This is a genomic window from Micromonospora humi (assembly GCF_900090105.1).
Taxonomy (GTDB): domain Bacteria; phylum Actinomycetota; class Actinomycetes; order Mycobacteriales; family Micromonosporaceae; genus Micromonospora; species Micromonospora humi.
Map to the genome: position 1 here is coordinate 185984 of NZ_FMDM01000012.1, position 54587 is coordinate 240570.

Consider the following 54587-nt stretch of genomic DNA (forward strand, 5'->3'; position numbering starts at 1 on the left):
ACCCAGAGCACCGGCGGCACCCAGCCCACCCGATCCTGGTACGCCTGGGTGACACGGTCGAGTTCGGCCGTCACGCCCTCGTGACCGCTGCCCAGGTCGACGAGCGCCAGGTTGCCGCGAGCCCGGAGATCCAGCGGCGTCAACGACAGCTGCCGCGCCCAGCGCAGGCCGAGCCGGCCCGCGCGCCTCGCCTGCACGTCCTGGTCGCTGACCGCCAGGATTCCGCAGACGTTGACCAGGGCGGCGGCGCCGGCGGCATCCGGAGCGCGCTCGTCGAGCAGGTCGAGGACCTCGGCGGTGCGTCGCACGGCAGAACCACCCTCCCCGGGGCGGAGCCAGAGCGACCGGGCCTGCCAGGAGAGCGCCTCTGCCGCCTGGTGCCACCGGCCCGCGCGGCGGAACAGCGTCGCCGCCCGCGACAACTCGTCGAGGCCGCCACCCGTCTGGTGATAGCGGATCTCGCCGAGCCGTAGCAGTGCCTCGGCGCGCGACAGGGGATCGCCGTCCAGGTCCAGGCTCGCCGTGAAGCAGTGGGACGCCTGCCGGTAGTCGCCGCGATCGGCGATCCAGGCACCGGCGCGGTGCAACGTCAGCGACGTCGTCGTCCGGCCCCGAGGCGCCGGCGGGGCGACCCCGGCCGCCGGGTCGTCGTCGTGGTCGAGGATCCGTCGGTAGGTCCGCGTGATGACGGTGCTCGGCTCCACCCCGAGGTCGTCGACGACCCGACGGCGGAACGTCCGGTAGGCGGTGACCGCCTCGTCGTACCGGCCGGCGCGGGCGAGCGCCCGCAGGCGCAGGTCGTGGACCCACTCCGCGGTGGGCTCCCGGGCGGCCAGGACGGCCAGCTCGGGCAGCACCGACAGGTGGTCACCGAGGCGCAGGCGTACGTCCAGCGACATCCGCCGCAGCGCCTGCACCTCCTCGGACACCGGGACGAGTTCCGGCCACCGGCCCGGGTCCGACCAGACTCCCTGGCACGGCGCGCCGCGTACCAGGTCCGTCGCCCGGTCGACGAGGGCGACAGCGGTCGCGAGGTCACCGGCCGCCTCGGCCCGATGGGCGCGGTCGCGCAGCTCACGGAGATCAGCGAGGTCGGTGCCACCGGAGCCGAGGTCCAGCTGGTAGCCGTCGACGGTGTGCCGCAGGCCGGCGGCGGCGTCCGGGTGGACGGCCCGGAGCCGCGCCCGGACCCGGTGCACGAGGACCCGCAGGCCGTCCGGGTCCGGCGGGTACCGCTCGGGCCACACCCGGTGCGCGAGCGTGCGCGGGGGGACGGCGGCCGGGTACCGCAGGGCCAGGGTGGCCACGAGCGCCTGCTGCCGCCGGCCGTGCAGGGGGACGTCGGTGCCGGCGGCGCGTACCCGTAGCGGCCCGAGGACGCCGCACCACAGCCGGCGCTGCCCCTCCGGCTCGCCCTGCTCGGTCATCAGCGTCCGACTGGTCCCATCCTGCGACGGCTGCTTCCGGGTCGACCTCGACCCATCGACGTTGCTCGTCGTCGAGTCTAACCGCGCATGCCGCAGCGCCGGTGGCTCAGCCGACCTGGCTGTTGTCCTTCAGCGCGCCCCAGCCGTGCCAGCGGTCGATCTCGATCAGCGCGCTGACGCGAGCGCGCTCCCGCCGCGGGTAGGGCTTCCCGGTGTAGTGCTGGGAGAGCCGGTCGATGTCGGCCAGGTCGGTGTCGTCCCGCAGCTCGACCACGCGCCCGACGATGCTCAGGTGCGTGTACCAGCCCTGCTCGTCGAGCGCGGTGAGGGTGACCCGGGGGTCGTTGCGCAGGTGGTTCAGCCGGCGCCGCCCCTCGTCCATGTTGACCAGGATCCGGCCGTCCTCCCACAGGTACCAGGTGGCAGCGGAGACCGGCTGGCCGTCGGACCGCAGCGTGGCGATGACGGCGGGGTTGGGCTTGCGCAGCATGGCAACGGCCGGCTCGGGCAGCGGCGGCTTCGACATGGTTCTCCTCTTCGCGACGGCACTGTCTCCGCACTGTACGTATCGGCGGTGCCGCACGCAGGGGAACCGTGGGCCCGGAGCCGTCCGGCTCCGGGCCCACGGGTCGCACGTCAGGAACTGATGCAGGTGATGTTGCCGGGCGCGGTGGCGCCGTTGCCGGTGGCGGTGAACCCGAACGTGGTCGAGGCGTTCGGGGCCAACGTGCCGTTGTAGGGGGCGTTCTGCACCGAGACGGTGCCGGTGGTGCCGGTGTTGACGCCGCTCCAGAGGCTGCTGATGGCCTGCCCGGAGGCGAGCGTCAGGCGTACGTTCCAGCCGTTGACGGTGGCGGTGGTGTTGTTGGCGACGGTGACCTCACCCTGGAAGCCGCCCGGCCAGGTGTTGACGGTGCGGTAGGCCGCCGCGCAGCCGGTGGCCGGGGGAGTCGTCGGCGGCGTGGTGGTGGGCGGGGTCGAGGTGGGCGGCGTGCTGGTGGGCGGCGTGCTGGTGGGCGGGGTGGTGGTGGGCGGCGTGGTCGACTCGAACTGGCTGAAGAACCGCCAGATCTCGCCCGAGGTCCAGGTCCGGGAGTCGTTCGGGGTGCCCGAGCCGTCGACCGGGCTGGGGGTGTGGTCGCCGTCGAACGCGGCCCACTGCACCGGGTAGCCGGACCGGCAGCCGGAGTAGACGGTGGTGATGTGGCTGAAGCTGTTCAGGGCCGGCTCGCGCGGGCTCTGGGCGGTGCAGCCGTTGTTCCGGACGAACGTGTCGCGCAGCGACCGGCCCATCGAGATGTTCAGGACGCTGTCGTGGGTGCCGTGGATGCCGAAGTAGGGCACGGGCTGGGTGCCGCCGTTGCAGCCGCTGAGGTTGGCGCCGGAGAGCACGGCGACCGCGCGGATGACGCTGGAGCGGGCGCAGGCGACCGCGTAGCTCATCGCACCGCCGTAGCTCCAGCCGAGCGCGAAGCGCTGGGTGGTGTCGACGCAGAGGTCGTTCTCGACCTGCCGGGAGATGTCGTCGAAGAGGGTCAGGTCCCGGCCGTTGGTGTTGGCCCAGCCGTTGTCGATGCCCTGCGGCGCGACGAAGATCGTGCTGTTGTTCGACAGCGGCAGCAGCCCGTAGTAGCCGGCCGAGGCGACGTTGTTCGCGGAGCCGTTCAGCCAGTGGAAGCCGAAGACCAGGCGGTAGGGGCGGTTCCGGTCGTAGCCGTCCGGGATGCGCAGGATGTAGCTGCGGTTCTGGCCGCCGCTGGAGATGGTGCGGGTGCCGTTGCTGAGCGTGGGGGCCTTGCCGCAGCCGGCGGTGGCGGCGAGCGTGCCGTTCGTCGCGGCCTCCGCCGCGCCGCCGAGGCCGCCGCTCAGCACGCCGCCGACGGCCGTCGTGACGATCAGGGCCGCGGCGGCGAGGGTGGAGAGTAGCTGGGTACGTTTCACTGTTGCGTGCCTCCTTGCCAGTGGTGGTGGTCCGGTGCCGGTGGTGCGCGTGCGGGTTCGCCCGTGGTGAGGCGTGGGGAAGCGGGGCCGGCGAGGAGCGGGGTCCTCCGGCGGTGGTCTGCGGTCGGGGGGCATCGGCGCGGCGGCCCGGACTGGTCGCCGGTCGGCGGGAGGGTGTGCCCTCGTCGGCGCCGTGCCGGTGACCGGGAGCGTGCCCTTCGCCCCCGTGCCGAAAGATAGCAGTTTATCGATAACAGGTTCAACCGCTCTTGTTGCGGAACACGTGCTCCCGGTCGGTCGTTCCGACGGTGAGTCGGTGTGGACCGCTAGCTTCTGAGCTGCGCACACAGCGATGGCCGACCACCGAAACTCTCGGACCGACATCCGGAAAATTCCGACGCCGGACCGGTCTGCCGGTGGTGAGCGTTAACAGTCGTGGTGTGTGAGCAGCCGTTCCGTGAGGTCCGCCAGGCGGTCCGCGTCGCGTGGGTCGAGCGTCGGAAAGCTGAGCGGAAGCCGCCGGCCGCGGTCCACGGCGGTCAGCGGCGCGTCGGGTGGCGCGTCCACGAACCCGTGGATCGGGGACACCGCCGCCGCGACGGGGCGGGCCACCAGCGAGGCCGCCGCCAACAGCCCGCGAACGACGAACGGCAGCGGGCTGCGGTCGCCGCTCCTGGTGAAGCCGGGATGGTAGAGCACGTACCGCGCGCGGCTTCCCGACCGCCTGGCGAAGCCCACGCCGAGCAGGTCGTTGGCGCGACCGGCCTGGAGCTGGGCGGTGACCGCCGAATACCCGGACTCCAGTTGCGGGTCCGCCCAGCGCACCCCGCCCCGGGTGACGCCGACGCCCGCGACGTTCACGATCACCGGGGCGGCCGCCCGGTCGAGCGCCGGCCGTAGGCCGAGACCGAGCAGGTAGCGGCTGAGGTAGTAGAGCGCGAAGGTGCGCTCCAGGCCCTCGGCGGTGACGATCCGGCGTGGCGCCACCGCGTTGGCGAACAGCGTCAGCGCATCCACGACCGGGTGCTCCGCGAGGATGCGCTCGACGACCTGCCGGGTCTCGCGCACGCTGGACAGGTCGACGGGAAGGAAGTCGATGGAGGCGCCCCCCAGTGCGGCACCGCGCGCGTGGTCCCGGCCGAGCACCAGGACCCGGTCACCGCGTTCGGCGCGTCCGAGGGCGAACGCCCGTCCCATGCCGTTGGTGCCGCCGCTGACCACCACGAGCCCCATTCCGCCTCCACTACCGTTTCGGTCAACCATGCTCATCCTGGGCAGGCGTCGGCGGCGGCGAAAGAAGGCACTTTGACGGACACAGCGAACACCGGTGTGCGTGCCCGACTCGACGACCACCGGCTGCCGGACCCGGTGCCGGCCGGCGAGTACGAGGGTTGCCCGGTCACCGGCGTGCTCCGACGGGTCGGTGACAAGTGGGCGCTGCTGCTGGTCACCCTGCTCGGGCAGCGGCCGTACCGGTTCAACGAGTTGCACCGGGCGGTCGACGGCATCAGCCAGCGGATGCTCACCCGGACGTTGCGCACGCTGGAGAGCGACGGCCTGGTCGACCGGGAGGTGCTCCCGACGTCGCCGCCGAGCGTCGAGTACCGGCTGACGCCCCTGGGCGTCAGCCTCTTGGAGCCGCTCGCCGTGCTGGCCGGCTGGGCGCTCGACCACCACGCCGAGATCGTCGCGGCACGCCGGCGACCTGTCTGACTCGCCTCGGCCGTGCCGTCGCTCGGCGCTATCGTTCGGGCGTGCACATCCGTTTCGACGTCCCGGCCGATCCCGCCTACCCGGCCCGCGTGGCCGCCGCGCTCAGCCGCGTCCGGCTGCGCCGCTTCGGATACGTCGGCGCCGCGCTGGCGGCCGTCGGGGCCGTCGGTCTCGCCGTCTCGTCGGCGCTCGCGTCCGACGACCGGTTCTCGTCGCTGTGGACCGCGCTGCTCGTGGGGGGCCTGCTGTCCATGCTCTACGCGCCGTGGGTGCGGTGGCGCGCCCGGCGACGCTCCGGTGGCTACGCCGTCGAGGGTGGCTACGACATCACCGACGACAACATCATGATGCGCAGCGGCTCGGAGTCCGGCGGCATCGCCTGGGAAGGCGTCACCAGGGTGACGGACGACCCGGAGTTCTGGATCGTCCACGTCGGCCGGATGCCGGCGACCGTGATCCCCCGCCGGTTGATGTCCGACGCCGACGCCGAGACGTTGCGGGCCTTCATGACCGAGCGCGGCCTGCTCCGGCGTCGGTGAGACGGGCCGCCTCGATCCAGGGATCGGTGGGCCCTGGTTACGCCGACCGATCACGGGCACCGTGAGGGGTGCCCGCCGGAGACTCCGGCGTGCGGAAGGGAACCATGACCGGCGACAAGCTTCCCGGCGGCACCTACCGGGTCGGCGACCTCACCCTGACCCGGATGGGTTACGGCGCCATGCAACTGGCCGGTCCGGGCGTGTTCGGCCCGCCCCGGGACCGCGACGCCGCCGTGGCGGTGCTGCGGACGGCGGTCGAGCTGGGCGTCCGGCACATCGACACGGCGGACTTCTACGGCCCGCACGTCACCAACGAGATCATCCGCGAGGCGCTCGCCCCCTACCCGGACGACCTGCACATCGTGACCAAGGTCGGCAACCGCCGCGACGAGCGGGGCGGATGGCCGCCCGCCCGCACGCCGGCCGAGCTGACCGAGCAGGTGCACGACAACCTGGGTCGCCTCGGCGTCGCGGCGCTCGACGTGGTGAACCTGCGCGTCGGCGGCTTCGACACCCCGGAGCCCGGCTCGATCGCCGAGCCGTTCGGTGCGCTCGCGGACCTGCGCGAGCAGGGGCTGATCCGGCACCTGGGGCTGAGCACTGTCACCGCGGACCAGCTCGCCGAGGCCCGGTCGATCGCCCCGGTGGTGTGCGTGCAGAACCTCTACAACCTGGCCAACCGCGCCGACGACGAGCTGGTCGACGGCACCGCCCGGCAGGGGATCGCGTTCGTGCCGTACTTCCCGCTCGGCGGCTTCTCGCCGTTGCAGTCCGACATCCTGGACCGGGTCGCGAAGCGACTGGAGGCGACGCCGATGGCCGTCGCGCTGGCCTGGCTGCTGCACCGCTCGCCGAACATCCTGCTCATCCCCGGCACGTCCTCGGTCGCGCACCTGCGCGAGAACATCGCCGGGGCGGCCCTGGACCTGCCCGCCGACGCGCTCGCCGAGCTGGACGCGATCGGCGGGTGACCCGGTCACGGTCGACGTGGTCGGGCGCGGCGCTGCACTAGGGTGTCGCCATGACGGCGCGCGGAGACGGGTTCGCCTTCCCGCCCCGCCGCCCGGCCGAGCGGCTGGGCGTGGCGGTGGTGAGCGAGCTGGTCGAACTCATCGTCACCGGCCAGCTCGGCGAGGGGCAGATGCTTCCCCCGGAGGGGCCGCTCAGCGAGCACTTCGGGGTGAGCCGCACGGTCGTCCGGGAGTCGGTGAAGCGGCTCGAGGAGAAGGGCCTGGTGGTGGTCTCGCAGGGGCGCGGGACCCAGGTGGCCCGGGTCGGCTCGTGGAACATGCTGGACCCGGTCGTCCTGTCCGCGCTGATCGACAACGACGCCTCACTGGGCGTGCTGGACGAGCTGACCGTCGTCCGGGGCAGCCTGGAGGCGGCCATGGCGGGCACGCTGGCGACCCGGCGTACGCCGGAGGAGCTGACCCGGGTCGAGCACGCGCTCGCGGCGATGCGCGAGATCCGGCTCGAGACCGACTCCTTCCGGCAGGCGGACGTGGTCTTCCACTTCACGATCATGGAGTTGTCCGGCAACCGCCTGGCGGAGAACATCTGCAAGCGCCTCTACCGGCGGGCCATGGAGAGCCACCGGTTCCACGGGTTGACGTACCGGAGCGCCTTCGAGTCGACGCTCGACGAGCACGCGCTGGTGGTCGACGCCATCGCCCGCCAGGACGCGGCGGGCGCGGAACGCGCCATGCGCGACCACATCGTCACCTCCTGGCAGCGGCGCCGGCTCGAAGGGCCGCCCGGCTAGCGGTCCGGCACGAGCCGCAGGCCGGCCCGGTCGGGCCGCACGTGCGGCCCGCTCGACGCGACCGGCGCGGTGGGCGCCCGGGCGGCCCGGACGTGGCGCTCGTCGACCTGGATGCCGAGCCCCGGCAGGTCGCCGAGGACGATGCCGCCGTCCGCGATCTCCTGGTCCACCGCCAGCCCGAGCGGCCCGGAGAAGTCCTGGACCTCGCAGGCCAGGTGGTTGGGCACCGCGGCGGCAGCGTGCGCGAGCGGGTTGGTGTGGTATGCCACTGGGCTCACCGGCAGGTCCCGCCCGTGCGCCACCGCGGCCGTGCGCAGGAAGTGGGTGATGCCCCAGACGCTGCCGGCCTGGACCACGTCGACGGCGTCCGCGTCCAGCAGCGGCCGGTACTGTTCCAGCCCGGTGAGGTTCTCCCCGGTGGCGACGGCGGCCCGCACGCCGCGGCGCACCGCCGCCAACCCGGCCGCGTCCCACCGGCGCACCGGCTCCTCGACCCAGGCCAGATCGACGGTACGCTCCAGCGCGGCGACGTACCGGACGGCCTGCGCGCGGTTCCACGACTCGTTCGCGTCGACCATCAGCGCCGGGTCGGCCGAGTTGCGGCCGAGGACCTCCCGGACCGCCTCCAGCCGCCGCCGGTCCCGCTCGACGTCGTGGCCGCCCTTGAGTTTGGCGCCGGTGAAGCCGCGCTCGGCGAACCGTTCGTACAACCGCACGAGCGCGTCGTCGTCGAGGGCGATGTCGAGTCCGGAGGCGTAACCGGGGACGAAGCGGTCCGCGGCGCCGAGGGTGCGCCAGAGCGGCTCGTCGGCCGCCTTCGCCTTGAGGTCCCACAGCGCCATGTCGAGCGCGCCGATCGTGCCGAACGTCGCGCCCGCGTGGCCGGTCTTGAACACCTGGTTCAGCATCCGGTCGTAGAGCGTCGGCGCGGCCCGTGGATCCCGGCCGTCGACGGCCGGGAAGACGCGGTCCACGTCGGGGTGCGGGCCGACGCCGACCCCCTCCAGGCCGACGTCGGTCTCCACGATCAGCACGTGCACGTCGGTACGCGGGCCCGGCATCACGCCGTTGGCGTCGCCGGTCAACCGTCCCCAGTCGTGCGTGGTGGTCAGGCTGCGCCAGCCGGTGACCTTCACGTCATCTCCTCGTCGCCGCTCGCCGGCTCATCCGCGCAGGCTCCACCGCTGGTTGGCGCCGCCGTTGCAGGTCCAGAGGATGAGCTTGGTGCCGTTGGCGGTGCCGGCGGCGTTGGCGTCCAGGCACAGGCCGGACTGCTGGCCGGTGATGGTGCCGTTGGTGTTGACGGTCCACTGCTGGTTGGTCTGGCCGTTGCAGTCCCAGATGATCACGGCGGTGCCGTTGCTGGTGCCCTGGCCGTTGGCGTCCAGGCACTTGGTGCCGTACACCTGGAGTTGCCGGCCGGAGGTGACGGTGAAGCGTTGGCCGGTGGCGCCGCCGCAGTCCCAGAGCTGGACCTGGGTGCCGTTGGTGGTCGACGAGTTGGGCACGTCCACGCACCGGCCGGACTGCGCGCCGACGATCTGTTGGGCGGTGCCGGTGGGCGGCGGGGTGGTCGGTCCGCCGGTGCCCTGCGGGCCGGCGTTGTTGATCACGGTCTGCGCGCCGGCCGGCCAGGCGCCGTTGGTCACGACCGTGTTGCCGGACACGACGTTGCCCCGGTCGCCGTTGGTGACGTTGGTGCTGTTGTTCGTCGACCAGTTGTTGGTGAGCGTCCAGTTGCCCATGTTCTCGCCGCCCCAGTAGTTGGCGGTGGCCCAGGTGCCGGTGTTCGAGAACACGTTGTTGGTGACGGTGTAGTACTTGGAGCCCTCGTCGAAGTAGACGCCGAAGTAGCCGTTGGTCCGCAGGCAGTGGTTCTCGCTGATCAACGCGTTCGGGTTCCAGCCCAGGGTGTAGATGCACCCGCCGTCGTTCATCTGCTGCATCACGTCGTGGATGTAGTTGCCGACCACCCGGGTGTTGGACGCGGTCGTGGGCGTGCTGTAGCGGGGCTGGTAGTTGTAGAGGCCGCGGTTGGCGTACTCGGTGTTGCCGCCGGCGTCGTTGGCGCCCCAGCCGTATCCGATCGTCATGCCGGAGTACGGCATGTTGTAGACCTCGTTGTGGCTGATCGTGGCGTTGGTGACGTAGGTCGGCAGCACCGAGCTGACGCCCCGGTAGTCCAGGCCGAGGTCGTGGATCCGGTTGTTGCTGACGGTGATGTCCCGGTTGGTCATCCGGGTGTCGCTCGGGTGGTGCGCGTCGGCCCGGACGCCACCGATGACGAAGCCGCCGGCGGCGTTGCGGGCGATCTCGGAGCGGGTGACCGTGATGCCGCTGGCGCCCAGGCCCACGCCGGTGGCGTGCGCGTTGGCGTCGTTGCCGATGCCGATGGCGGTCTGGCCCAGGTTGACGAACTGGGAGTCGCTGAACGTGATGGTGTTGGCGGCCGAGACCTGCACCGCGGCGGGCATCTGCGACCAGCTCGGCCGGGCCGCCTCGAACTGCTGGCAGCCGGAGGTGCAGGAGCCGAACCCGGGCCAGGACCAGGTGCCGGCGATGTACGAGCCGGTCTGCTGGTCGACCCAGCCCTGGTTGCCGCTGGGGCCGAGCCAGCTGGTGCCGGTGAAGGTGATGCCGGAGAACGCGATGTGGTGCGCCGGGTTCGCGTAGCTGCCGCCGATGTTCACCAGCGACTGCACCTGCGGGAACTCGACGTCGACGCTGCTCATGTTCTGGCCGGGGCGGGGGATGTAGTAGAGCGTGCCGGCGCCCGGGTCGACGTACCACTCGCCGGGGGAGTCGAGGAACTCGTATGCGTTGGTCAGGTAGAACGGGCCGGCCCGGAACGGGTTCATCAGGGTGTCGTAGCCGAAGTTGTTGTTGTTCCAGGCCGGCTGCCGCATGGTGAGCAGCCCGCCGCTGATGCTCTGCACGGGCGAGTAGCGGTCGGTGAAGGAGTTGATTCCCTCGACCTCCATCCGGCCCGGGTTGGCCAGGTTGTTCAGGTAGTTGAGGTTGCCGTTGGTGATCCGCAGGCCGGTGGCCGAGGCGCTGAAGTCCGACCGGTTGGCCTGGGTGCGGGCCCGGGTGGCGAGCTGGCCGTCGACGTAGAGCTGCCGGGTGTCCTGCCCGGCGCCGACCCCCGCCTTCCAGATGTTGCGGCCGGCGTCGGCGACCGACCAGCCGGTCACCTGCTTCGCCCCGCTGATCACCGGGTGCGCTCCGGAGGCGGCCTGCCAGCGCACGGTGTGCCCGTTCGTGCCGGAGTCGGCGGCGCCGAACGTCAGCGGTGCGGTGACCCGGTAGACGCCGTCGGCGAGTTCCACCACGATGTCGTCCGCCATCCCCGGTGCCGTGGCGCGGACGGTGGACTGCGCGGTCGCCAGCGAGCAGGGCTGGGACGCGGAGCAGGCGGTGCCGGTGCCGCCGGGCGACGCGTGGAGGGTGGTGACGGCGGCCGACGCGGACGAGGCGAAGGCCGCCACGGCGACGCCGGCCAGCACCGTCGCCAGCGCGAGGCCGGTCGCGGCCGGCCGGCGCAGGGCGGATGGGTTCACGGAAGCCTCCACGACGTATCGACGACAATAGGTATGACGTCTCATGTTAAGAACCGGTGTCGGCGGGGTCAACATCGAGAGTCATCTATTGCGTGCGTTGACAGTCGTGAGCGACCCGCCCTAGGGTCGTCCCACCAGGTGAACCGATTCGACGACCGTTGCCGGGAGCGGGATGAACATCGGTGAGATCGCCCGGCGTGCCGGGGTGTCCCGCAGCACCGTGTCCTACGTGCTCAGCGGCAAGCGGCCGGTCTCGGCGGCCACCCGACAGCGGATCCAGGCCGTCATCGACGAGCTGGACTACCGGCCCAACGCCAGCGCGCGCGCCCTCAAGGAGGGCCGGACCCGCACCCTCGGCCTGGTCATCCCGCCGGCGAGCCGGCGCCTCACCGACATGCAGCTCGGCTTCGTGGCCAGCGTGGTCGAGGCCGCCGCGCGGGTCGACCTGGACGTGCTGCTGTCGCCGTCCGGCGGCGACCACGACCGGTCCTTCGAACGGATCGTCACCGGCCGCCGGGTCGACGGCGTGGTCCTGATGGAGATCCGCCTCACCGACGAGCGGGTGACCCGGCTCGAGCAGACCGGCCTGCCGTTCGTGACCATCGGCCGCACCGCCCGGCCGCACGGGATGAGCTGGGTGGACGTGGACTACGGCGGCCTGATCGCCAGCTGCGTGCACCACCTGGCCGACCTGGGGCACCGGCACGTGGCCCTGGTCAACCGGTCGGCCGAGCTGGTCGCCGCCGGCTACGGCCCGGGCAGCCGCGCGTCGGCCGGCTTCGCCGAGGCGACAGCGGAACGCGGGCTGGTCGGCGTGGACGTGTGCTGCGGCGACGACGTGGCCGCCGGTGAGGCGTGCGTCGAGGAACTGCTCGCCACCCACCCCGAGGTCACCGCCGTGGCCACCGTCAACGAGGCGGCCCTGCCCGGCATGCAGCGGGCGCTGGAGAGCGCCGGGCTGGTGGTGCCGCGCGACTTCTCGCTCACCGGCGTCGCGGCGCGGCACTGGGCGGAGAACTTCCGGCCCTCGCTGACCGCGGCGGACGTGCCGATCGTCGACATGGGCGCGGAGGCGGTGTCGCTCCTGCTGGAGCGCATCGCCGCGCCCGACACCGCACCGCGGCACCGGCTCTACCGGCCGCCGATCTCGCTGCGCGCCAGCACCGGTCCGGTGCCGGCGGCCCGCGGCGCGCGCTGACGGCGTACCCCCGTGGCCGCTCATCCCCGCGCGGCCCGCCGCCGGCGGTCGTCGCCGGCGAGCAGGAGATAGCCGCTCGCGGTCCAGGTGTACGCGCGGTCCCGCAGGCCCGCGCCGGTCTTGGCGTCGAAGTTCTCGGCGAAGCCGGACCGCTCGCACAGGATCCGGAACCGCCGGCTGATCTCGTCGGCGAGCCCGGGGTGCCCGGCCCGGCGCAACCCGTCCTCCACCAGGACGGTGGCCGGGGCCCAGATCGGGCCGCGCCAGTAGCCGTCGGCCAGGTGGTGCGGCGAGTCCAGCGGCTCGGTGGCGAGGCCGTGCTCGGTGAGGTGGGCCTCCACGCGTCGGGCCAGGGCCGCCGCCACGCCCGCCGGAAGGTCCGCACCGAGCACGACGGGCATGAGGTCGAGCAGGCTGGTGCCGGATCTTCTCCGCCCGGTCCACGGGTCGCGCGCGGTGAACCGCTCACCGGTCCACAGCTCGCCCAGCAACGCGTCGCGCACCTCGCCGGCGACGCCGGCCCATCGGGTCGCCTCGTCCGGGCGGTCCAGCTCGGTGGCCAGCTCCGCGAGGTACGCCAGCTGCGTCACCAGGAACGCGGCCAGGTCCGGCGCCTCCACCACCGGGCCGGCGTCGAACGTGGTGGCGTTGTCCCAGCCGCTGTCGTTGCCGTGCTGGTAGTGCGGCAGCCGCCGGCCGGGTGCCCGCCGGTGCTCCAGCCAGAACGTGGTCCAGCGGGCCAGCCGCCGGTAGACCTCGGCCAGCTCGTCCCGGGGCACCGGTCGGCCCGACCGCTGCCGCAACTGCCGCACCGCCCAGCCGTGGATGGGCGGCTTGACGAAGTTGTGCAGGATCTCCGAGTGCGTCACGGAGTCCGGCAGCGCGCCGGCCGGGTCCTGGTGGTCGAACGGCAGGTGGAACTGGTGCCAGGCGAGGTCGGTGTGCCCGGCCGCGAGGGCGAGCGCGTTGAAGCAGTGGTCCCAGCTCCACACCTTGTTCATCCAGTGCTTCGACATCAGGGTGGCCGGTCGGGTGACGAAGCCGGCCGGCGCCACCGTGGCCGACCACAGCACGTACGCGGCCAGTTCGGCGGCCGGCGTCTCCGGGTCGCGCCAGGGGGCGACCGCGTCGACGAACGCCGCGAAGTCGGCCCGTCCGGCGTCCACCAGGCCGTCGAAGTCCCCACTCGACACGTACGGCTCGGCGGCCGTGGCGTACTCCTCGATCGCGATCTCCCACGGTCGGTCGGCGGGCAGGACCAGGCCGCGCTCGGCGGTGCCGAGGGCCTGCGTGCCGACGGTGCCGGCGGCCCCGGTGAGCACGGTGACCCGGTAGCGGCGGCCGGTCTCGTAGGAGGTGAACACGAACGCGGAGGTCACCGGGTCGTGGTAGAGGTAGGTCCCGCTGAACGGGGTGAGGGTGGTGGCGGCGGCGGTGATCCGCAGCCCGGCGCCACGGCCGCGCAGCCGCACCGTGTCCGGGCCGGCGAAGGTCAGCTCGACCCGGCCGGCCCGGTCGTGCCAGCCCAGCAACGCCGGCCGGGCCGCCACCGTGGCGTCGGCCGACGGGGCGAACCGCAGCACCGGGTGCATGCCGTTGCGGTGCGAGACCAGGTGCAGGTCCTCGGCGTAGCGGTTCTCGGCGACCACGGGGGAGACGCTGAGCCAGGAGCCGCGGTGGCTGAAGGGAATCTCCCGGACGGAGAAGGTCGGACCGGTGGGGGCGACGGTCATCGGGATGGCTGCCTTTCTGGCGTGCGGACGGGTCAGTCCTTGACCGCGCCGGCCGTCACGCCGGCGGCGACGTACCGCTGGGCCACGACCAGCAGGACGGTGGCGGGGACCGAGGCGACCACGGCGGTGGCCATGATCGCGTTCCATTCCTGGTTGTTGTTGCCGATGTAGCGGTAGATGCCGAGGGTGATCGGCCGGCTGACGCCGCCGGCGTCCAGGGTGGACGCGAAGAGGAAGTCCGACCAGGCCCAGAGGAAGGCGAACAGGGACACGGTGATGATCGAGCCGCGGCTCAACGGCAGCACCACCGACCGGAACGTCCGCCACCGGCCGGCGCCGTCCACCAGCGCGGCCTGCAACACCTCGTCGGGGATGCCGGACATGAACGCCGTGAAGATCAACACCCCGAAGGGTACGGCGATGGTGGAGTCGGCCAGCACCAGCCCGGCGGCCGAGTTCAGCACCCCGAGGCGCAGATAGATGGCGTAGAACCCCATCGCCATGATGATCCCGGGGATCATCTGCGCGATCAGCAGCACGAAGCTCAGCGCGCCGCCGCCGGGCGGGCGCAGCTTGGCCAGGGCGTACCCGGCGGGCGCGGCGAGGGCCACGGTCAGCGCCACGGTGCCGAGCCCGATGAGCAGGCTGGTGCCGAGATACGGCACCTGCTCGTGCAGCACCACCCGGTAGCCCTCGACGGTGCCGTCGACCGGGAACAGGTGCGGCGGGTCGGCCCGCAGGTCGCGGTCGCGGGTGAACGAGACGTTGACCATCCAGTAGACCGGGAACAGCATCAGCGCGGTGAACAGCAGCCCCAGCGCGGTCCGCCACCAGGCGGTACGGGGCGCTCCCCGGGTCACCACCGCGGCCTCCGCTGGGCCCGGGCGTAGGCCAACCCGCCGATCAGGGCGGCCACGATCAGCAGGTTGCCGACCGCGGCGCCCGGCCCGAACTCGGGCAGCAGGCTGCCGAAGCCGAGCCGGTAGGACCAGGTGGCGAACGTCGTCGACGAGTCCGTCGGCCCGCCCCGGGTCATGATCCAGACAAGGTCGAAGACCTTCAGCGTGTAGATCAGGCCGAGCAGCAGCGTGATCGCCGACACCGGGCGCAGCAGCGGGAACGTAATCCGCCAGAACCGTTGCGTCCCGCTCGCCCCGTCCAGCGCCGCGGCCTCGTACACGTCGTCCGGGATCGCCTGCAGGCCGCTGTGCAGCACGACCAGGTTGAACGGGATGCCGATCCAGATGTTCGCGATGATCACCGAGAGCAGCGACCAGCGCGGCGATGTCAGCCAGTTGACCGGGTCGAGCCCCACCGCGCCGAGCGCGGCGTTGACCACGCCGGCCTCGCTGTTGAGCATCCACGACCAGGTCGAGGCCGAGACGATCAACGGCAGCAGCCACGGTACGAGGAACAGCGCCCGCAGCGTCCGCGACAGCGGGAAGTGCCTGTGGAAGAAGACCGCGAGCGCCAGCCCGAGGGTGAACTGGCACAGCAGCGACACCGCGGTGAAGACCGCCGTGTGCGCCAGCGCCGGCCCGAAGGTCGGATGGGTCACCACGTCCCGGTAGTTGTCCAGCCCGGCGAACGGGGCGCCGCCGGAGACGAACGACCGGACGGTGTAGCGCCGCAGGCTCAGCTCGACGTTGCGGTAGAGCGGGTAGGCGTAGAAGGCCAGCAGGTAGAGGGTCACCGGGGCGAGGAAGGCCCAGGCGGTCCACCGGTTGCGGCTCACGGCGCTACTTGGCGGCGGCCGCGTCCTGGGCGGCGGTCAGCGCCGCCTGCGGCGACTTCGAGCCGCTCAACGCGCCCTGCACGGCCGTCCACAACTGCTCGGAGATCTTCGGGTACTTCGTGCCGAGGTTGTCGCCGGTGCGGCCCTTGGCGGCGTTCACCGCGTCGACCCACACCGTGAACCCGGGATCCGCCGCGATCTGCTTCTGCTGCACCGCCGCCACCGGGGCGACGTAGGACAGCGTGGTGTCGGTGGTCAGCAGGTTGTCCGGGTTGGTCAGGCAGGCCACCAACTTCCGCGAGACGTCGTACCGGCCGGTGTCGCGTTGCACCGGGATCGAGACGAACTCGCCGCCGGTGGGGGCCGGGGCGGTGCCGCCGGCGCTGGCCGGCACCGGGATGATGCCGTACGCGAAGTCGAGCTTCTCGGCGTTGGCCCGCTGCCAGGTGCCGTTCTCGGTGAACGCGTAGTCGCCGCCGGCGAACTCCTGCCAGCTGGTCGTCTGGGTGTTGTTGATGACGGAGTTCGGCGCGTACCCCCGGGCCAGCCAGTCCTTCCAGAGGGTCAACGCGGACACCGCCTGCGGTGAGTCCAGCGCGGTCAGTTGGGCGCCGGAGCCCCAGAACCAGGGCAGGAACTGGAAGCTGCCCTCCTCGGTGCCGATCGCCGAGAACGTGATGCCCTTCTTGCCGGCGCCCTTGACCTTCGCGAGCGCGGCGGTCAGCGACGGCCAGTCCTTGATCGACGCGACGTCCACCCCGGCCTTGCCCAGCAGATCCTTGTTGTACCAGAGCGCGAGCGTGTTCGCCCCGATCGGCACCCCGTACGTCCTGCCGTCGAGCTGGCCGGCGCCGAGCAGGTTGGGTGCGGAGGCGGAGGTGTCCAGCTTGGTCTCGTCGGTCGAGGTCAGCGCGCCGGCCTGGGCGAGTGTCGAGATCACCGGATTGTCGATGATCAGCACGTCGGGGGAGTTGCCCTGCTGCGCGGCCAGCAGCGCCTTGTTGGTCAGGTCCGTGGTGTCGTAGCCGGTGCGTCGCACTGTCACGCCGGCGGAGCCGCCGCAGCTCTGGAGCAGCTTCTCCCAGTCGGAGCCGCCGGCGAACTGCGGGTACGGGTCCCAGAGGGTGTACGCGCCGCCGCCGCCCTCCGGCTCGTCGTTCGCGGCGCAGCCGGTGACGGTGGCGGCGACCGTGAGCGCGGTCAGGGCGACGCCGGCCATGCCCCGCCGCCACGCGGATGTCGTCATGGGTGGTTCCCCTCTCGGAGGCGAGTTAGCGAATCGGTTCGACCGAAGATAAGCCCGTCGATGTATATGGTCAAGACGGTCGATCTTCGCGCCCTGTTCAGAACGTTGACATTCACGGGCGTCGACGCCTAGGCTGCCCCGCGAATCGATTCGCTAGGACGTCCTCCGCAGCCCCACCACCCTGCCGAAGGAGTCGCAGTGAACCTCCCCCACGACCGGGCACCACGGATCCGTGGCCTGGCCGCCCGGATCGCCGCCGGTGCCGTCGCCGTCGCCTGCTCACTCGCCACCGTCGCGTCCCCGGCCCGGGCCGCCGACGAGTCGCTCACCGTCACCTTCTCCGCCTCGCTGGGCACGCCCACCTACCGGGGATCCGGCTGGATCTACGGGATGACCGAGAACGGCCAGAACCCCCCGGACAGCTACTTCCGGGACGTGAAGTTCCGGGCCATGCGCGCCGGCGGCGCGCAGCTACCCGGCCAGGGCTGGGTCGGCGGCGGCTACGACCGCCGGTGGAACGCCACCGTCGCCCAGGCGCGGCGGACCGCCGCGCTGGGCGGCACGTTCGTGCTGCTCGACCACGACCTGTGGGGCGCCGACGGCGCCTCGATCAGCCGCTACCCCGGCGACAACGGCGACTGGAGCGACTACGACCGCTTCCTGGACCGGCTCTTCTCCGACGTGCGCTCGGCGGGCATCACCGTGCAGTGGGACATCTGGAACGAGCCCAACATCAGCATCTTCTGGAACCGGCCCCAGTCGCAGTACTTCGAGATGTGGCGACGCACCTACCAACGCATCCGCGCGACGTTCCCGGGCATGCCGATCGTCGGCCCGAGCTGCGCCTGCGTACCCTCCACCAGCGGGTGGTGGACGCAGTACCTGGACTACGTGAAGGCCAACAACGTGGTGCCGGACATCTTCAGCTGGCACTCCCTGCCCGGCGACCCGGTGGCCAACGTGGCCACCGCCAACCAGACGCTCGACTCGCGCGGCATCGCGCACCCACGACCGCACCAGATCAACGAGTACGGCGCGGCCAACCAGCAGAACCCGGCCGGCGGGGCGTGGTACCTGGCCCGGCTGGAACGCGCCGGCGCGGACGGGCTACGGGCGAACTGGGCCGGCGGCCAGAACCTGCACAACGACCTGGCCAGCCTGCTCACCCGCAACTCCGCCGGGCAGTACCAGCCCAAGGGTGAATGGTGGGCCTACCAGTACTACGGCTCGATGACCGGCCAGATCGCCTCGGTCACGCCGAGCGCCTCCTACGACGCGTTCGCCACCCGGGACACCGGAGCCGCGAAGATCCTCGTCGGCGGCAACTCGACCACCGGCAACGTCACCCTCAACCTCCAACGCCTGGACGCCACCAGCGGGATCGTGGTGAACAACCAGGTCCGGGTGGTCGTCCAGAACATCCCGTACAACAACGGCGGCGCGGTGTCCGGCCCGGTCACGGTGCGCGACAGCGTGGTGAGCCTGTCGAACAACGGCACGACGGTCACCGTGTCGCACGCGAACGTCAACGACACGTCCACCGTCACGCTGCTGCCGCCCGGCGGCGGCGGGCCGACCAACCAGAACGTCCAGATCGTCGGCGGCCAGTCCGGCCGGTGCGTGGACGTGCCCGGCTCCTCCACCACCAACGGCAGCCAGGTGCAGCTCTGGGACTGCCACGGAAACGCCAACCAGCGCTTCAGCTACACCTCGGGCAAGCAGCTGACGGTGTACGGCACCAAGTGCCTGGACGCGTCCGGCCAGGGCACCGCCAACGGCACCGCGGTGGTCGTCTGGGACTGCAACGGCCAGGCCAACCAGCAGTGGAACCTGAACGCCGACGGCTCGATCACCGGTGTGCAGTCCGGGCTGTGCCTGGACGCCAGCGCGTTCGGCACCACGAACGGCACCAGGGTCCAGCTCTGGCAGTGCCTCAACGGCGCGAACCAACGCTGGACCCTCCGCACCTGAGGTGTAAGGCGGGGCCCCCTCTTAACGTTTCCGGTAGAGGAAGGGGCCCCGCTTAACACCTCAGCGCCAGCTCCACCGCTGGTTGGCGCCGCCGTTGCAGGACCAGAGGACGAGTCGCGTGCCGTTGGTCGTGCCCTGGGCGTTCGCGTCCAGGCACAGCCCGGACTGCTGGCCGGTGACGGTGCCGTTGGCGTTGACGTTCCACTGCTGGTTGGCCTGGCCGTTGCAGGTCCACACGATCACCGCGGTGCCGTTCGCGGTGCCGGCCCCGCTCGCGTCCAGACAGAGGTTGCCCGCCAGCTGCAACTGCCGGCCCGAGGTCGCGGTCCAGAGCTGGCCGGACTGCCCGGCGCAGTCCTGCAACTGCACCTGCGTACCGGAACTCTGGCTCGGTGCGGTGACGCACCGGCCGGACTGCTCCCCGGCGATCTGCCGGCCGGTCACCGGCGGCGAGCTGGTCGGCGGGGTGGTCGGCGGGTTCGTCGGGGTGGCGCCGTCGAACTGGGTGAAGAACCGCCACACCACCGCCTGGGTCCAGGACCGCTCCCCGGGCGCGAACGGATCCGCGGTGCCGTCCACGGCGTTCGGGGCGTGCGGGCCGTCGAACGCGCCCCACGCCACCGGGTAGCCGGCCCGGCAGCCGGAGTAGTAGGTGACGACGTGCGTCAGGCTGCCCTGCGCCGGCTCGGGCGGGTTCTGCGGCGTGCAGCCGTTGTTCCGGACGAACTGGTCGCGCAACGCGCGTCCGGTCGAGATCGGCAGCGTGCCGTCCCGCAGTCCGTGGATCCCCAGGTACGCGATGGGCTGGGTGCCGCCGTTGCACCCGCTGAGGTTCGCGCCCGCGTAGACCGCGACCGCGCGGAACACGTTCGCCCGGGCGCATGCGATGGCGTACGTCATGCCGCCGCCGTAGCTGAAGCCCATCGCGAACAGCTGCGTGGTGTCGACGCAGAGGCCGGCGGAGAACGTACGGACCATGTCGTCGACGAACGTCAGGTCCTGACCGTTCGGGTTGGCCCAGCCGTTGCCGTTGCCCTGCGGCGCCACGAAGATCGCGCTGTTGTTCGACAGCGCCCGGACCCCGTAGTAGGACCAGGGATAGCCGCTGGTCCCGCCGGAGTCGACGTCACCCGCGGTGCCGCCGTTCCAGTGGAAGCCGAAGATCAGGCGGTACGGGCGGTTGTTGTCGTAGTTGTCGGGGATCCGCAGGATGTACGAGCGGTTCTGGCCGCCGCTGGAGATGGTGTGCGATCCGCTGGTCAACGCCGGCGCCCTGCCACAGCCGGCGGTCGCCGCCAGCGGGCCGACGCCGGCGGGAGCGGACCCGGCGGCGAGCGCGACCCCGCCCATGGCGAGGACCAGCCCCGCCACCGAAGCGACGACGCCGGCGATGAGCCGATGTCTCGGCATGGCGTACTCCTTCCGTCGAGAGTTAAGCGGGGCCCCCGCCTCTACCGGAGGCGTTAAGCGGGGGCCCCGCCTTGCAGCTCAGCTGCGGGTGCTCCACTGCTGGTTGGAGCCGCCGTGGCAGTCCCAGAGGTTGATCTTCGTGCCGTTGGCGGTGCCGTAGCCGGCCGCGTCCAGGCAGCGCCCGGACTGCACGCCGCTGATCGTGCCGTTCGCGTTCAGGTTCCACTGCTGGTTGGGTTGGCCGTTGCAGTCCCAGACGATGACCGCGGTGCCGTTCGCGGTGCCTCGACCGTTGGCGTCGAGGCACTTGTTGCCCAGCACCTGCAACTGCTTGCCGGCGGTGTAGGTCCAGCGCTGCGGAGTGCCGCCCCAGCAGTCGTAGAGCTGCACCTGGGCGCCGTTGGTGGTGCTGCCGTTCGGCACGTCCAGGCACCGGCCCGAGCCGCCGCCCACCAGCTGCACGTTCTGGTAGGTGGTGCCCCCGCCGTCGCCCGGGGTGCCGATGCTGCCGGACACCGACTGGAGCGCGCGGTACCAGACGGCCGCCATCTTGTCGTAGCCGGTGGCGGTCGGGTGGACGCCGTCGATCAGGTCGGCGGTGGTCAGCGCCGAGTGCTGGTCGACCAGGTGGACGCGCTTGCCGGCGTTCACCTTGGCCTGCACGATCCCCGGGAGGGCGTTGTTGAAGGTGCGCACCGCCGACTCCTGGCCGGCGTTCGCCAGCGGGATGATCTGCGCCACGAACACGTCGGCGTTGGGCGCGGTCGCGGTGATCCGGTCGATCAGCGTGGAGAGCCGGTTCGGTGCCGTGGAGACGTTGTAGTTCTGCAGGATGTCGTTGGTGCCGATGTGCAGCAGCACGGTGCGCGGTTGGTAGGTGTTCAGCCAGCCGGTGATGTTGGCGTCGATCTGGTCGATCCGCCAGCCGGGGTGGCCCTCGTGGTCGTGGTCGCCGAGGTTGCCCGGCCCGTTGAACTGGGAGCCGACCATGTCGACCCGGTAGCCGCCGGCGGCGAGCCGCTGCCACAGCCCGATCCGGTAGCCGCCGGGGACCTGGGTGCCCTCGGTGATCGAGTCACCGAGCGGCATCACCCGCGTCCCGCCGTTGGACTCGGCCGCCGCGGGGCCGGCCGGGGTCAGCACCCCGGCGACCGCCATGGCCAGCGCCGCGACCGCGGCGAGCCATCCTTTCCTGGTACGCATGTCTGCTCCTCTCAGGGGCTGGTGCAGGTGAGGGCGGGGGTCGACGGCGAGCCGTTGGCCAGGAAGCCGAACGTCGTCGAGCCGGCGGCGGGCACGGAGCCGTTGTACGACACGTTGCGTACGGTCGCCGTGGAGCCGCTGGTGCTCAGCGTGCCGCCCCAGATCTGGCTGATGCTCTGACCGCCGGCCAGGTTCCAGCCCACCGTCCAGCCGTTGATCGCCGACGCGCCGGCCGTGACGGTCACCTCGCCCTGGAACCCGCCGGACCACGTGCTGGTGGTGCGGTAGGTCGCGGCGCAGGCGCCGCCGGTCGGGGGCGGGGTGGTCGGCGGTGCGGTGGTGGGCGGTGGGGTGGTCGGGGGCGTGGTGGTCGGTGGCGGGTCGGTCGGGGGGTTGCTGGTCCCGGAGGCGAACCGCCAGTGGTCGATGTTGAACAGCGAGCCGCTGCCGCCGGTGAACCGCAGGTAGAGGTCGTGGGTGCCGGTGGCGCCGCTGACCGCGCAGGTCGTGTCGGCCCAGGTCTGCCAGCCGCCGGTGCCGGACACCCGGCAGGTGCCCACTAGAGGGCCACCGGTGCCGTCCAGGCGCAGCTCGATGGTGCCGCCGCTACCGGCCGAGGCGACCCGGGCGGTGTACGACGTCGCACCGCTGCCGAACGCCACGCCCTTGACCTTGATGTAGTCCCCGTTGTCGATGAACCCGACGTTCATCCCGCCGCCGCTGGCCGGCTCGGTCTCGACCCCCTGTCCCCAGGCGATCGTCTCGGCCTCCTGCCGGACGTACGGGTTCAGCGTCCCGACCTGCGGGGCGCCGTTGGTGGTCATGGAGATGGTCGGGATCGAGCCGTCCGCGCCGTAGGTGAACTTCTCCACCGCCACCGACCTGGTGAAACCGCCGCCACCGGGCAGCGCCCCGTTGTGGTAGAAGAGGTAGGAATTGCCCTTGTAGTCGACGATCCCGGGGTGGTTGGTGAAGCTGCTGCCCTGGGTGGGCATCACCGTTCCGCGGTAGGTCCACGGCCCGGTCGGGCCGGGCGCGGTCGAGTAGGCGAGGAACTCCGAGCAGCACTTCGCCGCGAACACGTTGTAGTAGAGGTTGTTGCGCTTGTAGACCCAGGGCCCCTCCTCGTACAGGGTGGGCCGGTTCGCGTCCCCGGTCCGGGTCCCGAAGCCCGCCGTGGTCAGCGGGATCTGCGTAGGGCTGCCCGAGTAGGAGGTCATGTCCGCGTTCAACTTCACGTACCAGAGTCGCGGGTTGCCCCAGTAGAGGTACGCCTGGCCGTCGTCGTCGATGAACACGGTCGGGTCGATCTCGCCGTTGCTCACCAGCGGGCGCCCGATGGCGTCCCGGAACGGCCCGGTCGGACTGTCGGACACCGCCACGCCGATGCCCATCTGGCCGGTCGCCCGCACGACCATGGGCACGTACCAGTAGAACTTGCCGTTGCGGTAGACCGCCTGGCCGGCCCACGCGTCCTGCTTGGCCCAGCTGAACGTGGCGAGGCTGAGCGGCGAGCCGTGGTCGGTCCAGTTGACCATGTCGTCCGACGAGTAGACCCGCCACTCCTTCATGGTGAACCACGTCGAGTTGTCCTCGTCGTGGCCGGTGTAGAGGTAGACCCGGCCGTTGTAGACCAGCGGCGCCGGATCGGCCGTGTAGATCGTCTGCACGATCGGGTTGTCGGCGCGGGCCATCGCCGGGAACAGCCCGACCAGGGCGAGCAGCGTGACGACCAGGGCGAGCCTGCGCCGGGCCGGTCTTCTTGATAGCGCTAACACAGCGGTCCTTTCGAGAGGGGGTTCGAGCGGAGGTTCAGCGGTAGCCGGCGGCCACGACGTTGGCCTGCACGGCGTTCTCGGTGGCGTCGGACGGATAGCCGGCCACCATCGCGCCCTCGTAGAAGGTGCCGGCGCTCAGGTTGGCGCCGCCGCCGGGCTTGCAGCAGTCGCCGCCGCTGCCGAGGATGATCGCGCCCTGCTTCCTCATCGGGCTGTAGCCGGGGGGCAGTGCTCCGTCGTAGAGGGTGTAGAGGTTGCCGGACTGGGCGTTGCTGCCCTTGATGGCGAAGCGTGAGGTGCCGTTGTTCTTCAGGGTGGCGGTGACGAACTTGCTGGTGAAGGCGCGTTGGTTGGGGTTCCAGGTCTGGCTGCCGCCGGGGTAGAGGCCCCATTCCAGGTCGGCCTGGACCCAGGGGCCGCTGCCGGAGCAGCCGCCGAACCAGCAGCTGGTGCCGAAGTAGATCGCGTCCATCGCCCCGGCGGCGTCGGCGCTGCGGGTGGTCTCGCTGTTGCCGTAGTCGAAGCAGCAGCCGCTGTTGACGTGGGTGCCGCTGGTGACCATGTACATGCCCTCGGGGGCGCTGCCGGTGGGGACGCCGGTCAGGTGGCCGTCGCGCCAGTAGCTGTTGCCGGGATTGATGTAGAGCGAGTAGGCCCGGGCGCCGCCGACGGTCAACGACTCGCTGGTCGCGGTCGCGGGCCGGCTGGAGGTGGAGCCCGGGACCTGCGCCGATCCCTGGTACCACAGGTCGTTGCCGCGGCCCGACTGGTCGTAGACGGCGGTGATCACGCAGGTCGTGCCCCCGCAGAACGCGTCCTGGCCGGCGGCGTCGGCGTAGCCGCCGGCGCTCAGCACACCGATGTTGCGGGTGGTGTTGTCCGAGGAACGGCGCACCTGGTAGAGGTTGCCGCCGTACGCCGAGAACAGCGCCCGGGTGGTGCTGTGCGCCGCCACGCACGGCGTGCCGCCGGCGGCGTAGAGGTCGCACGGCCGGCCGCCGCCGGGCGGCGGCGAGGTGGGCGGCGGGGACGTCGGGCTCGTCGACGTGGTCCACCGCTGGTTGGCGCCGCCGTTGCAGGTCCAGAGGATGAGCTTGGTGCCGTTGGCGGTGCCGGCGGCGTTGGCGTCCAGGCACAGGCCGGACTGCTGGCCGGTGATGGTGCCGTTGGCGTTGACGGTCCACTGCTGGTTGGTCTGGCCGTTGCAGTCCCAGATGATCACGGCGGTGCCGTTGCTGGTGCCCTGGCCGTTGGCGTCCAGGCACTTGTTCCCGTACACCGTGAACTGCCGCGCCGACGTGTAGGTCCAGGTCTGCGCGGCGGCCCCGGTGCAGTCGTAGAGCTGGACCTGGGTGCCGTTGGTGGTGCTGCCGTTCGGCACGTCGACGCAGCGGCCGGACTGCGCCCCCACGACGGAGCCCGGCCCGGGCGCGGCGACCGCCGAGCGGGTCTGCGTGACCAGGGCGGCGCCGCCGACGGTCAGGACGAGGGCCAGGGCCGCGAACGCCAGGCGTGCGGGTCTGGACCGGACGGAACGGGGACGGGGGATGGGCATGACGGCTCCTCGGATACGCAGGCTCCGAGACCTTCCGTACCGGCGCGGAGCCTCACGGGTGGTGATGGCCGTCGATGGACGCTGACGCGTGCAGGGGGAACCCACCGCCGGCGCCCGATTCCGGCGCGAGGCCCGCACGCGTGACGATGCCGGAGATGCCGGTGGTGGTGGCGACCGGTCATCGATGTTAGCGCGAACATCGACGCGAATAATTAGAACACATCGGCGACGCGGCGCGCCGGTCGAGGATCGGGCAGACTTGCGCGAACCCCGGCTCGGGTCGGTCCGAGCGTCCCTGGAGGAGGTGCGGTGCCCGACGCCGTGAACGTGTTCATCGCCTGGTCCTGCATCGCCTTCGGCGTCCTGTTGGCGCTGCGGTCGATGCGGCTGCTCCGGGCGGACCGGCGGCGAGGTCGGCGGACGCGCCGCCCGGAGCCGCTCACCACGCGCGAGATGCTCTGGGAGGGAGGCGCGTTCGTCCTGATCGGCGCCGGCAACCTGCTCGACGGCCGGTGGACGTTGCTGGTCGTGCCGGCGGTCGTGGTGATGCTGGTCCTCTGCGTCCGTGTCGCCGCACGCCTGATCAGGCAGCGGTCACGCCGGGCGGAGTGAGGGCACTCAGCGGGTGCGCTTCGTCGCCCGCTTGCGGGGCGGGGTCAACAGGTCGGCGATCGCGGCGATCGCGGACGGCACCACCCGGTAGTAGGCCCACACGCCGCGCTTCTCCCGCTCCAACAACCCGGCCTCGGTGAGGATCCGCAGGTGATGGCTCACCGTCGGCTGGGAGAGCCCGAGCGGCGCGGTCAGGTCGCTCACCGACGCCTCACCCTGCGGCGCGGACTGGATCAGGCTGATCAGCCGCAGCCGAGCCGGATCGGCGAACGCCTTCAGGACCCCGGCGAGGCGCTCGGCGTCGGCGCGCTTGATCGGCTCACCGGTCAGCGGCGAGATGGACGGCATGGCGGCAGTTTTCGCAGTTCCCACGCTCCCCATAGTGGCACCGACGCCATCGATGGGACGGCAAAACCGCCAACCATCACCGAACGTGAATCTCGGTAGGATGCGGCGCGTGCCCCGACCGGTGATCCTCGACCTCTTCCACACGCTGCTGCACGGCGCCGACGACGAGCGTGACCGGGTGGTCGGCGAGATGGCGCTCGTCGTCGGGGTGGACCCGGCCGCGCTGGTCACCGCCTACCACGCCACCTGGCGGGACCGGCTGGTCCGGTGGGACGCCGAGGAGACCGTCCGGGTGCTCGCCGGTCGCCTCGGCGGCACGCCGACCGGCGCGCAGGTGGCCCGGGCCGCCGACCACCGACGCGCCCTGGCGCGTCGGGTGCTGGAGCGGGCCCCGGCCACCACCCTGGACGTCCTCGACGCGCTGCGCGCGGACGGACACCCGCTGGCTCTGATCAGCAACGCCACCTCGGAGACCGCCGAGGCGTGGCCGGGTGGCCCGCTCGCCCGCCGCTTCGACGTCGCGGTCTTCTCCTGCGAGGCCGGGCTGGCCAAGCCGGACCCGGCGATCTACCGTCTCGCCGCGGAACGGCTGGGCGTCGCGCCGGGCGACTGCGTCTACGTCGGCGACGGCGCGGACGGCGAACTGGCCGGTGCGGCAGCGGTCGGCATGACCGTGCTGCGGACCACCGAGCACAACGACACCGACCCGAGCTGGGGTGGCCCGGCGATCAGCGGCCTCGGTGAGCTGCCCGCCCTGCTCGGCGAGCCGGCCGGGCCGTAGCTGTCACGTTCCTGCTCCGCTCGGTGGCCGCGCTGGCCGTGAACCCGAGCCACCGCGGATGGTCAGACTCGGCGCAGCACCAGGGTCGCGAAGCCCAGCAGGTCGCGGTAGCCGCGGAGCCACCCGTCCCGGTGGTCCCGCGCGACCGCGAGCGCGTCGGCGGCGTCCGGGTGGCCGGGGTTGTCGAGTGCCCACTCGGTGAGCGAGCCGACCCACGACCACTCGTAGTTGTCCCACTCGGCGGCGTCGCTGACGTGCGCGTAGACCGGGGTCCAGCCGGCCTGTTCGACGACGTCCACCAGGCCGGCGAGGTCGGTGTGGTCCGTCGGCTCGGCGTCGAGCGCGGTCAGCGCCGCCGGCGTCGGTGGGGCCTGCCAGAAGCCCTCGCCGAGCACGAGGATGCCGTCCGGGTGCACGTGCCGGCCGGCCGCCCGCAACGTGCCGGTGACACCGCCGAAGATATGGGTCGACCCGACGCAGAGCACCAGGTCGTAGTCGCCGTCCGGTACGTACCCCCGGGCGTCGCGTTCGTGCAGGGTGAGCCGGTCGGCGAGGCCGCGTGCCTCGGCCGCCGCGGCGGCGTGTTCGAGGGCGTACGCGCTGGTGTCCACGCCGTCCGCGTGCCCGTCCGGGTAGTGGGCGAGGGCCTGCATCGCCCAGGCCGCCTGCCCGCAGCCCAGGTCGAGGATGCGGGCCGCCGGTCGACGGTCCGCCCGGCGCAGGAGCCGGTTGACGTTCACGCCGGAGACCGGCGCGGCGATCGGATGGTGCGAGTGCGCGATGCTGCTGAGTCGTTGGCGATCCACGGGTGCCAGTGAACACCAGCGACACCTGGGCGGCGGTACGCGGCCGCCGGCGAGCGGACCAGATCAGGGCCAGTACGCCGAGCGCGCCCCGCGCAGGTGGGCGGCGACCGCGACCACGGCGACGGCGACGGCGGCGACGAGCGCGCCGGCCGCGACGTCGCCGGGGTAGTGCACGCCGGTCCAGACCCGGGCGAACCCGATGATCGCCGCGAGAGCCGTGAGCACCGCCCCCCAGCGTCGGGACAGGAAGGCGCCGACGGCGAGGGCCAGGGCGAACGCCGCGGTGGCATGGTCGCTGGGCAGCGACGGCCCGGCCGCGTGTGGGATCAACTGGTGCACGTGGTGGGTCTGGAACGGGCGTACCTCCGTGCTGAGCGCGGCGACGGCCCGCCCGAGCAGGAACGCGATCCCCAGCGACGCGAGTACCCGCAGGGCGGGGGCGGCGGCCGACCGGCCGCGGCGCAGCACCGGCACCACCGCCAGCGCCGCCAGGACGTAGATCAACCAGATCGCCGCCCACTCGAGGACGTCGTCGACGGCGTCGACCTTCCCCGCGCCGGCATTGATCATCTGGAACAGGTGGTAGTTCACGCGCCCTCCTCGGTCCCGCGGGTTCCACGCTCGCACGCCGACCCGCCGCGGAGCCGAAGAATCGCGAAGTCGCGACGTCGGCCGACGGGCGGGTCCCCGACGTGGCCGGTGGCGCTCGGTGGTTGCGCGCTCGGCTTAGCGTGATGGTGGACGGTGCTCCTCGGAAGGGCGGGCAGGCATGCAGGAGACGGTTCTGGGCGTCGCCGGTCTGGTGCTGGTCGCGGTGTCGTTGTGTTTCTCCGCCGTCCAGACGCGGGAGGTGGCGAGACAGAGCCGGATCAACAACGGCATCGGCTCGGCCGCCGCGCTGATGGAGGTCAACAACCTGTCCCGCGCCTGGCACGACCGCCTGTTGGAGAATCCGTCGCTGCGGGCGTACTTCTACGACGGCAAGCCCTCCGCCCCGGACGACACCGACCGGCCCGCCGTGGTGACCCTCGCGGAACTGCTCGCCGACGTCCTGGAGAGCGACCTCCAGGTGGCCGCGCTGCTGCCCGACTTCCGGTCCGCCCAGTCGTGGTACCAGTGGCCGGCGCACATGCTGGAGCGGAGCCCGGTCCTGGCCGAGGTGGTGGCGGGGCAGCCCGGGTGGTGGCCGGCGCTCCACGCGCTCCAGCACTCGATCGGCGAATCCGTCCCGGGGCAGGTGAGCCACCCACTGGTCGGTGCGCCGGCGTCCAAGTTCGCGAGCGCCCGGGTCCGTCTGCCGCGGGCGCGCGGCCGCACGGTCAGACGGTGATGACGACCTTCGCGCGCGCGTGCTCGCCCTCGAGGTAGCGGATCGCCTCGGGCACCTCGCGCAGCGGATAGGTGCGGTCGACGACCGGGGTGAGGTGCCCGGCCTCGGCGTGGGCGCGCAGCGCGTCCAGGTGGTGCCGGCCGGGCGCGGTGGTGAGCACCACGACGCGCTGCCGGACGAGCGGCGCGAGCAGCCGGCCGCGTGCGATCAACCAGACCGGTCCGACGAGGCTGCCGCCGCGGTAGACGCCGCCACCGGAGAGCACCAGCGTCCCGGTCGGGGTCAGCGCCCGCCGCAGCGCGGTGAGGGAGCGGTTGCCGACCAGGTCGAACACGACGTCGTGGCGGCGCGGGTCGCGGGTGAAGTCCGCCCGGGTGTAGTCGACGACGTGGTCGGCGCCGAGCGAGCGGACCAGGTCGACGTTGCGCGTGCGGCACACGCCGGTCACGGTGGCGCCGAGCGCCTTGGCCAGTTGGACGGCCAGGGTGCCGACGCCGCCGGAGGCGCCGTTGACGAGGACGCGGTGGCCGGGCTCGACCCGCCCGGCGTCGCGCAGCCCGACGAGCGCGGTCGCGCCGGCCAGCGGCAGCGCCGCCGCCTGCTGCGGCGTCAGGTTCGCCGGCCGGGGCGCGACGAGCGCCTCGGGCACGCACACGTACTCGGCGAACGCGCCGTTGGCGTCGCCGAGGTCGGCGAAGACGGCGTCTCCGGGGCGTAGCCGTCGGACGTCCGTGCCGACGGCCTCGACCCGGCCGGCGACGTCGCGGCCGCGGATGCGCGCCCGGGGCCGCCTCGGCCCCAGTGCCAACCGCGCCATCCGCGGATCACCACGCATGGCGTGCCAGTCGTACGCGTTGAGCGCGGCCGCCTCGACGCGCACGAGCACCTCGTCGGGGCGGGGCACCGGCACGGGGACCTCCGCGAGCGTGAGCGTCTCCGGTGGGCCGTAGCGGTCCTGCACGATCGCTTTCATCTCTTCCTCCCAGGTGTACGCCGTACACCCATGGTGAGTGTACGGCGTACACCTGTCAAGGTGGATAGGGTTTCCACCACCGCCGGCGGAAGACGAGGACGCGATGGTCGAGCAGGCAGACGTGCTGCGTCGAACGCCCCTGAGCAGGGATCGGATCCTGCGCGCTGCCGTCGCGCTCGCCGACGGGACCGGAATCGAATCGCTCAGCATGCGCAACCTCGCCCAGGACCTGGGCGTCGTGCCGATGGCCCTCTACAAGCACGTGGCCAACAAGGACGAACTGCTCGACGGCATGATCGACGTGGTGGTCGGCGAGATCGACCCGCCGGTGCCCGACACCGGCTGGAAGCCGACGCTCCGGCTGCGCATCCTCGCCGCGCGGCGGATGCTGGGTCGCCACCCCTGGGCGGCGCTGGCGATCGAGTCGCGGAACACGGCCACGCCGGGCGTCCTCGCCTACCTCGACTCGATGGTCGGGGTGTTGCGGGCCGGCGGGTTCTCCACCGACCTGGCACACCACGTCATGCACGCGATGGGCAGTCGAATCCTCGGCTTCAGTCAGGAACTCTTCGACGCGTCCCGGCGCGCGGGCCGCTCCGGCGCGACCGGGCCCGAGCCGGCGGCGACGTTCCCGCCGGAGGCCGCCGGCCGTTTCCCGCACCTCGCCGAGATCGCCGGGGCGGCGTCCCACGACGGCGGCTCGGTGGTGGCGCCGGGCTGCGACGACCAGTTCGAGTTCGAGTTCGCGCTCGACCTGCTGCTGGACGGCATCGAACGGCTGCACCGACAGGGCTGGACGTCAGCGCGTCACCATCGCCCCGACCATGTCGTAGGCCCTGGCTAGTCTCTCGTCGTTCGGTGAACGGACGGGGAGACGGAGCCGCAGATGACCTACCCACCGCCGCGCTACCACGGGTCCACCGGCGAGACCAGCGCCACCTACCGACCGGCCGACGCCGCGCCCGACCTGCGCCACGCCACCGGCGGCGGAGCCCACTACCTGGCCACCGGCGCCACCACCAACGGCCAGTTCGGGCTCTACCGCTGGGACATGGGGCCGACCCCCAGCGGCCCGGCCCCGCACTTCCACCGCAGCATCTCCGAGTCGTTCTACGTCCTCAGCGGCACGATCCGCATCTACGACGGGCGGCGCTGGCTCGACACCGGGCCGGGCGACTTCGTGCACGTGCCCGAGGGCGGCGTCCACGCGTTCCGCAACGAGTCCGGCCGCCCGGCGTCGATGTTGCTGCACTTCGCGCCCGGCGCCCCTCGGGAGCCCTACTTCGAGGGGCTGCGCGAGTTGGCCGAGCTGAGCGAGGAGGAGCGGACCGACTTCTTCCTCCGGCACGACACCTTCTGGGTGTGACGTCGGCGGTCAGCTCATGTCGACCGCATAGGCCTCCTCGCGGACGTCGGCGTCGGGGTGCCGACGCAGCCCGGTGAGCAGGTCCCGCCACGGCGCCTTCCACCCGAAGGCCGATCCGTGCCGCGCCAGCGCCACCGCGAACAGCCCACCGGCCAGGTCGCCGCGCCCGGCCAGCCCGGCCGCCGTGCCGGCGAGCGTCACCGGGTCGGGCCACTCGGGCAGGGCGCGCAGCCGGTCGCCGACGCGTTCGGCGGTGCGGGTCGCGAGCACCGGCCGGCCGGCGCAGAGCCCGGCGACCTCGTCCAGGTTGTCCAGCCGGCCGAGGTCGACCAGGAGCCCGACGGCCGCGCCGGTGAAGCCGGGACGGCCGGCCAGCCACCGCGCCGCGTCGAGCAGCGTGGTCCGGTCGTCGCCGGCCGGGCGCAGGGTGGACCAGTCGGCCACCTCGCGGGTGAGCAGCTCGACGCGCCGCCGGGCGGGCCGGTCGGCGTCCGGGCCGCCCGGCCGGTCGTCGGCGGCGTCCCGGGCGACGAGCCGGGTCAGCGTGACGCCGAGCGCCACGTCGCCGCCGGCGCGCAGCAGGTGGGGCACGGCGATGCCGGCCAGCGTCTCGTCGAGGTCGGTGAGCCGCTCCACGACCAGGTCGGTGACGTCGTCCAACCAGGGCGCCCAGTCCCCGAGCCGGCCGAGCGCGGCTCGCCGGATCTCCGGGTCGGCGACGCGGCAGGCCCGCACGACGAGCGCGCCGTAGCGGCGTCGGTGCCGCTCGGGGATCAGGTACGGGTGCGCGTCCAGCACCGCCCGCCGCTCCTCCCGGCTGCCGTCGATCGCCGTGCCCAGGATCGCCCAGCTCGCCTCCGTCCGTAGTCGCTGCCGGGCGGCCGAGACGATCGCCGCGCGCACGTCGCGGTGCGCGTCCGGATCCGTGTACGCCTCGTGCAGCGTCTCCATCGCCGACGGCGGCCCGTGGCGGGCCAGCAGCCGGGCGGCCTCCTTACGGCTGGTGATCTTCGCGGTGCCGGTGTGCAGCACGTCGCCGAGCAGACCGGCCAGCGTGGACGGCGGGACGTAGCGGGCGGCGCGTCCGGCCGCGTACAGCGCGACCCGGGCCCGGTCGCCCTCGGCGTGGCGCAGCAGCACCGGCAGCGCCTCGTCCGGCCGGTCGGTGTGGACCAGCGCGCCCAGCGCCGCCTCGGCGATCGGCACCTCGGGCGCGTCGAGGTGCCGCCGCACCAGCTCGCGTCCCGCGCTCCCCAGGCCGGCAACGGTCCGGATCGTCGCCACCCGCTGCCACACGCCGTGACCGGCGTCGGCCACCACCAGTTCCTGCAACTCGACGAAGCGGGCCTGCTGGCGGGGCAGCCAGTGCGCCGCGCCGGGCGCCCAGGCGGGCACCCACCGCGTCCCGGCCTCGACGAACCGGCCGCGTGGAGCGCGGTCCATCGCCCGGTCGAGCAGGTCGGTGCGGGAGGTGCCGATGGCGTGCCACACCTGGTGCAGGGCGACCGCGGACGCGTCGACGTCGAGCACCTCGGCCACCCGCTCGGCCCGGGTACGCGGGTCGTCGAGCCACCGCGCGATCGCCGTGCGGGCCACCGAGGGCAGGGTGTCCGGGCCGATGGCCCGCCGCAGCAGCTCCTGGAGCGCGGGCACCCGTCGCGCCCGCCCGCCGAGCGCGACCGTCAACGCGAACAGCGGGCCGTACCGGCCGCGGGCCATGCCGGCCTCGACCCAGCCCCGCAGCCGGTCGACCACCACGGTCTCCTGCCCACGGCGCAGCACCAGGTCGAAGCGGCGCAGCACCGGCACGTTCGCGCCGGTGCTGACCAGGTCGATCGTCAGCAGCGCCCACTCCCGCAGCGGCGTCGCGTCGACGTGGTGTGCCAGGACGTCGCCGGCCAGCCGGCTCAGCGCGGTGGTGGTGGCGGCGGAGGCGTCCCGCGCGTCGACCGCGTCGGTGGTCAGCCGGGTGAGCCCGGCTGCCGTGTCGGCGGTGAGCAGCGGCGCCAGCCGGGCCAGTGCGGTGAGCGCGGACGCGCGTACCGGGTCCTGCTCGTTGCGCAGCCGGCCGAGCCGCACGACCACGTCGGCCACCACCCGCGGGTCGCGGGAGCGGCGCGCGGCGGCCACCAGCAGCGTCCAGGCCTGCGCCCGCTCGTCGGCGTCGCCGGAGCGCAGCGTGGCCGCCAGCGCCGCGGACGCGTCCGGCCAGTCGAGGTAGGCGCTCCACGCGCGCACGTCGGCCTCCCGCTCCCGGATCCGCGGCCGGGCCAGCATCCGGGTCGCCTCCCGGATCCGGACCGGCGCCGGCAGCACCGCCATCACCTCGGCGGCCGGCGTCAGCGCGGTGGTGTCGACCTCGGCCATGGCGAGGTCGTACAGCTCCGCCCGCCGGGCCGGCGGGACGGCGTCGAGCAGCGCCGCCAGGTGCCGTCCGTGGTCGCGGAACCGGGCGGCGAGCGGCGCCAGCTCGCCGGGGGGCAGCGCCGCGAGGCGGCGCAGCACGGCCGGGGCCAGCCCGGTCCGGACCAGCCAGGCCGCCCGCCCCGGCGTGGTGAGCAGGCGTACGACGCGGTGCGCGTCGTGTGCCGCGAGTCGTCCGTACGCGACCGGCGGGCCGGGGAGCCTCTCCTCGGGCGCGTACCGTTCGAGCAGGTCGAGCGCCTCCGCCGGGTCGCAGCGCAGCACCGCGTCGGCGGCGTCGGCCCAGATCCGGGCGCGCGGCTCGGGCGGGGCCGCGGCCAGCCGCTCACGGGTCCGGGCCAGCAGCGCGTCCGGGTGCCGCCGGACCAGCCGTGCCGGGTTGAGCGCGTGCTCCAGGTCGGGCAGCGACGCGCGTACCGTGTCGGCGCCGCAGGCGGGCAGCAGCGCGGCGGCCTCCTCGTCGCCGAAGAGTTCGCGTACCTCGGTGATCAGCGGGTCGGCGACGGCCGGGGCGTGCCGGCGGCGCAGGGTGCGGTAGATCTGCCGCCGGTCGGCCGCCGGCCGGTCGGCGAGGTCGCCGGGCGGCAGGCCGGCCCGCAGCGCGGCGGCGAGTGCGGCGCCCCGCAGCGACGGCTGCGGGTCGTGGGTCGCGGCGGCGAGACCGTCGACGTCCCGGACGACCATGGCGGCGACCAGCGCGAGGTGTCGCTCGTAGGGGCCCTGCTCGCGCAGGTCGGCGCAGACCCGCCCGCGGTCGGGCGCGGTGCGGGCCCAGTCGGCGAGGTGGCGCATCCGGGCCGGGTGGGGGAGGGGATCGAGCGACGCCAGCAGGGCGCGGGTGGGGGCGAGCACGGCGCCCATTGTGCCCGGCGGCCCGCCCGACCGGGACGGATTATCCGGCCGCTTATTGCTTGCAATTCCTATAGAAATTGCGGATTTTCAGCGAATTCTCAGGTCTTCGACGTTGACATCATTTCGACGGTCGGGGATATTCCTAGCGCGCGTCGGGGCGTGGGCGGAGCAGGCGGAGTCTGCGGATTTCTCCTGCGTGACGTGCGCGAACCTGTCGGCGTTGCCCCTGCTCAACAGGGTGCGGTTAGGGCTTCCACGATGATTGATCGCGCTGTCGAATATGCCAAACACCACACGCCGAATTCATTCCGCGTCGCGGCTCGGCGGGCGCAGATGGAAGCGCGCAACGCCCGGATGCGGCTCACCGTCCCGGTGGTCACCCGCAACGAATTCGACAACGTCTTCCACTGCACCGTCCGCAAGACGGGCAGCCAGTGGATCAAGGCGCTGTTCAGCGACCCGGCCGTCTACCGGCACTCCGGCCTGCTGCCCTACGACCCGCGCTTTTACGCCGGCGGGGTGACCGCGCCCGTCCCGGCCGGCCGCACCGGCCTGGCGATCTTCCTGTCCCACAAGCGCTTCGAAGCCGTCCCGAAGGCCGGCACGTACCGCGCGTTCTTCGTGATCCGCGACCCGCGGGACGTGGTGGTGTCGAGCTACTTCTCGTTGCGGAACTCGCACGCCCCGATGGGCGACATCCCGCAGGCACGCCGGGTGCTCCAGGAGAAGCCGAAGAAGGAGGGCATGCTCCACGTCATCGAGCGCCTCCGCGACAAGAAGCAGTTCGGGCAGATGCGGTCCTGGGCGACGGCGCCGCCCGCGGAGACGTTCCGGTTGTTCCGCTACGAGGACCTGACCGGCGACCGGCAGGCCGAGGAGATCGACCGGCTGCTGCGGCACTGCGGGATCACCCTGCCGGCGCGCGAGCTGGAGGCGCTGCTCGCCCGCTACAGCTTCACCAGGATGAAGAAGGGCGGCGACGCGCCCGGCCGGATCTCGCACTACCGCAAGGGCGCGGCCGGCGACTGGCGCAACCACTTCGACGACGACATCTACGCCGCCTACCTCGCGGCGGCGGGCGACCTGGCCGAGGTGCTCGGCTATCCCAGTCGCTCCGAGGCCGAGGCGCGCGACGGACAGGAGCCCGCCACCAGGTAGGCCGGCCGTATCCTCTCGCCGTGGAGCTGCGTTTCACCACGCGCGCGTCCGACTCGGCGTGGGTCGACACGGTGTGGACCTGCACCAGCGACCGGGTCACCGAGATGACCTCGGTGGCGACACCGTGCTGGGGTCTGGTGTTCTGGCAGCGCGACGGGCAGCCGTACGCCAGCGTCTCCGGCCCGGAGACCGGCGCGGCCGTCGCGCCGGTGCCGGAGGGCGCGGTCTTCGTCGGCATCGAGTTCGCGGTGGGCACCGCCCTGCGATTCCTGCCCACACCGGCCCTGGTCGATCGCGGCGCCGCGCTGCCCGACGCCACCCGGCGCACGTTCTGGCTGGGCGGCGACCGGTGGGAGACGCCCCGCCCGGACGACGCGGAGGCCCTGGTCGACCGGCTCGTCCGCGCCGGCGTGGTGGTCCGCGACCCGCTGGTCACCGACGTGCGCCGGGGCCGCCGCCCGCCCGCGGCGCCGCGCACCGTGGAGCGGCGGTTCCGGGCCGCGACCGGTCTCACCCAGGGTGCCGTGCGACAGATCGAACGTGTCCGCGAGGCTGCGGCGCTGCTGGCCGCCGGTGACCCGGTCGCCGACGTGGTCAACCGGCTCGCCTACGTCGACGAGCCGCACCTGGCCCGCGCGCTGCGCCGGTACGTGGGACGCACGGCCGGGCAGCTGCGCGCGGGCGAGCACGGTGCGATCGCGCTGGACCTGGGTCAGCGGATCACGTCGTAGATCAGCTTCAGCACTCCGTTCGGGTAGGACTCGGACTCCCGCAGCCGCAGTGCCTGCTTGTCCCGGTCGGCGGCGCTGAACAGGCTCTTCCCGGCCCCGAGCAGCACCGGGAAGACGAGCAGGTGGTACCGGTCGATCAGGCCGGCGTCCGACAGCCGGCGGGCCAGCTCCGCGCTGCCGTGGACGAAGACGGCCCCACCCTCGCCCCGCTTGAGCGCGGCCACGTCGTCGGTCGAGCGCAGCACCGTCGTCGGACCCCACCCCTCGACGAGGTCGTCCTCGGCCAGGCCGGTCGAGACCACGTACTTCGGCAGGTCCCGGTAGGCGGCGTGGTCGTCGGAGTCCCGCCAGACCGGCGCGAACGCCTGGTAGCTGCGCCGGCCGAACAGCAACGCCGTGGTCTCGGCCAGTTCCTCGCCCTTGAGCGAGAACGCCTCCGGGAGGAACTCGATGCCCTCGACCACCCAGCCGCCGCTGCGGTGCTCCTCACCCGGGCCGCCGCCGGGGGAGTCGACCACGCCGTCGAGCGACATGAAACCGGTGTATACAAGATCACGCATGCGGTTAGGCTAGGAACCCGTCCGGACCGCTGTCTTGTACGGAAACGACACGCGGGTGTCAGGAGTTCGAGCGGTGGGTGGTGACGGACGACGACCGGCCCGGTTCGGCGGGTTCCGGGCGTTGGGTGGCGGGGCGGTCGTCGTCGCGGCGGCGCTGCTGATCCTGCGCCCGATCGTCGACCGTCGGGACTGCCCCAACTACGGCGGGAACGGAAACGCGAGTTCCTTCGGCGACGAACGCCTGGACCTCGTGTTCGTGTTGCTGCTCCTCGGCTGGCCGGCGGCGGTCGCGGTGGAGCAGGCCCTGCCGGTGGCCTGGCGTCACCGGCGCCCGGTGGAGATCACGCTGCGGGCGGTGGGCGCCGTGCTGCTGACGCTCACGGCGTCCTGCTGTCTCGCCGTCGAGGTGCTCTTCACCTGTCGCTGATGCCCGGTCGGCTCACGGCAGCGGGACCACGTAGGAGTCGACGCGGGCGATGAGCCCGTCGCGGAACGTGAACAGGTCGTTGAAGGCGAAGCGGAACGGCCCGTGCGCGACGCTGACCCCACGGCCCTCGCCGGTGACCACCACCACCGGGCCGTCCTCGTGCACCCGCTGCACGTCGAGCTGCGGGCTGCCGGCGAAGGCCGGGTTCTCGATCTCGCCGTCGAACTCGGTGCGGCCCCGGGTGGTCCGGTGGCCGTGGATGACCCACTCGACGTCATCGGTCAGGGTGGCCAGGATGCGCGGGTGGTCGCTGGCCCGGAAGCCGGCGAAGTATTCGTCGACCAGGTCACGCTGGGTCGCTTCCGGCATGGCTGTCTCCTTCGTCGGACAGGTGGGTGGCCAGGGCGTCGAGGATGGACGCGAGCCCGCCGGCCGCGCGGGCGGTCCGGAGTTCGGGCGGGAGTCGGCGCTGGTGCACGGTGAGGTCCGTGCCGCCGTCGGCGGGGCGCAGCGTCACGGTCGTGCGCAGGCCGGTGACCGGTTCGTCGAACACGAGTTCGTGGGGCCTGTCGACGCGGACGTAGACGAAGCGCAGCCGGCGGGTCGCGCCGTCCGGCGCGCGGGTGTCGAGCGCGAACTCGCCGCCGGCGCGCGGGTCGACGGTCACCGACGCGGGCGGCACGGTGGCGTGCGAGCCGCCCCAGAACGCGGCGATGCCCGCCGGGGTGGTGAAGGCCGTCCAGACCCGTGCGGGCGCGGCGTGCAGGTGCCGTCGGGCGACCAGTTCGTCGCCGTGCAGCTCGGCGCGGGCGGTCACCGGCCGCCCTTCTCGTCGGTAAGGTGCGCATCGAGCGCGTCGAGCCGGTCGTTCCAGGCCCGGCGCTGCTCGTCGATCCAGGTGCCGATCAGTGCGAGCTGGTCGGCCCGGAGCCGGCAGGGTCGCCGGGTGCCCTCGCGTCGCTGCTCGACCAGCCCGCAGCGCCGCAGGACGCCGACGTGATGGGAGATCGCCTGTGGGGTGAGGTCGAACGGCTCGGCCAGCTCGCCGACGGTGGCGTCACCATGGGCGAGACGGGTCACCAGCGCCCGGCGGACCGGGTCACCGAGCGCCGCGAAGGCGAGGTCGAGATCGGGCATGCCGTCATCTTAATGAAAGCGTACGTTTGCACAAGCGTTTGTTTGCATAACCGGACCATCGGACGGAGACCGACGTGAACGGACCGACTCGACGCCACCGGCGAATGCTGGGCCTGCCGTTGCTCGCCGCGGCGCTGCTGGCCGGCGCGTGCACCGACGGCGGCGGCACCGACCAGGGGCAGGGCGCCACCACCGCACCGGCGTCGACGTCGGCGAGCGCCGGCACTCCGTCGGTCGCACCGTCGACCGGCGGGCCCGTGACCATCCCGAAGTCCGCCTTCGTCGACCTGCCCGCCGAGCTGCGCAAGAGCGCCCCGCAGCCGATGCAGGTCGCCGACGCCCTGCCGAAGCTGTGCGCCGAGGAGTTCGCCACCGGCGGGCGGTCCACCGCGGCCGCCGCCATGATGAGCATCTACAAGACGCCGAAGGACCCGCCGGAGAACGTCCCCTACGGCACGCTGCACCAGACCGTCTTCGCCTTCGCCGGCACCGGCGCCGCTGACTACCTGCGCCGCGTCCGCGCGGCGCTCCAGCCCTGCCGGTCCTTCTCCGAGGCGGGCAACACCGTCACCGTCCGGTCGCAGCCGCTGGCCGGCGCGGGCGACGACGCCCTGCTGGTGACCCTGACCCGACCCGCGACCGGCCTCGACGGCAGCCCGGTCGGCGGCACGGCAACCAGCCAGATCACGGTGGTCAAGGTCGCCGACGCGGTCACCGTCGTGCACGACCAGGGCTGGGAGGGCACCAGCAACAACCCCGACTTCGCCGACGACTTCGCCCGGGCGGCCGTCCGGGGCCTGGACTCCTGGCAGCGGTGAGGCGACGCCCCGGTCCTCAGGAGACCGCCGCCCGGACCAGTTCGGCGAGCTTCTTCTCCACCTCGGGGCTCCACCTCAGCAGGGCGTACGACGCCGCCCACATGTCGCCGTCGTCGAGATTGGCCGCGTCCTGGAAGCCCACTGTCGAGTAGCGGTAGTTGAACTTCCCCGAGTCCTGGAAGAAGACGACGATCTTGCCGGCCGCGTTCGCGTAGGCGGGCATGCCGTACCAGGTCTTCGGCGCCAGCTCCGGGGCGTTGGTGGTGATCGTGACGTGCACGCGCTCGGCCAGTTCGCGGTCGTCCGGCGCCATCTGCGCGATCCGGTCGAGGACCGCCTGCAGGTCGTCGGCCTTCTTCGCGCCCTTCTTCCCCTCGTTGCGCAGCTCGGCGGCGCGCTCCTTCATCGCGGCGCGTTCCTCGGCGCTGAAGCCCTCACTCATCTCGGTCCCCCTCGTCTCGCCGGGCCGGCACCGTGCCGCCCCGCTCAACAGCAACGCTATGGCCCGACCAGGGCCACCCGCTTCTCGATTCCTGACCTATGCTCCGGCGATGAGTGAAGAGTCGTCGTCGGGTACGCCCGGCGAGGCGGAGTCGTTGCTGGCGGTCCTGGAGCGCAACCGGCGCACCTTCGCCTGGAAGACGTCCGGGCTCGACGAGAAGGGGCTGGGCGCGACCACGGCCGCCTCCTCGATGACGCTCGGCGGCCTGGTCAAGCACATGGCCCTGGTCGAGGCGGACTGGTTGGCGGTGAAGCTGGCCGGCGAGGAATACGGCCCTCCGTGGAGCGGCGTCGACTACGACGCCGACCCGGACTGGGAGTGGCGCACCGGCGCGACCGACGCCCCGGGCGAGGCACACGCGTTGTGGCGCGCCGCGGTCGAGCGTTCCCGCACGCTGGTGGCGGCCGTGCTCGAGGAGCGTGGCCTGTCCGGGCCGGCGTCCTTCACCTGGCCGGACGGGCGCACCCCCACGGTCCGCGCCATGCTCCTCGACATGATCGAGGAGTACGCGCGCCACACCGGGCACGCCGATCTCCTGCGCGAGGCGGTGGACGGGCGGGTCGGCGAGGGCGCGCCACCGGAATTCACGTTCTGAGGCCCGGTAACCCCCTCGCGGTCCGATGAGTTTGGCATGCTGCGGCGGTCTACCCGTCGACATCACCTGACGTGAAGGAGCACCGCGATGGCGAAGGTCATCTCCACGCTGTTCATCTCGGCCGACGGCGTCGCCGAGATCGACCCGGACTGGCACTTCCCCTACTTCGACGACAACATGGGCCGCGCGGTCACCGAGGACTACGCCGCCGCCGACGTCCTGCTCATCGCCCGTCCGACCTACGAGAGCTTCGCCGGCGCGTGGCCCGACCGGGAGGCCGCCGGTGGCGAGGACGCGCCGTTCGCCAAGCAGCTCGGCGACATGCGCAAGGTGGTCGTCTCGCGGCAGCCGCTGGAGTTCTCCTGGCGCAACTCGGAGCTGGTCCAGGGCGAGCTCGTCGACGCGGTCGCGGCCCTCAAGGCCGACCCGGGTGTCAAGGGCGTCCTCATCCCCGGATCCATCTCGGTGGTGCAGCAGTTGCTCGCCGCCGGGCTGGTCGACGAGCTGCGGCTGCTGGTGCACCCGGTCGCCGCCCGCAAGGGCCGCAAGCTGTTCGACGAGGGTGACTCGCCGTACCACCTGCGGGTCAGCGCGACGGAGGCGTTCCCGACCGGCGTGCTCCGGGTGATCTACGCGCCGGCCGAGGCGCCGGGCAAGGTCGGCTACGACGACGTCAAGGAGCAGGTGCCGGCCGGGAACTGAGCGGGGCGGCAGCGGGCGTGGCCGCCGTGACAGGATCTCCGGCGTGCCTCGTCGCCCCCTGCTCCTGATCGCCGCTGCGGCGTGCGCCGCGCTGCACGTCGCCGGTGTCCTGGTGGCCCACCCGGTGTGGCGGGGCGCCGAGGTGCTGTGCCTGGCCCTGCTTCTCGCGTACGCGGTGGCCGGCGGGCTGCGGGCGCCGCGCTGGGCGGCGCCGGCGGCGTTGGCGGTGCTGCTGGTCGACGCGATCCGCACCATGCCGGCGGCACCGGGCGACGGTGACTTCGGCTGGCGGGTCGTGGACGGGAACGACCCCGTCGACGTCACGGCCGGCGTCGAGGCGGGCCTCACCGCGGGCTGGGCGGCGCTGGCCGCGACCGTGCTCCTGCTGGTCGGGTGGCGTGGTCGGCTCCGGCGTCGGCCGACGGTGCTCGCCGGGGTGGTGGCGCTTCCGGTCGTCGGTTACGCCGCCGTGCGGGTCGCCGCCGTCCGGCACGACCTGGCCGGCGAGGACGGCCCCCTCCTGAGCGGCCCCGCCCTGACGGACGTGACGAGCGCGGTGGTGCTCGCGGTGCTGCCGGCGCTCGCCCTCGCGGTGGCCGCGTCGGCGCTCGCCGCGCTGCTGGCCGGGCGGGGCCGGTGGCTCGCCGCGGCCGGTGGAGCGGTGCTGGCCCTGGTCGCGTTGCCGCTGATCGACGCGAGCCTCGACGCGGTGCCGCTGCCGCTCTCCGCCGGCGACGGGACGGCGTTGTTCGCCTGGCACGCCATCACGCCCACGTCGGCGATGCCGCAGCCGGTGGCGGCGCTCACCGTGGCGGTGGAGCTGACCGCGTACCTGCTGCTCTTCGCGGGGCTGACCGGCGCCGACCGGGACGAGCCGGCGGTGCCCGTGCCGGTGGCCGGCTAGCGTTCAGTCCAGCAGGGCGAGCAGCGCGTGCAGGGCCGGGTTGGTGCTGTCCACCGGCCAGGCCAGCCCGACGTCCACGGTGGGCGTCGGGGCGGTGAACCGGCGCAGCCGTACGCCGGGCAGCCGTAACGCCCGGGCGCGGCCGGCCGGCACGGCCGCGACCACGTCGCCCTGCGCCACCGCGCGCAGCAACTGTTCGTCGTCCGGCTCCTGGCGCACCAGCCGGAAGCCGCCGCGCGGCCACACCTGGGAGATGGTCCGGTCGAACATGCCCGGCCCGTTCTCCCGGGGCCACATCACCGCCGGCAGGTCGACCACCTCGGCGCGGCCGATCCGGCGGCGGCCGGCGGCGAGCGGATGGCCCGCCGGCAGCGCCAGCAGCAGCTCCTCGGTGTCGACCGTGCGGCAGGCCAGCGCCGGTTCGTCCACCGGTGGGCGGACGAACGCCGCGTCCAGCCGGCCGGCGAGCAGCCCGGCCACGTTCGGCGCGGTCCAGGCCGTCTCGGAGACCACCTCGACGCCGGGGTGGGCGGCCCGGAACCGACCGATCAGCGCGTCGACCCGGCCGCCGCGCGCCGAGCGGGTGTACGCCAGCCGCAGCCGGCCGCCCCGGCCACGCGCCAGGTCGCGGATGCGGGCGGTCGCGGCGTCCACCTCGGCGAGCAGGCGCGTCGCCTCGTCGGCGACCCGGGCCCCGACCTCGGTCAGCGTGCAGCCCCGGCTGGTGCGCTGCACGAGCGGCGCGCCGAGCTGGCGTTCCAGCGCCCGGATCTGCTGGCTCAACGCGGGCTGGGCGATGTGCAGGCGGGCGGCCGCGCGGGTGAAGTGCAACTCCTCGGCGAGCACCGCGAAGGAGCGCAGCCGGCGCAGGTCGGACCAGGCCCCCGGTGCCGCCACCATGCCGCCATCATAAGCGCCGCTTATCGCCGGCTGTCCGATCCGTCTTGGACGGCACGGTCGCCGGGCGGTCACCATCGGCGGAACATCGACGGTACGAGTGGCGGGAGCGGACCATGGCGGCAGCGGACGTGGTGGTGGTCGGCGCGGGTGTGATCGGGATGACGGCGGCGGTCACCCTCCAGCGACGCGGTGCGCGGGTCACGGTGCTGACCGCCGACGACCCGTCGGACATCGTGTCCACGGTGGCCGCCGCCGTCTGGTACCCGAGCCACACCGACGAGGACCCGCGGGTGCTGCGCTGGGCCCGCGACACGCACGCCGAGCTGCGCCGCCAGGCCGCCGACGGCGTGCCCGGGGTGGTCCACCGGCCCACCCGGATGTGGCTGCGCCGCCCGTACACCGGGCCGCCGTGGTGGGCCGACGCGTGCGGCAACCTGGTGGCCGAGCCGGCCGCCGCGCCCTACACGGCGCGGCTGCGGTTCACCGCCCCGACCGTGGAGATGACCCGCTACCTGACCTGGTTGCACCGGCAGGTGGAGGCCGGCGGCGGGCAGGTCGTCCGCCGGCCGTTGCGCGAGCTCGCCGAGGCGTACGAGTTCGCGCCGACCGTCGTCAACGCCACCGGCCTGGCCGCCGGCCGGCTCGCCGCGGACCCGGCCGTGTACCCGGCGCGCGGGCACGTCCTGCTGGTGGCGAACCCCGGCGTGACCGTCTCGGTGCGCGACGAGGACGACCCGGCCGGCATCACGTACGTGCATCCGCGCCGCCACGACGTGGTGCTCGGCGGCACCTACCAGCCCGGGGTGGCGCACACCCGGCCCGATCCGGAGACGGCGGCGGCGATCCGGCGCCGGTGCGTCGCCCTGGTGCCGCAGTTGGCGGGCGCGCCGGTGCTGGGGGAGCGGATCGGGTTGCGGCCGGCCCGGCACGGCGGACCTCGGGTCGAGAGGGACCCCGGCGGTGGGCGGCTGGTGCACGCCTACGGGCACGGCGGGGCGGGGGTGACGCTCTCCTGGGGCTGCGCCGCCGAGGTCGCGGACCTGGCCCTGGCCCGCTAAAACCTTGGCGGCGGCTGCCGGGGTGCAGAGTGCCACTCGCGCGCCGTCCACGCGACGAACCGGTCGAACAGGTCCTTCGGGCTCGGCCCGGGGTTCGGATTGAGCGTCAGCAGATCCGCTGTGGCGTCGAACAGACACCCCGCCATGTAGATCGACAAGCCAACGCGGTCATGTCGATATTCCATCAGCAGGAGGAGCCGGGACGGCTGGCACGGCCAGGGCGCGGCGCAGACGCGACACAGCCACAGCGGACGGCTCGGCGTGTGTGGTCGGACCGCCCGGCCCGGGCGGATCTGCGGAGGTGTCCCGCTCGGCGTCGGCATACCCCTTACGGTGACCGAGGCGTTGACCTGAGTCAAGGAGTCGGGTCATCTGTCTAGCGTCCGGCTTATGGAGCTGGTGGGCGCAGCAGAGATCCGCCTGATGCTGGGTGGCATCAGCAAGCAGCGCGTTTACGTCATCACCAGCCATCGCAACTTCCCTGAGCCCGTGGCCGACCTCGTGCAGGGCAAGGTCTGGCTCAAGTCGGACGTGCAGAAGTGGATCAAGGAGCACCGGCCGGAGCTGGCCTCCGGCTGACGGGTCTCCGTAGCGCCTACGAACTTGATGGCGTGGATGACTCAGCCCGCGACAGCCGACGCCTAGGGTCGGGTCATGGGCATCGATGACCGCGTGTGCGCGGTCTATCCCGGCAGCTTCGACCCGTTCACGCCCGGGCACCTGGACGTGGTGGACCGGGCACGCTGCCTCTTCGACGAGGTGGTCGTGCTCGTCGCGGTGAACGGCGACAAGCACCCGGACGCCGACGAGGAGGAGCGGGCGACCGCTGTCCGAGCGGTCCTGCCGGCCGACTGGACCACCGTGACGGTCGCGGCCTGGAGTGGGCTCACCGCCGCCTACTGCCGTGACCACGACGTCGCGGTGATCGTCCGGGGAGTGCGGAACACCACCGATCTCCAGGCCGAGCACCGGCTCGCCGCGATGAACGAGTCATTGGGCGTCGCCACAGTCTTCCTACCCGCGCGGCCCGAGCTGGCCGCCGTGTCGTCGACGGTGGCGCGCGCGTCGGGGCGGTGACGGCCGCCCTCCGGTCCGGAATTTCGGTCGACTGTCCGGAGCGATCGTCGGAGGCTGTGGCGATGGAGCCGACGGAGACCGCGCTGATCGTCGCCGTGCCCGAGACCGAACGGGCGGTGGGGCGCTTCCGGTCCACGCTGGACCGCGCAGCCGGTTGGGGAGTGCCCGCCCACGTGACAGTGCTCTACCCGTTCCTACCCCCGGACCGGGTCGACGACGACGTGCTCACCACCCTGCGTCTGGTCTTCGACGCCACACCGCGCTTCGATGTGACGTTCGCCGAGGTCAGCTGGTTCGGAGACACCGTGGTCTGGCTCTCGCCCGCAGCCGGATGACGGGTTTCGCCTGCTCACCGCGGCCGTGTGGCGGCGGTTCCCCGAGGCTCCGCCGTACGCCGGCGCCCACGCCGACGTCGTACCGCATCTGACCGTCGGCCATGACGCTCCGCAGCACGTCCTGGCCGAAGCCGCCGAGGCTGTCGCCGACCACCTGCCGATCCGCGCCACCGTCGACACGGTCCGGCTCGTCGCGGGGTCACCGGCACCTCGCTCCTGGCACACGCTCCGCGAGTTCCGCCTTGGCGCGGAAGCGCCGCCTCAACGCTGAGCGGAATCTCGGATCGCCGGGTGGTTCAGGATGGGCCTGTTCGACCCGGAGCCGGTGCAGAAGTCCGTCATCCACCAGCCAAGGCTAGGAGACGTCGCGCAACTCGGTGACGGCCGGCTTTCGGCGCCGCCGATCCCGCGCCCGCAGCAGGATCAGGACGACCGACGACACGAGCATCGCACCGGATCCGGACAGGACGGCGAAGTAGAGCACCGGGCCACCGAACCCGTGGTGCGGGCCTCGCATCACCAGCGACGCAAGAGTGCAACCCGACGAGACCAGCACCACCCAGAGGAACCACCGTGGCTGCCGCCGGGCCATCTCAGCGTCCGGCCGAGTTGTGTGCGGCGACCAGGGGCGGGAGTTCGTCCAACGAGTCGATGCGGAACAGGCACCGCTCGGCCACGGCCGGCATGTCGAGGATGTGGCCCCACGGGCCGCGCCGGATCAGGCAGGCCGGCATCCCGGCCGCCAGGGCCGGGCGGGCGTCGTTGTCGGGCCGGTCGCCGACGTAGAGGATCGCGGACGGGTCGCCGCCGCCGTCGCGGACGACCCGGTCGAAGAAGGCCGGGTCGGGCTTCGCCACGCCCCACCCGTGCGACGTGCCGATCACGTCCACCGGAAGGTCGAGCGCGCGCAGGCTCGCCTCGGCGTGCGCCGGCTGGTTGCCGGCCAGACCGACGAGCAGGCCCTGCCCCTTCAGCGCGGCCAGGCACGATCGGGCATCGGCATGGAGATCCTCCTCGCCGAACGCCTCCGCCCGGCCGGCGGCGGCCCGGCGCTCCAACTCGGTCGCGAGATCGAAGTCGGGCCGGAACGTGCGGAACGACTCCTGCCAGTGCTGCCCTCGCGCGATCACCGCGCCGAAGACCGCCGAGAACGTGTGCCGGGGCACACCCAACCAGTCCGCCCAGTCCGCGAACTCACGTGTTTCGTCGAGAATCGTGCCGCCGACGTCGAAGAAGACCGCCTTGATCACGTAGGTACCTCCATGAAGGACGAGTGGGGGCGGGCCGCGACACGGAACCGCTTCAGTTCGTGGCTGTCGGCGACGGGCTCCCGTCGAACGGCCACGGCCGCGGTCCGAAGAGGCCGTCACAGGCGGTGAGCAGTTTCTGCTGGGCGTCGACCAGGCGCGCGGTGGCCGGTCCACGATCGGCGTCCGGGTCCTTCACGAGGAGTTCCTCGACCGCCGTGCCGGCCGCCATCAACTGGCGGCCCGCCTCCTTGATGCCCGGATCGGTCGACTGGACGGCACGGGCGGCGGGTCGTGTGCCGGCGCCGAAGAGCACCTCCTTCCTCTCGACCGTGCGGGCCACGAGCAGACAAGCGCCGGCGGCTTCCCGGTCCGACGGCACACCGGAGCCGGCCGGCGCGGAGGCGGGGGCGTCGGCGGACGAGCAACCCGAGACGAGAAGAAGGGAAGCCAGAGAAACGGCGGCGAGAGTGCGGATCACGGCAGGAGGATAGCGGTCAGGCGAAGTCGCGGCGCTTCAGCTTGGCCCGCCGGCCGTCCGGGTGGTGCCAGACCACGCCCTCGTACGCGGGGTGGGCCAGCAGCCACTCGCGCAGGCCGTCGACGTCGCGGGGGACCTCCAGTCGCTCGGCGTCGGCGTGCGCGACCAGCTCGTGTCCGCGTACCCCCTCGGGGTTGCCGTTGATCTTGGGTCCGATCAGCTCGTAGGTGCCGTGCCGGGGCTCGCCCCGGTGCGCGGCCAGGGCCTCGGCGTGGAACGTCGCGAACGACGACCGGGCGATCGGCTCCCAGCCCACGGTCTTGCCGGTCGCCTCGTCGGTCGCCACCGGCCGGTAGCCCGGCGGGTGGGCCTTGCCGGGCTTCAGGCGGTCGTCGGGGTCGCGGCGGAACAGCGTGGGGATCTTACGCACGTCGACATGGTGGCACCCGGAGGGCCGGCGACGCGACGGATCAGTGCCGCCCCTCGTCGGACACGCCCGGCGCCGCCAGGTGGTGCAGGACCCCACCGGTCCAGGGTGGGAAGCCGGCCGCCAGGACCGAGGCGACGTCGGCGCCGGCGGGGTCGACGACCAGGCCGGCGTCGAGGGCGCGGCGGGCGGCGGCGGCCATCTCGGCCGGATCGGGGCCGGCGTCCAACAACGCCTGGACGAACGACGTGGTGCCGTCGCTGGTCACGACCGGGATGCCGCCCCGGGCGCGGACCTCGTCGGCCATCCGCGCGGGGGCGTCGCCGGCGATCTCGACGACCGGGGCGTCGGGGGCGAAGAACACCGCGGCGAGGGGATGGGCGACACGTTGCGGGAACTCGTGGACGCCGGCGGTGGTCGCGACCGGGTACGCCGGCGTCGCGGTCCCGGCGACCCTGCGCATCGCGAAGAAGAGGTGGCTCAGCGCCGGGATCTCGGGGGCGCCGAGAAGCGTACGGAAGGCAGCCGTCTCGATCTCGAAGGCCTCGTCCGGTGGCGCGCCCGCGCTGCGGACCGCCACGTCCAGGACCGCCCGGAGCGCGCGCACCGGGCTGCCCTCGGACCTGCGGCGCACCTCCTCGGCCAGGCCCGGCGGTTCCGCCGTGCCGCCCGGGATCCGGTAGCCGGGGCGCTCCCAGCGCTGGATGAACGGCCCCGCCGGCTGCGCCAGCACCCAGGCGCGGGCGGCGGCCACCACGTCGTCGGCCAACTCGTCCACCAGGCCGGCCGCGAGCGCGGCCCGTGGGTGGAAGGCGGTGCCGGGGCCGACGATGTCGAGCACGGTCGCGGTGATGCCGGCCATCCGGGTGACCCGGACCGTGCCGCCGCCGCCGGGCATGATGCCCATCCCGGTCTCGGCGAGCGACCAGACCACGCTCGGGTCGTCGGGCCCGACGCGGTGGTGGCAGGCGAGCGCGAGCTCGAAGCCGCCGCCGAGCGCCGAGCCGTTCAGCGCGGCGGCGACCGGTCGGCCCAGCGTCTCCAACCGCCGGGCCTGGTCGCGCAGCGGCACGAGCAGGTCGTACGTGGAAGCCGCCTCCTCCGGGGTGATCTCGCCCGGTTCGAACTCGGGGCCGGCGACGAAGGAGCGTTTGGCCGAGGTGAGCACCATGCCCCGCAACCGGTCCCGGTGGGCGTCGAGGTCGTCGAGGCAGGCCCGGAGCCCGTCGTGGTGCCGCCGGTTGAGCATGTTGGCGGTGCGCCCGGGGTCGTCCAGGGTCACCGTCACCACGCCTTCGGCGTCCCACTCCCAGCGGACCGAACCGGACTGTTGGATGTTCGTCATACCGTCAGCCTAGAGAATTGTCGGATGAACATCCAACGGTAGTGTGGGGGCATGGCGAGTGATCACGACCTGGTCGACGTGCTCCGGGCGGTCGCCGACCCCATCCGGCTCCGGATCGTGCAGACGCTCGCCGACGGTCGGCCGCACGGCAAGTGCGGCACCCACTGGGACTTCGGCGTGCACAAGTCGACGATGACCCACCACTTCCGCATCCTGCGGGAGGCCGGCCTCACCCGGACCATCGTGACCGGCCGCTCGCACAGCATCCAGCTCTGCCGTGAGGAACTGGACGCCCGCTTCCCCGGCCTGATCGACGCCCTCACCGCCGGCCCGGACCGCGAGACCCACCGGTAGGCCACGTGACGCCGCCCCGCCGCCGGTGGCCCGTTCACCTCACGCGCCGGCGCGGCGACGAACCGACAGCAGCGCCCCGGCGGCGGCCAGCGCCACCCCGACCCCGGCCGCGTACCCGGGCAGGCTCGCCGGGATGCCCAGGTAGACGGTGATGCCGAGGATGCGCGACAGCCCCCACGGCAGCAACGCCATCTGGTCGTTCCACACCGTCAGCGCGCGTTCCGGGCCGATCCACGCGACCAGCCCGGCGAGCACCGCCAGCGGCACCCCGGCCGCGGCGAGCACCAGCCCGGCGGCGCGGCGCCGGGTCACGCCGTAACGGTCGCGCAGCACCAGCGCGGTCGCCACGAACAGCCAGCAGAACGCCGCCACCGCGACGGTCAGGTAGACCGCCCGGCGGCCCGGCGCGGTCCAGAACACCATCCAGTAGCCGCCCGGCCCGCGCGCGGCCAGCACCGCCAGCAGCAGCACGCTGCGCAGCAGCGCCACCCCGCCGACGACCGCCCAGAGCGCGAACGGGTCGCGCCGGCCCACCGCCAGCCGCGCCACGAGCGCGAACAACGCCCACCCGCCGAGCGTGACCAGCAGGTGCGCGGGGGCGGCGAACCAGGTGAACACCAGCCGGCTCGCCACCAGCACCACCGCCGGCACCAGCCAGACCAGCGCCCGGTCCAGCCGGGACGCCGACGCCGGCAGCCCGGCCGTCCGCCAGGGGCGCAGCGCGCCGAGCAGCAGCGCCCGCGCGGCCGGACCGCCCGGCCCGCGCCCGCGCAGGCCGAGCACCACCACCGCCGCGACCAGCACCAGCAGCGCCCGCGCCGCCCAGGCCATCGCCGGGTCGCGGTCCGCCCGCCGCGCGCCGAGGTCGGCCGCCGTGAAGCGGTACGCCGGCAGGTCGACGTCCCCGCCGTAGCGCTGCCGGTGGCGGTCCCGCGCCTCCCGGTACGACCCGGCGGCCGACCGCCAGTCGGCGTACGCGTCGGCGGAACCGGTGTCCAGCCACTGCGCGTGCCGCAGCACCATGGTGCGGTAGGCGGCCAGCGTCTCGAACAGGTCCACCTGGTAGTCGAGCGTGTCGACGAAACGCTGCCGCAGCGCGGCGTCCCGCCACGTCGCCGGGTCGGTGCCGGCCACCAGTGCCCGCATCCGCCGGGCCGTCGCGACCGCCGCGCCACCCTCGGCGACCGCCGCGTCGACCCGGTCGCCGGTCACCGCGTAGATGCTGTCCAGCGCCGCCGAGTCACCGGTCGGGATGTCCCACTCGAAGATCCACATCATCGGCGGCGGTTCCAGCCCGAGCGCGCGCACCGACGTGTCCGCGTACGGGCCGACGTAGAGGCCGGTGGTGACCGCCGCGCGGGACAACGCCATCGCCTGCCCGATCGTCGCCACGGTGGCCGGGTCGCCGGAGAACGTCCGGTACGCCCAGTCGGCCGTGACCTGTGCCGGGTCGGCGTCCGGGTCCCAGGCCAGCCGCGCCACCGCGTACGTGTTCAGGTCGTAGAGCTGCCAGAAGCCGGCGCGCAGGTAGAGCGACATCGGGCCGGCGCGCAGCGGCCCGCCGTCCTGCGTCCAGTTCCACACGCCCTCGACGTGCGGGTTCGCGGCGAGGAACGCGCGCAGCGCGGCCCGGTGCAGCGGGCCGAGGTCGTTGGGCAGCGCGCCGAACCCCTCGAACTCGCGCCGGGCCTGGAACTCCACGATCCGCCGCTGCGCGCCGCCGAACAGCGTGGTGTTGAGCGGTAGGTGGCTGTAGAAGTCGCCGAGCGTGTACTTGGTGGACACCACCAGGTGCTCGTCGTCGAACCCGCCGAGCACCTCGGCGTACGACTCCGGGTTGGTGTGCAGGTCGCCGACCGCGCCGACGCCGACCGTCCAGGTGCGAAAGATGATCTCCTTGCCGGCGGGTCCCGCCGTGTCGAGCAACGCCCGCAGCATGGCGCGCACACCCTCGGCGGTGGTGACCGCCAGCTTGGAGGTGTAGTCCCCGCCGCTGCCCGCGTACACCTCGCCGCCCTCACCGACGCGGACCATCAGCCCGGCGACGAACGGCATCCCCGCGAACAGCTCGGCCAGCCCGGCCCGGTAGACCGCCCACAGTCGGGGGTCGCCGGTGTCGAGCCCGCCGACGGTCCGCTCCAGGTACGCCTCCAGCGGCGGTGACACCGCGAGCATGTCGGTGAGCAGGAAGACCCTGAGCCCCATCTCGGCGGCGTACCGGAAGACCGGCCCGAACGCCGCCACCATCGCCCGCGCCCGCTCCACGTGCGGGTCGCCGGCCGGATAGACCGCGTGCCCGTCGCCGACGCCGGCGAACGTGACGTATTCCAGGAAGCCGGGCACCACGACGCCGTTGTAGCCCTGCGCCACCGCGTGGTCGACGAACTGCCGGAACTGCGCGTCGATCCGGCCCACCGCGGCGGCGTCCACCCACGGCGCGTGGGGCAGCAGGGCCGGCGTGACCACGTCGGTGTTCAGCCGATAGTCGTCGCCGGCCGCGAACGCCGCCGGATCCGGTTCGCGGCCCACCGAACCGGCGTCGGTCAGCCGCAGCCCCAACCGGGGCGCGACCGGGCGGCCGACCTCCGCCGCCGGCAGCACCTCGGCGCCCGAGCGGATCCGGTCGGCCAGCCGGTAGAGCCCGGCCGCGACGCCCGCCAGGTCGCCGGTGACGCTCAGCTCCGTCCGGCTGACGCCGATCCGGTACGCCTCCGGCGCCCCGCCGGCGCGTAGTTCCGCCCGCAGCCCGGTCACGGCCGACATGCTCGTCGTACTCGGGCCGGTGGTCGTGTTCGGCGCCGGGGCGGCGCTCGGTGTGACCGTCGGGCGGGGACGGCCTCGGGTGGCGAGCGCGTCGGCGACCGCTGTGGCGGCCTTGACCGCGCGGAGCTGGTCCGGCACCACGATCGAGGTCAGCGGCGGCACCGGGGCCGGCGCCCGAGGCGGCGCGGCGACGGCCGTCTCGGCCGGCACGTCGGCCGGGGTGTGGCTCAGCCCCAACGTGTCGTCGACAGCCCAGGCGACGCCCGCGCCGAGCAGCAGTACCACCACGACGACGGCGACCAGCCGGTACGGGCGCCGAACCTGAGCCACGCTCGCATCGTATCGGCGGCTCCGCACGCGCACTTGTCAGATCTTGGTACGGATCCGCCCCTCTGAGGGCGTGCTCGTACCAAGATCTATCCGCGCGGCGAACGGTGGGGCTGCGGCGACGCCGGCGTGACGTCGGCGATGCTGTGGGCGTGGAGTACGTGTCCAGAGTGCCGCGACCACCGCTGGACGTCCTGGTCGACGACCTCTACTACCTGGCGGGCGCGCCGCCGTACCCCCGGTTGACGCTGCCACCGGGGCCGTCCGCGTTGCTCATCGTCAACCTCGGAGCGCCGTTCCACATCCGCACCGGCGTCGACATCGAGCCGGCCGAGTACGCCGACGGCTGCGTGGTCACCGTGCCCACCCGCGCCTACGAGTTCGGCTATCCGCCGCAGACCCGGTCCGTCGGCGCGCACGTCAAGCCGTGGGGATTGGCGCCGTTGCTGCCGATGCCGGCGGCCGAGCTGCGCGACCGGCCGGTGACAGTGGAACAGGTCTGGGGCCGGCCCGCCGTCGCCGCGCTGCGGGACCGGCTGGCCACGGCGGCCGGACCGCACGAGATGCTGACGCTGTTCGAGGCGGAGTTGATCCGCCGGCTGGGCGAGACCGCCGGCCTGGGGCTGGTCCGCCACACGAGCGGCGTCATCGCGGCGACCGGCGGGGCGGTGGCGATCGGCGACCTGAGCGCGACGGCCGGCGTCAGCAGCACCCACCTGGCGCAGCGGTTCAAGGAACTCGTCGGCGTCACGCCGAAGCGGCTGGCTCGCACCCACCGCTTCGCCGCCACCGTGCTCGCCGTCGACCCCGCCGGACCGGTCGACTGGGGCGGCCTCGCGGCCGGCGCGGGCTACTTCGACCAGGCCCACTTCGGCCACGACTTCCGGGCGTTCACCGGGCTCACGCCGACCCGGTACGTCGAGGTCCGGCGGCGGTTCCTGCGCGAACATCCCGGCCACGTGCTGGACGGCTGGCCGCTGCCGGCCGTGTGATTTCCTACAAGAACGGCAGCTCACGACGCGCTAACTTGGGGGCCCGCCAGAGCAGAGGAGAGCCCGTGGGCAAGGTGGTCATGTACGGCTCGGTATCGGTGGACGGCTTCGTCGCGGACGAGAACGACCAGCCCGGGCCGCTGTTCGACTGGTTGTCCAACGGTGACGTCCCGTTGGACTCCAGCGGCGCGCTGACGGTGTCGCAGGCCTCCTACGACCACACCCGGGCCTACTGGGACCAGATCGGGGTGACGATCTGCGGTCGCCACGTCTTCGACCTGACGGACGGCTGGGACGGAACGCCTCCGAGCGGGATCGACCACGTGGTCGTCGTGACGCACCGGCCGGCGCCGGAGGGCTGGGACCCCGAGGCGCCGTTCCACTTCGTCGACGGCGTCGAGGCGGCCGTGGCCAGGGCGCAGGAACTGGCGGGGGACCGCGTGGTCGAGGTCGCCGCCGGCGACGTCGGTGGCCAGGCGCTCGCCGCGGGCCTGGTCGACGAGGTACGCATGGACGTCGTACCCGTCGTGTTCGGGTCCGGCAAGCGCTTCTTCGGGTCGGTCGACGCGCAGCACCTGTTGGCGGACCCGGACGTGGTGATCCGGGGCGACCGGGTGCTCCACCTGAGCTACTCGGTGCGCCGCTGACCGAGCGGCCGACGGGTCGGATGCCGGGACGCCGGCACCCGACCCGCCGTCACCGGTCAGGCCGGATGGTCGAAGCGGCCGGCGCGGGTGGCCGCGACGAACCGGGTCCAGTTCGCCGGGTCGAAGCTCAACGCCGGCCCCCGCCGATCCTTGGTGTCCCGCACGCCCACCGCGTCGGCGAAGGCCGCCACCTCGACGCAATTGCCGTTGCCGCCGGACCGGGACGACTTGCGCCACACCCCGTCACGTCCCATGGGTCATCTCCTTCGCGATTTCCGTGATCAGCTCACGGGACTCGTCCGCGTCGAGCGCCCGCTCACCGAGCGAGCGCCACGCGTCTTCGTAGGTCTGGATCTCGTGCGGCTTGTCAAGGTAGACCGCACCGCACGGCCCGTCCATGTAGATGGTGGTCGGCTCCTGCTCCCGCACGTCGGTCGGGAAGTCGAGCATGGTGAAAGTTCCAGTAGAGGCCCAGCGGTAGAGCCCCACGCCGAGTGGAAGCACCCGGATGCCGATGTTGTGCCGCCGGCTGTTTACCACCAGAGCGTCAAGTTGCCGGGCCATCGCGCCCGGGGCGCGCAGTGGCCGGCGGAGCACGGCCTCGCTGAGAATCGCGTCGAAGTAGGGCGCGCGCGGGATTGCGCGCGCCAGCAGCCGCTGACGGCGCAGGCGGACATCCACCTTCGCTTGCCGCTCGGCCTCATTCAACTGGGGATTGTCAGTACTGATCACCTCGGTCATGTACTCGACGGTCTGCAACAGCCCTGGCACCAGATTGGCCTCGTGGTGGCGAATCTTCGTGGCGGCGGCCTCTAGACCCACGAACAGTTTGAACCA

57 protein-coding genes and 1 pseudogene (2 of these 58 running past the window's edge) are annotated in these 54587 nt (G+C 73.0%); 25 read left to right on the top strand and 33 right to left on the bottom strand.

What is annotated here, in order from left to right:
- From GA0070213_RS22520 to GA0070213_RS22535, 4 genes are all read right to left on the bottom strand, one after another.
- Positions 1 to 1427, bottom strand: the 5' portion of a protein-coding gene (locus tag GA0070213_RS22520) for an AfsR/SARP family transcriptional regulator (RefSeq protein ID WP_091068227.1). 661 nt of this gene lie to the left of the window's left edge; the window shows 1427 of its 2088 coding nt (coding positions 1–1427); the start codon lies at positions 1425 to 1427; its stop codon lies off the left edge, out of view.
- A gap of 106 nt (positions 1428 to 1533) precedes the next feature.
- A complete protein-coding gene (locus tag GA0070213_RS22525) occupies positions 1534 to 1953 on the bottom strand; it encodes a PPOX class F420-dependent oxidoreductase (RefSeq protein WP_091068232.1) in 420 nt (139 codons plus the stop codon).
- A 110-nt stretch (positions 1954 to 2063) separates the two neighbouring features.
- Positions 2064 to 3368, bottom strand: coding sequence for a CE1 family esterase (locus tag GA0070213_RS22530; protein WP_245716509.1), 1305 nt, complete (start codon positions 3366 to 3368; stop codon positions 2064 to 2066).
- Between the two features lie 426 nt (positions 3369 to 3794).
- Positions 3795 to 4601, bottom strand: a complete 807-nt coding sequence (locus GA0070213_RS22535; RefSeq protein WP_091068240.1) for an SDR family NAD(P)-dependent oxidoreductase — start codon at positions 4599 to 4601, stop codon at positions 3795 to 3797.
- A 72-nt stretch (positions 4602 to 4673) separates the two neighbouring features.
- Between GA0070213_RS22535 and GA0070213_RS22540 the strand changes: the two genes are divergently transcribed.
- The 4 genes from GA0070213_RS22540 to GA0070213_RS22555 all read left to right on the top strand — a co-directional run bounded on the left by GA0070213_RS22540 (position 4674) and on the right by GA0070213_RS22555 (position 7382).
- Complete coding sequence (locus GA0070213_RS22540) at positions 4674 to 5081, top strand: winged helix-turn-helix transcriptional regulator (RefSeq protein WP_245716510.1); 408 nt, start codon at positions 4674 to 4676, stop codon at positions 5079 to 5081.
- Between the two features lie 41 nt (positions 5082 to 5122).
- The gene (locus tag GA0070213_RS22545) at positions 5123 to 5620 is read left to right on the top strand and encodes a YcxB family protein (RefSeq protein WP_091068246.1); all 498 of its coding nucleotides are present in this window, start codon (positions 5123 to 5125) and stop codon (positions 5618 to 5620) included.
- A 104-nt stretch (positions 5621 to 5724) separates the two neighbouring features.
- A complete protein-coding gene (locus tag GA0070213_RS22550; protein WP_091068250.1) occupies positions 5725 to 6591 on the top strand; it encodes an aldo/keto reductase family oxidoreductase in 867 nt (288 codons plus the stop codon).
- Between the two features lie 50 nt (positions 6592 to 6641).
- Positions 6642 to 7382, top strand: coding sequence for a FadR/GntR family transcriptional regulator (locus GA0070213_RS22555; RefSeq protein ID WP_091068252.1), 741 nt, complete (start codon positions 6642 to 6644; stop codon positions 7380 to 7382).
- Here the strand turns inward: GA0070213_RS22555 and GA0070213_RS22560 are convergent.
- Positions 7379 to 8518: a mandelate racemase/muconate lactonizing enzyme family protein gene (locus GA0070213_RS22560; RefSeq protein WP_091068256.1), complete on the bottom strand. Its 1140-nt coding sequence runs from the start codon at positions 8516 to 8518 to the stop codon at positions 7379 to 7381. The genes GA0070213_RS22555 and GA0070213_RS22560 overlap by 4 nt on opposite strands.
- 27 nt (positions 8519 to 8545) lie before the next feature.
- On the bottom strand, positions 8546 to 10942 hold the full coding sequence (locus tag GA0070213_RS22565; RefSeq protein ID WP_245716511.1) for an RICIN domain-containing protein: 2397 nt from the start codon (positions 10940 to 10942) through the stop codon (positions 8546 to 8548).
- A 172-nt stretch (positions 10943 to 11114) separates the two neighbouring features.
- Here GA0070213_RS22565 and GA0070213_RS22570 point away from each other — a divergent pair, with 172 nt between their 5' ends.
- Entirely contained in the window at positions 11115 to 12140 is a 1026-nt protein-coding gene (locus GA0070213_RS22570; RefSeq protein WP_091068263.1) for a LacI family DNA-binding transcriptional regulator, read from the top strand.
- A gap of 20 nt (positions 12141 to 12160) precedes the next feature.
- Here the strand turns inward: GA0070213_RS22570 and GA0070213_RS22575 are convergent, their stop codons facing one another.
- From GA0070213_RS22575 to GA0070213_RS22590, 4 genes are all read right to left on the bottom strand, one after another.
- Positions 12161 to 13873 (bottom strand): amylo-alpha-1,6-glucosidase, encoded by a 1713-nt coding sequence (locus GA0070213_RS22575; RefSeq protein ID WP_091068266.1) that lies wholly within the window; start codon positions 13871 to 13873, stop codon positions 12161 to 12163.
- Positions 13874 to 13905: 32 nt separating this feature from the next.
- Positions 13906 to 14667 carry a carbohydrate ABC transporter permease gene (locus GA0070213_RS22580; protein WP_091068489.1) on the bottom strand — a complete coding sequence of 254 codons (762 nt, stop codon included), beginning with the start codon at positions 14665 to 14667 and terminating at the stop codon, positions 13906 to 13908.
- 62 nt (positions 14668 to 14729) lie between these two features.
- Positions 14730 to 15608 (bottom strand): carbohydrate ABC transporter permease, encoded by an 879-nt coding sequence (locus GA0070213_RS22585; RefSeq protein ID WP_091068269.1) that lies wholly within the window; start codon positions 15606 to 15608, stop codon positions 14730 to 14732.
- A 4-nt stretch (positions 15609 to 15612) separates the two neighbouring features.
- Positions 15613 to 16854, bottom strand: a complete 1242-nt coding sequence (locus GA0070213_RS22590) for a sugar ABC transporter substrate-binding protein (RefSeq protein WP_091068272.1) — start codon at positions 16852 to 16854, stop codon at positions 15613 to 15615.
- Positions 16855 to 17052: 198 nt separating this feature from the next.
- Here GA0070213_RS22590 and GA0070213_RS22595 point away from each other — a divergent pair, with 198 nt between their 5' ends.
- Positions 17053 to 18825 carry an RICIN domain-containing protein gene (locus GA0070213_RS22595; protein WP_091068276.1) on the top strand — a complete coding sequence of 591 codons (1773 nt, stop codon included), beginning with the start codon at positions 17053 to 17055 and terminating at the stop codon, positions 18823 to 18825.
- A gap of 60 nt (positions 18826 to 18885) precedes the next feature.
- Here GA0070213_RS22595 and GA0070213_RS22600 read toward each other — a convergent pair whose 3' ends face one another.
- From GA0070213_RS22600 to GA0070213_RS22615, 4 genes are all read right to left on the bottom strand, one after another.
- A complete protein-coding gene (locus GA0070213_RS22600) occupies positions 18886 to 20235 on the bottom strand; it encodes a ricin-type beta-trefoil lectin domain protein (protein ID WP_091068279.1) in 1350 nt (449 codons plus the stop codon).
- Positions 20236 to 20313: 78 nt separating this feature from the next.
- Complete coding sequence (locus GA0070213_RS22605; RefSeq protein WP_091068282.1) at positions 20314 to 21438, bottom strand: RICIN domain-containing protein; 1125 nt, start codon at positions 21436 to 21438, stop codon at positions 20314 to 20316.
- Between the two features lie 11 nt (positions 21439 to 21449).
- Complete coding sequence (locus tag GA0070213_RS22610; RefSeq protein WP_091068286.1) at positions 21450 to 23132, bottom strand: family 43 glycosylhydrolase; 1683 nt, start codon at positions 23130 to 23132, stop codon at positions 21450 to 21452.
- 118 nt (positions 23133 to 23250) lie between these two features.
- On the bottom strand, positions 23251 to 24771 hold the full coding sequence (locus GA0070213_RS22615; RefSeq protein WP_091068289.1) for an arabinofuranosidase catalytic domain-containing protein: 1521 nt from the start codon (positions 24769 to 24771) through the stop codon (positions 23251 to 23253).
- A 309-nt stretch (positions 24772 to 25080) separates the two neighbouring features.
- Between GA0070213_RS22615 and GA0070213_RS22620 the strand changes: the two genes are divergently transcribed.
- Positions 25081 to 25383 (top strand): hypothetical protein, encoded by a 303-nt coding sequence (locus GA0070213_RS22620; protein ID WP_091068292.1) that lies wholly within the window; start codon positions 25081 to 25083, stop codon positions 25381 to 25383.
- A gap of 6 nt (positions 25384 to 25389) precedes the next feature.
- Here GA0070213_RS22620 and GA0070213_RS22625 read toward each other — a convergent pair whose 3' ends face one another.
- A complete protein-coding gene (locus tag GA0070213_RS22625) occupies positions 25390 to 25764 on the bottom strand; it encodes an ArsR/SmtB family transcription factor (protein WP_425412856.1) in 375 nt (124 codons plus the stop codon).
- Between the two features lie 76 nt (positions 25765 to 25840).
- Between GA0070213_RS22625 and GA0070213_RS22630 the strand changes: the two genes are divergently transcribed.
- A complete protein-coding gene (locus tag GA0070213_RS22630) occupies positions 25841 to 26512 on the top strand; it encodes an HAD family hydrolase (protein WP_091068493.1) in 672 nt (223 codons plus the stop codon).
- Positions 26513 to 26574: 62 nt separating this feature from the next.
- On the opposite strand, the gene GA0070213_RS22635 is transcribed toward GA0070213_RS22630, so the two are convergent.
- Both GA0070213_RS22635 and GA0070213_RS22640 read right to left on the bottom strand, forming a co-directional pair.
- Positions 26575 to 27318 carry an SAM-dependent methyltransferase gene (locus GA0070213_RS22635; protein WP_091068298.1) on the bottom strand — a complete coding sequence of 248 codons (744 nt, stop codon included), beginning with the start codon at positions 27316 to 27318 and terminating at the stop codon, positions 26575 to 26577.
- A 63-nt stretch (positions 27319 to 27381) separates the two neighbouring features.
- Positions 27382 to 27909: a phosphatase PAP2 family protein gene (locus GA0070213_RS22640; protein ID WP_091068302.1), complete on the bottom strand. Its 528-nt coding sequence runs from the start codon at positions 27907 to 27909 to the stop codon at positions 27382 to 27384.
- A 178-nt stretch (positions 27910 to 28087) separates the two neighbouring features.
- Between GA0070213_RS22640 and GA0070213_RS22645 the strand changes: the two genes are divergently transcribed.
- Entirely contained in the window at positions 28088 to 28648 is a 561-nt protein-coding gene (locus GA0070213_RS22645; RefSeq protein ID WP_091068305.1) for a hypothetical protein, read from the top strand.
- Here GA0070213_RS22645 and GA0070213_RS22650 read toward each other — a convergent pair.
- Positions 28638 to 29621 carry an NAD(P)-dependent alcohol dehydrogenase gene (locus GA0070213_RS22650; protein ID WP_091068307.1) on the bottom strand — a complete coding sequence of 328 codons (984 nt, stop codon included), beginning with the start codon at positions 29619 to 29621 and terminating at the stop codon, positions 28638 to 28640. The genes GA0070213_RS22645 and GA0070213_RS22650 overlap by 11 nt on opposite strands.
- A 103-nt stretch (positions 29622 to 29724) precedes the next feature.
- On the opposite strand from GA0070213_RS22650, the gene GA0070213_RS22655 reads away from it, so the two are divergent.
- Together GA0070213_RS22655 and GA0070213_RS22660 are read left to right on the top strand one after the other, a co-directional pair.
- Positions 29725 to 30465 (top strand): TetR/AcrR family transcriptional regulator, encoded by a 741-nt coding sequence (locus GA0070213_RS22655; protein ID WP_091068309.1) that lies wholly within the window; start codon positions 29725 to 29727, stop codon positions 30463 to 30465.
- Between the two features lie 42 nt (positions 30466 to 30507).
- Positions 30508 to 30987: a cupin domain-containing protein gene (locus GA0070213_RS22660; protein ID WP_091068310.1), complete on the top strand. Its 480-nt coding sequence runs from the start codon at positions 30508 to 30510 to the stop codon at positions 30985 to 30987.
- 9 nt (positions 30988 to 30996) lie between these two features.
- On the opposite strand, the gene GA0070213_RS22665 is transcribed toward GA0070213_RS22660, so the two are convergent.
- Positions 30997 to 34272, bottom strand: coding sequence for a hypothetical protein (locus GA0070213_RS22665; protein ID WP_091068313.1), 3276 nt, complete (start codon positions 34270 to 34272; stop codon positions 30997 to 30999).
- 249 nt (positions 34273 to 34521) lie between these two features.
- Here GA0070213_RS22665 and GA0070213_RS22670 point away from each other — a divergent pair, with 249 nt between their 5' ends.
- Positions 34522 to 35421 (top strand): sulfotransferase domain-containing protein, encoded by a 900-nt coding sequence (locus tag GA0070213_RS22670; RefSeq protein ID WP_091068315.1) that lies wholly within the window; start codon positions 34522 to 34524, stop codon positions 35419 to 35421.
- A gap of 20 nt (positions 35422 to 35441) precedes the next feature.
- Positions 35442 to 36152 carry a helix-turn-helix domain-containing protein gene (locus GA0070213_RS22675; protein ID WP_091068318.1) on the top strand — a complete coding sequence of 237 codons (711 nt, stop codon included), beginning with the start codon at positions 35442 to 35444 and terminating at the stop codon, positions 36150 to 36152.
- Here the strand turns inward: GA0070213_RS22675 and GA0070213_RS22680 are convergent.
- Positions 36134 to 36712, bottom strand: a complete 579-nt coding sequence (locus GA0070213_RS22680; RefSeq protein ID WP_091068321.1) for a dihydrofolate reductase family protein — start codon at positions 36710 to 36712, stop codon at positions 36134 to 36136. The two genes, GA0070213_RS22675 and GA0070213_RS22680, sit on opposite strands and share 19 nt — an antisense overlap.
- Before the next feature lie 73 nt (positions 36713 to 36785).
- On the opposite strand from GA0070213_RS22680, the gene GA0070213_RS22685 reads away from it, so the two are divergent.
- Positions 36786 to 37139 carry a hypothetical protein gene (locus GA0070213_RS22685; protein WP_091068325.1) on the top strand — a complete coding sequence of 118 codons (354 nt, stop codon included), beginning with the start codon at positions 36786 to 36788 and terminating at the stop codon, positions 37137 to 37139.
- 12 nt (positions 37140 to 37151) lie between these two features.
- Here the strand turns inward: GA0070213_RS22685 and GA0070213_RS22690 are convergent, their stop codons facing one another.
- The 3 genes from GA0070213_RS22690 to GA0070213_RS22700 are packed head-to-tail and all read right to left on the bottom strand — an operon-like array spanning position 37152 to position 38276.
- Positions 37152 to 37508, bottom strand: coding sequence for a nuclear transport factor 2 family protein (locus tag GA0070213_RS22690; protein WP_091068328.1), 357 nt, complete (start codon positions 37506 to 37508; stop codon positions 37152 to 37154).
- Positions 37486 to 37956, bottom strand: a complete 471-nt coding sequence (locus GA0070213_RS22695; RefSeq protein WP_091068331.1) for an SRPBCC family protein — start codon at positions 37954 to 37956, stop codon at positions 37486 to 37488. Before GA0070213_RS22695 ends, GA0070213_RS22690 begins: the two co-directional genes overlap by 23 nt.
- Positions 37953 to 38276, bottom strand: a complete 324-nt coding sequence (locus GA0070213_RS22700; RefSeq protein WP_091068335.1) for an ArsR/SmtB family transcription factor — start codon at positions 38274 to 38276, stop codon at positions 37953 to 37955. The genes GA0070213_RS22695 and GA0070213_RS22700 overlap by 4 nt, the downstream gene beginning before the upstream one ends.
- Before the next feature lie 74 nt (positions 38277 to 38350).
- Between GA0070213_RS22700 and GA0070213_RS22705 the strand changes: the two genes are divergently transcribed.
- Positions 38351 to 39094 (top strand): hypothetical protein, encoded by a 744-nt coding sequence (locus GA0070213_RS22705; RefSeq protein ID WP_245716512.1) that lies wholly within the window; start codon positions 38351 to 38353, stop codon positions 39092 to 39094.
- A gap of 16 nt (positions 39095 to 39110) precedes the next feature.
- Here the strand turns inward: GA0070213_RS22705 and GA0070213_RS22710 are convergent, their stop codons facing one another.
- Positions 39111 to 39536: an iron chaperone gene (locus tag GA0070213_RS22710; protein WP_091068342.1), complete on the bottom strand. Its 426-nt coding sequence runs from the start codon at positions 39534 to 39536 to the stop codon at positions 39111 to 39113.
- 109 nt (positions 39537 to 39645) lie between these two features.
- On the opposite strand from GA0070213_RS22710, the gene GA0070213_RS22715 reads away from it, so the two are divergent.
- The 3 genes from GA0070213_RS22715 to GA0070213_RS22725 all read left to right on the top strand — a co-directional run bounded on the left by GA0070213_RS22715 (position 39646) and on the right by GA0070213_RS22725 (position 41797).
- Positions 39646 to 40191 (top strand): DinB family protein, encoded by a 546-nt coding sequence (locus GA0070213_RS22715; protein WP_091068345.1) that lies wholly within the window; start codon positions 39646 to 39648, stop codon positions 40189 to 40191.
- A gap of 87 nt (positions 40192 to 40278) precedes the next feature.
- Positions 40279 to 40893 carry a dihydrofolate reductase family protein gene (locus GA0070213_RS22720; protein ID WP_091068349.1) on the top strand — a complete coding sequence of 205 codons (615 nt, stop codon included), beginning with the start codon at positions 40279 to 40281 and terminating at the stop codon, positions 40891 to 40893.
- Positions 40894 to 40936: 43 nt separating this feature from the next.
- Positions 40937 to 41797, top strand: a complete 861-nt coding sequence (locus GA0070213_RS22725; RefSeq protein WP_091068353.1) for a hypothetical protein — start codon at positions 40937 to 40939, stop codon at positions 41795 to 41797.
- A 3-nt stretch (positions 41798 to 41800) separates the two neighbouring features.
- Here GA0070213_RS22725 and GA0070213_RS22730 read toward each other — a convergent pair whose 3' ends face one another.
- The gene (locus GA0070213_RS22730; protein ID WP_245716513.1) at positions 41801 to 42697 is read right to left on the bottom strand and encodes a LysR family transcriptional regulator; all 897 of its coding nucleotides are present in this window, start codon (positions 42695 to 42697) and stop codon (positions 41801 to 41803) included.
- A gap of 113 nt (positions 42698 to 42810) precedes the next feature.
- On the opposite strand from GA0070213_RS22730, the gene GA0070213_RS22735 reads away from it, so the two are divergent.
- The 4 genes and pseudogenes from GA0070213_RS22735 (at position 42811) to GA0070213_RS32800 (ending at position 45438) form a co-directional block, all read left to right on the top strand.
- Positions 42811 to 43755 (top strand): FAD-dependent oxidoreductase, encoded by a 945-nt coding sequence (locus tag GA0070213_RS22735; RefSeq protein WP_091068362.1) that lies wholly within the window; start codon positions 42811 to 42813, stop codon positions 43753 to 43755.
- A 390-nt stretch (positions 43756 to 44145) separates the two neighbouring features.
- Positions 44146 to 44334, top strand: coding sequence for a hypothetical protein (locus GA0070213_RS22745; RefSeq protein WP_091068370.1), 189 nt, complete (start codon positions 44146 to 44148; stop codon positions 44332 to 44334).
- Between the two features lie 75 nt (positions 44335 to 44409).
- Positions 44410 to 44832: a pantetheine-phosphate adenylyltransferase gene (gene coaD / locus GA0070213_RS22750; protein ID WP_091068374.1), complete on the top strand. Its 423-nt coding sequence runs from the start codon at positions 44410 to 44412 to the stop codon at positions 44830 to 44832.
- Positions 44833 to 44894: 62 nt separating this feature from the next.
- Positions 44895 to 45438 (top strand): annotated as a pseudogene (locus GA0070213_RS32800) (2'-5' RNA ligase family protein).
- An 84-nt stretch (positions 45439 to 45522) separates the two neighbouring features.
- Here GA0070213_RS32800 and GA0070213_RS22760 read toward each other — a convergent pair.
- From GA0070213_RS22760 to GA0070213_RS22780, 5 genes are read right to left on the bottom strand one after another with little or no spacing between them, the layout of a single operon-like run.
- Positions 45523 to 45759, bottom strand: coding sequence for a hypothetical protein (locus GA0070213_RS22760; protein ID WP_091068376.1), 237 nt, complete (start codon positions 45757 to 45759; stop codon positions 45523 to 45525).
- 1 nt (position 45760) lies between these two features.
- A complete protein-coding gene (locus GA0070213_RS22765) occupies positions 45761 to 46417 on the bottom strand; it encodes an HAD family hydrolase (protein WP_091068379.1) in 657 nt (218 codons plus the stop codon).
- 52 nt (positions 46418 to 46469) lie between these two features.
- Positions 46470 to 46895 (bottom strand): hypothetical protein, encoded by a 426-nt coding sequence (locus tag GA0070213_RS22770; protein WP_139128715.1) that lies wholly within the window; start codon positions 46893 to 46895, stop codon positions 46470 to 46472.
- 16 nt (positions 46896 to 46911) lie between these two features.
- Positions 46912 to 47325, bottom strand: coding sequence for a DUF5565 family protein (locus tag GA0070213_RS22775; RefSeq protein WP_091068402.1), 414 nt, complete (start codon positions 47323 to 47325; stop codon positions 46912 to 46914).
- A gap of 40 nt (positions 47326 to 47365) precedes the next feature.
- Positions 47366 to 48667, bottom strand: a complete 1302-nt coding sequence (locus GA0070213_RS22780; RefSeq protein WP_091068405.1) for an enoyl-CoA hydratase/isomerase family protein — start codon at positions 48665 to 48667, stop codon at positions 47366 to 47368.
- Positions 48668 to 48718: 51 nt separating this feature from the next.
- Here GA0070213_RS22780 and GA0070213_RS22785 point away from each other — a divergent pair, with 51 nt between their 5' ends.
- Complete coding sequence (locus tag GA0070213_RS22785; RefSeq protein ID WP_091068408.1) at positions 48719 to 49021, top strand: ArsR/SmtB family transcription factor; 303 nt, start codon at positions 48719 to 48721, stop codon at positions 49019 to 49021.
- Positions 49022 to 49060: 39 nt separating this feature from the next.
- On the opposite strand, the gene GA0070213_RS22790 is transcribed toward GA0070213_RS22785, so the two are convergent.
- On the bottom strand, positions 49061 to 52114 hold the full coding sequence (locus GA0070213_RS22790; RefSeq protein ID WP_245716514.1) for a hypothetical protein: 3054 nt from the start codon (positions 52112 to 52114) through the stop codon (positions 49061 to 49063).
- A gap of 149 nt (positions 52115 to 52263) precedes the next feature.
- On the opposite strand from GA0070213_RS22790, the gene GA0070213_RS22795 reads away from it, so the two are divergent.
- Entirely contained in the window at positions 52264 to 53103 is an 840-nt protein-coding gene (locus GA0070213_RS22795; protein ID WP_245716515.1) for an AraC family transcriptional regulator, read from the top strand.
- Between the two features lie 65 nt (positions 53104 to 53168).
- Entirely contained in the window at positions 53169 to 53750 is a 582-nt protein-coding gene (locus tag GA0070213_RS22800; protein WP_091068414.1) for a dihydrofolate reductase family protein, read from the top strand.
- Between the two features lie 56 nt (positions 53751 to 53806).
- Here GA0070213_RS22800 and GA0070213_RS22805 read toward each other — a convergent pair whose 3' ends face one another.
- Both GA0070213_RS22805 and GA0070213_RS22810 read right to left on the bottom strand, forming a co-directional pair.
- Positions 53807 to 53989: a DUF397 domain-containing protein gene (locus GA0070213_RS22805; protein ID WP_091068416.1), complete on the bottom strand. Its 183-nt coding sequence runs from the start codon at positions 53987 to 53989 to the stop codon at positions 53807 to 53809.
- Positions 53990 to 53993: 4 nt separating this feature from the next.
- On the bottom strand, positions 53994 to 54587 hold the 3' portion of the coding sequence (locus GA0070213_RS22810; RefSeq protein ID WP_091068419.1) for a helix-turn-helix domain-containing protein. The gene runs 288 nt beyond the window's last position; 594 of the gene's 882 nt are visible here — the last part of the coding sequence; its start codon lies off the right edge, out of view; it ends in the stop codon at positions 53994 to 53996.

What these genes read in the sequence shown, in the direction of transcription:
- GA0070213_RS22525 (WP_091068232.1), bottom strand. Translation starts at nt 1,953, where the DNA reads ATGTCGAAGCCGCCGCTGCCCGAGCCGGCCGTTGCCATGCTGCGCAAG.
- GA0070213_RS22535 (WP_091068240.1), bottom strand. Translation starts at nt 4,601, where the DNA reads ATGGGGCTCGTGGTGGTCAGCGGCGGCACCAACGGCATGGGACGGGCG.
- GA0070213_RS22550 (WP_091068250.1), top strand. Translation starts at nt 5,725, where the DNA reads ATGACCGGCGACAAGCTTCCCGGCGGCACCTACCGGGTCGGCGACCTC.
- GA0070213_RS22555 (WP_091068252.1), top strand. Translation starts at nt 6,642, where the DNA reads ATGACGGCGCGCGGAGACGGGTTCGCCTTCCCGCCCCGCCGCCCGGCC.
- GA0070213_RS22570 (WP_091068263.1), top strand. Translation starts at nt 11,115, where the DNA reads ATGAACATCGGTGAGATCGCCCGGCGTGCCGGGGTGTCCCGCAGCACC.
- GA0070213_RS22575 (WP_091068266.1), bottom strand. Translation starts at nt 13,873, where the DNA reads ATGACCGTCGCCCCCACCGGTCCGACCTTCTCCGTCCGGGAGATTCCC.
- GA0070213_RS22580 (WP_091068489.1), bottom strand. Translation starts at nt 14,667, where the DNA reads ATGCTGTTCCCGGTCTACTGGATGGTCAACGTCTCGTTCACCCGCGAC.
- GA0070213_RS22590 (WP_091068272.1), bottom strand. Translation starts at nt 16,854, where the DNA reads ATGACGACATCCGCGTGGCGGCGGGGCATGGCCGGCGTCGCCCTGACC.
- GA0070213_RS22600 (WP_091068279.1), bottom strand. Translation starts at nt 20,235, where the DNA reads ATGCCGAGACATCGGCTCATCGCCGGCGTCGTCGCTTCGGTGGCGGGG.
- GA0070213_RS22605 (WP_091068282.1), bottom strand. Translation starts at nt 21,438, where the DNA reads ATGCGTACCAGGAAAGGATGGCTCGCCGCGGTCGCGGCGCTGGCCATG.
- GA0070213_RS22610 (WP_091068286.1), bottom strand. Translation starts at nt 23,132, where the DNA reads ATGGCCCGCGCCGACAACCCGATCGTGCAGACGATCTACACGGCCGAT.
- GA0070213_RS22615 (WP_091068289.1), bottom strand. Translation starts at nt 24,771, where the DNA reads ATGCCCATCCCCCGTCCCCGTTCCGTCCGGTCCAGACCCGCACGCCTG.
- GA0070213_RS22625 (WP_425412856.1), bottom strand. Translation starts at nt 25,764, where the DNA reads ATGGGGAGCGTGGGAACTGCGAAAACTGCCGCCATGCCGTCCATCTCG.
- GA0070213_RS22645 (WP_091068305.1), top strand. Translation starts at nt 28,088, where the DNA reads ATGCAGGAGACGGTTCTGGGCGTCGCCGGTCTGGTGCTGGTCGCGGTG.
- GA0070213_RS22650 (WP_091068307.1), bottom strand. Translation starts at nt 29,621, where the DNA reads ATGAAAGCGATCGTGCAGGACCGCTACGGCCCACCGGAGACGCTCACG.
- GA0070213_RS22655 (WP_091068309.1), top strand. Translation starts at nt 29,725, where the DNA reads ATGGTCGAGCAGGCAGACGTGCTGCGTCGAACGCCCCTGAGCAGGGAT.
- GA0070213_RS22660 (WP_091068310.1), top strand. Translation starts at nt 30,508, where the DNA reads ATGACCTACCCACCGCCGCGCTACCACGGGTCCACCGGCGAGACCAGC.
- GA0070213_RS22665 (WP_091068313.1), bottom strand. Translation starts at nt 34,272, where the DNA reads ATGGGCGCCGTGCTCGCCCCCACCCGCGCCCTGCTGGCGTCGCTCGAT.
- GA0070213_RS22670 (WP_091068315.1), top strand. Translation starts at nt 34,522, where the DNA reads ATGATTGATCGCGCTGTCGAATATGCCAAACACCACACGCCGAATTCA.
- GA0070213_RS22680 (WP_091068321.1), bottom strand. Translation starts at nt 36,712, where the DNA reads ATGCGTGATCTTGTATACACCGGTTTCATGTCGCTCGACGGCGTGGTC.
- GA0070213_RS22690 (WP_091068328.1), bottom strand. Translation starts at nt 37,508, where the DNA reads ATGCCGGAAGCGACCCAGCGTGACCTGGTCGACGAATACTTCGCCGGC.
- GA0070213_RS22700 (WP_091068335.1), bottom strand. Translation starts at nt 38,276, where the DNA reads ATGCCCGATCTCGACCTCGCCTTCGCGGCGCTCGGTGACCCGGTCCGC.
- GA0070213_RS22710 (WP_091068342.1), bottom strand. Translation starts at nt 39,536, where the DNA reads ATGAGTGAGGGCTTCAGCGCCGAGGAACGCGCCGCGATGAAGGAGCGC.
- GA0070213_RS22715 (WP_091068345.1), top strand. Translation starts at nt 39,646, where the DNA reads ATGAGTGAAGAGTCGTCGTCGGGTACGCCCGGCGAGGCGGAGTCGTTG.
- GA0070213_RS22720 (WP_091068349.1), top strand. Translation starts at nt 40,279, where the DNA reads ATGGCGAAGGTCATCTCCACGCTGTTCATCTCGGCCGACGGCGTCGCC.
- GA0070213_RS22730 (WP_245716513.1), bottom strand. Translation starts at nt 42,697, where the DNA reads ATGGTGGCGGCACCGGGGGCCTGGTCCGACCTGCGCCGGCTGCGCTCC.
- GA0070213_RS22735 (WP_091068362.1), top strand. Translation starts at nt 42,811, where the DNA reads ATGGCGGCAGCGGACGTGGTGGTGGTCGGCGCGGGTGTGATCGGGATG.
- GA0070213_RS22745 (WP_091068370.1), top strand. Translation starts at nt 44,146, where the DNA reads ATGGAGCTGGTGGGCGCAGCAGAGATCCGCCTGATGCTGGGTGGCATC.
- coaD (WP_091068374.1), top strand. Translation starts at nt 44,410, where the DNA reads ATGGGCATCGATGACCGCGTGTGCGCGGTCTATCCCGGCAGCTTCGAC.
- GA0070213_RS22760 (WP_091068376.1), bottom strand. Translation starts at nt 45,759, where the DNA reads ATGGCCCGGCGGCAGCCACGGTGGTTCCTCTGGGTGGTGCTGGTCTCG.
- GA0070213_RS22780 (WP_091068405.1), bottom strand. Translation starts at nt 48,667, where the DNA reads ATGACGAACATCCAACAGTCCGGTTCGGTCCGCTGGGAGTGGGACGCC.
- GA0070213_RS22785 (WP_091068408.1), top strand. Translation starts at nt 48,719, where the DNA reads ATGGCGAGTGATCACGACCTGGTCGACGTGCTCCGGGCGGTCGCCGAC.